Raw genomic sequence first — 57,671 nt, 5'->3', positions numbered from 1 at the left:
CGGCAGATGCTGGCCCAGCACATCGACAGCGGCGCGGGTGTGACCGTGGCGGGAATACGCGTGCCGCGCGCGGAGTCCTCGTCGTTCGGCGTCATCGCCCCCGGCTCGGACGGACAGACCGTAAAGCGGTTCCTGGAGAAGCCCGCCGATCCGCCGGGACTGCCGGACGAGCCCGAGTGCGTCTTCGCCTCCATGGGCAACTACATCTTCACCACCAAGGCGCTGATCGAGGTGCTTCAGCGGGACGCCGAGGACGGCAACTCCGTGCATGACATGGGCGGTTCGATCCTTCCCGCGCTCACCGACCGCGGCGAGGCCCAGCTGTACGACTTCAGCGCCAACCACGTGCCCGGCGAGACCAGCCGCGACCGGGGCTACTGGCGGGACGTGGGCACGCTGGACGCGTACTACGAGGCCCATATGGACCTGATCGCGGAGCGGCCCGCCTTCAATCTGTACAACCGCCGCTGGCCGATCTACACGCACTCCGGCCAGCTGTCGCCGGCCCGTTTCAACGCGGGCGGCATCGCGAGCGAGTCGATCATCAGCTCCGGGTGCCTGATCCGGGGGCAGGTGACACGGTCGGTCCTGTCACCGGGGGTCGTGGTGGACCCGGGAGCCGTCGTCCAGGGCTCGGTCCTGCACGACAACGTGCACGTGGGCCGGGGCGCGATCGTGCGCGGCACCGTCCTGGACAAGAACGTGGAGGTACCGCCGGGCGCGACGATCGGCGTCAATCCGGACCGTGACGCGGAGCTGTACACGGTGTCGAAGGGCGGGGTGATCGCGCTGGGGAAGGGCCAGCGTGTGCTGTAGGCGTCAGCCGCTCCGTTTCACGACGGTGGACGCCCTGAGGACTCGGCCTGCCGCGTCCAGTGCCCTCACCTGGAAGTACGGCCCCGGGCTGTCCGTGGTGACGGCCGTCTCGAATCCGGACCGGTCGGCGTGCGCGACGACGACGGACAGGGAGCGGGGCTCGGGTCCGGCGAGCACCTGCCACGCTCTGGTCTGCGTCGAACCGTTCCAGGAGGCGTAGACGACGCTGTGTCCGCCGTCGGCCCGGGCCGCGGCGCTCGGGGGGTAGTACGGCGTACCGATCCACTTGTTCCGGAAGGCTCGGTAGGAGATGTCGGAGCCGGGCAGCTGCGCGTCGTAGAGCAGATTCCGCGAGCCGTCGCCCTGGGTGTTTCCGGGGGCCGAGTACTCGGAGTAGTACGGGCTCTGTCCCCACCCGATGAATTCGTTGCCGTTCGGCAGGGCCTGCGTGTTGCCCTGGGTCGGCGACTCCAGCGGCGGCTGGTGGTAGTAGGTCCTGAACTCGGTCGCCCTCCGGCTGCGGAAGTCGAGACTGAGGATCAGGCCGTGCGACTGCTGTTCGGGGGCGCCGTCGGGCAGGTCGCAGCAGCCGTCGTCGAACATGCTGATCCGGTTGTCCGGCCGGAACCGGGCGTCGTGCTGCCAGTAGAAGTCCGCGTTCGGGCCGAAGGTGAAGTCGCTCTTCTTCCCTCCGAGTTGCCAGCGGATCCTCCCGGATCTCTTGGAGACGTCATAGATCGCCCACATGTTCCGGGAGGAGATCAGCCACTGGCCTCCCGGTCCCTCGTCGACCGAGTTGATGTGGAAGGCGTCCCACACCCCGTCCGAGGAGGACGCGCTGGAGACGGGCTCCTCGGAATCCGCGGGGTCGAGGTGGTCCAGCGCGTTCCACGAGTACAGAAGTCTCCCGCCGGCGAGGTCGACCTCCTGGATCTCGCTGTTCAGGATGGCTCCGTTCGCCGGACCCCCGTACCGCGTGAGATCCATGGGCACCGGTCTGGACGCGATGAACAGCGCGGTGCCTCTGCGGGTCAGGGTGAACTCGTGCTCGTCCGGGAAGTACCCGTGATGCGCGAACACCGTTCTGAGCAGGCGGTAGTGGGTGTCGTAGATGTAGTAGCACCCACCGGGTTCCGGGGCGCCCGCGGGCAGGTTCGTGTACCACGGCGGCAGGGCGAGGGATCCCTGCCACCAGGTCAGGACCGGCTGCGACCTGCGCGTACGGGCGTTGTAATACGTCTGGACCCTGACGTCGGCGTTCTGGAGGTTCACGGAGGGCAGGGGACGGAACCAGACCGGATCGCCGGAGTTGTCGTTGATGAGCGCACCGGTCTGCCCGATCATCTGGTCCGCGCTGAACGGGCCGACGAAGACCTGGCCGGGAGCCGTCCCCGGTTTCTGCGCGGTCACCGTCACCCGCATGGGGCGAAGGCCCGGCTCCGACACGAAGCTCCACACGTTGCTGCCCGACAGGATCGGGGGCGGCGGATTCTCCGACGGGGGGAAGGGCCTCGTCGCGCATGCCCGGTGGGCTTCCCGCTGCGGACCCGCCGCGACCGAGGGCACGCAGGTGGCGACCAGGCAGCCAGCGGCGAGCATGCAGGCCCCGACGGAGCGCCGGGTCCTTCCGGGTACCCGACGAGCCCGCAACTCCCGCATCACCGCCATTGCTGGCCTCCTCGTACTGAACCAGGGGCTGGTGCCGGCCACGCCCGGTACCGCGACAGCCAACCTAGGTCAGCGGGGTGCGCGCCTCACCGCGGCGGACGCGCGGGACGGGCACAGCCACCCGAATGACGCACCGAGCGGGCCCTCGGCGGGCGCGGCCCGGTGCCCGCCGCCTATCGTCGCCAATGAGTACCGGCCGACCGGGCTGGAGGGCGGACTCGCTTCGGCGCACCGCAGGAAGAAGAGAAGCCGGGGCCGGCAGACGAGAGGCCGGGGAAGAAGACGAAAGCGGGGTCGTGGGCATGACCGACGCAGCCGTGCACGCTCCTGCCTCCGGGCGGCCACCCCGCGCCGGCCGTGCGAGGGAGCCGGTCCGCCGGCGCCGCCGGAGGGCGCTGCCTCGCCGGGGGAGGGCATGCGTCCACCGCATGCCCGGAGTGCGGGGCAAGAGGGCCTCCTGAGCCAGGGCCCCAACTCCCTTCCGGAGACCGGACGGTTCTTCGAACCGGACCAAGGCGGACTCGAACTCGCCGCGGGTGCGTGACCAGCCCGGCAGGGCGTCGGTGAACTCGAAGGTGTATCAGGGCAGTTGGCGGCGGTCCCCCCGTCATGTCGCGGGTCCTCGAGCGGGACGCGATGCGACCGCGGGCCGCGCGTCGTGTCGGCCCCTGTGCGACGCGTCCCATTGCATCCCGTCGGTTCCCCGGGAAACCGACACCCCGCCACCACCATGTGGACAACGATGTCGACCCTTCGGAGGTCTTCCGAGATGAGATGGACCCGGCGCCTGCGCCTGTGCGCTGTGGGCGCGGTCGTGGCCTCGGCCGTGTTCTCCCCGTCGGCCGCCCGGGCCGCCGAGCCGTCCGCAAACAGGCTCACCGGCCTGGTCAACCCCTTCATCGGCACGCAGAACGATGGCAACACCTTCCCCGGCGCCGCCGTACCCTTCGGCATGGTGCAGTTCTCGCCGGACACGGGGCACAACACCGGCTACGACTACACCCAGAAACGCATCCGCGGCTTCTCCCTGGTCCACCTCTCCGGTGTCGGCTGTGCCATCGGAGGGGACCTGCCGGTGCTGCCGACGACCGGTGACGTCACCGAGACGGACGACGCCAAGTACGCGGCCACCTTCAGCCATGCCCACGAGCAGGCGAGCCCCGGCTACTACCGGGTCGGGCTGGACAGCGGCATCCGGGCCGAACTGACGGCGACGCAACGCACCGCTGTGCAGCGGTACACGTTCCCGGCCACCCGGAAGGCCAACGTGCTGCTCAACGCGGGCCAGTCGCTGCACAAGAACGTCTCCTCCAAGGTCGAGATCCTCGACGACCGCACCGTGCGCACCGAGATCACGGGCAGTGGGTTCTGTGGGCCCAGCAGGCCGTACACGGTCTACACGGTCACCCGTTTCAGACGGCCCTTCACCGCGCACGGGACCTGGTACCAGAACTCGATCACCCGGGGTGCGACCAGGTCCTCGGGCCCCGGCCGCAACGGCGCCTATGTCACCTTCGACACGACGAAGGACCGTACGGTCGAGGCGACCACCGGGCTGTCGTACGTCGACGCGCAGGGCGCCGCCGTCAACCTGCGGGCCGCGCACGTCAGTTCGTTCGATCAGCCCCGGGAGGCCGCCCGGCGAGCCTGGGAGGAGCGTCTCGGGCACGTCCGGGTGCGGGGCGGGAACGCCATCCTGCGCACCACGTTCTACTCGTCCCTGTACCGGTCATTCCTCGCGCCGAACATCGGCAGCGACGCCGACGGCCGCTACACCGGCTGGGACCAGAGGATCCACCGCGCGACCGACTTCACGTACTACCAGAACTGGTCGCTGTGGGACACCTACCGCACCCAGTGCCAGCTGCTGTCCCTCCTTGCGCCGCGCGAGGCACGCGACATGGCGATCTCCGTACTCAAGATCGACGAAGAGGGTGGCTGGCTGCCCAAGTGGGGCTACGGCACGATCGAGACGAACGTCATGAGCGGCGACCCGGTCACCCCGTTCCTCACCCACGCCTACCAGCAGGGGCTGCTCAAGGGGTACGAGGAGCGGGCCTACCGCGCGTTGAAGAAGAACGCCGACGGCGTCCCGCCGGCCGACACCATGTACGTGGGCCGCGAGGCGAACCGCGAGTACATCGCCAACGGCTTCGCGCCCTACATCAAGGACCGGCCCTTCTCCAAGCCCGGTGACTCCGACTACCACCACGGCGGGTCGGTGACGCTGGAGTACGCGCTGTCCGACGGGATGCTCGCCCAGATGGCGGGCAGCCTGGGACATGTCGCGGACGCGGCGCGCTATGCCGCCCGGTCGCGCAACTACCGCACCATCCTCGACCCCTCGACCGGCTTCTTCCGCGCCCGGGACGCCTCCGGGGCCTTCGTCGGACCGGCCGACCCGGCCAGGAGCGAGGGCTTCCACGAGGGCACGGCCTGGCAGTACCAGTGGCTCGTGCCGCAGGACCTGCGCGGCATGGTCGCCCTCATCGGCGGCGAGCGGGCGGCCAACAACCGGCTCGACTCCTTCTTCGCCTACGACCGGCTGCTGAAGGACCCGGCGAGGACGGCGCGCGAGGTCTGGGTGAACGGGCCGTACGCCTACTACAACGCGGACAAGTACAACCCGCAGAACGAGCCCGATCTCACCGCCCCGTACACGTACCTCTCCACCGGCCAGCCCTGGAAGACGACGGACGTGGTGCACGCGGCGCTGACCCTCTACACGGACGGGCCGACGGGCGTGACCGGCAACGACGACCTCGGCACGATGTCCGCCTGGAACGTGCTCTCGTCGATCGGCATCTTCCCGGTGCAGCCCGGGTATCCCACCTGGGGACTGACCACGCCCGTCTTCGACCGCGTCGACCTGGTCCTGGACCGGGCGTACTACCCGCGCGGCGGGCTGACCATCACCGCGCCGGGCACGTCCCACACCCGGCGGTACATCCAGGGTGTCCGTGTCCAAGGAACGGCCTACGAACATACGTACGTCACGACCGACACGCTGCGCCGTCTGGGCTCGCTGGAGTTCACGGTCGGCGCGCGGCCGTCCGGGTGGGGCACGGCCCCCGAGGCGGCGCCACCCGCACTGGTGGCGGAGCAATCCGCAGGGAAGTGACCTCGTGCGTCACATGAGTCCCGCCTCTCCCGGAGAGGCGGGACTTAATCTGCCGTTAACTGTACGTAGCCTGATCGTACTTGACCGTAATCGCCTGTCGGAGGTTGACTTCTTGCTTCACACCCCGTCGACGCGAGGCAAGCCATTGACTTCTGACCTGCTCGCACCACTCGACCTGGCGTTCTGGAACATCGAGTCCGCCCGGCACCCCATGCACCTCGGTGCCCTCGGCGTCTTCTCCTGCCACTCGCCCACCGCGGGCGCCCACGCCGCCGATCTGCTGGCGGTCCGCGCCGCCGCGGTGCCGGGGCTGCGCATGCGGATCCGGGACGTCTGGCTGCCCGACGTACGCCTTCCGCGCGACCTCGCCGCAGCCCGCCTCCCGCTCGCCCTGGGGGGCGCGACCCGTGAGCCCGCCCCCGACTTCGACCCGCTCGACCACGTACGGCTGCACGCACCCACCGACGACTTCCACGCCGTCGCGGGCGGGCTCATGGAACGCCCCCTGGAGCGCGGCCGGCCGCCGTGGGAGGCGCACGTCCTGCCGGGGAAGTCCGGCACCTCCTTCGCCGTGCTCTTCAAGTTCCACCACGCGCTCGCCGACGGACTGCGCGCACTCACGCTCGCGGCGGCCGTCCTGGACCCGATGGACATGCCGGAGCCGCGCCCGCGCCGCCAGGAGCCCGCCCGTGGACTCCTGCCCGACGTGCGCAAGCTCCCGGGCCTGCTGCGCGGCACGCTCGCCGACGTGGGCCGGGCCCTGGACATCGGGGCCTCCGTCGCCCTGTCCACCCTCGGTGTGCGCTCGTCGTCCGCGCTCGTCTCCGAGCCCAGCGGCACCCGCCGCACCGCCGGGGTCGCCATCGACCTCGACGATGTGCACCGGGTGCGCAAGTCGGAGGGCGGCACCGTCAACGACGTCCTCATCGCGGTCGTCGCCGGTGCCCTGCGCCGCTGGCTGGACGAGCGTGGCGACGGCAGCACGGGCGTCGCGCCCCGCGCCCTGATCCCCGTCTCCCACCGCCGCCCGAGCTCCGCCCGCCCACAGGGCAACCGGCTCTCCGGCTATCTGATACGGCTTCCGGTCGGCGACCCGGACCCGCTCGAGCGGCTGCGGACGGTACGCACGGCCATGGACCGTAACAAGGACGCCGGGCCCAACCGGGGCGCGGGCGCCGTAGCGCTGCTCGCCGACCATGTGCCGGCGCTGGGCCACCGGCTGGGCGGACCGCTGGTCAGCCAGGCCGCCCGGCTCTGGTTCGACATCCTGGTCACCAGCGTGCCGCTGCCCAGCCTCGGCCTGAGGCTCGGCGGCAACCCGCTCACCGAGGTCTACCCGCTCGCCCCGCTGGCCCGCGGCCAGTCCCTGGCGGTGGCGATCTCGACCTACCGCGGCCGCGTTCACTACGGGCTCGTCGCCGACGGCCGGGCGGTCCCGGACCTGGAACGGCTGGCCCGAGCGGTGCGGGAGGAGGTGGACACACTGCTGGCGGCCTGTCGCACCTGAGCGGCGAGGACCGCCTGGGTGTGCGTGCGTCGACCGCGGCCGCCGGGCGGGGGTCGTGCAAGCCGGGCAAATCGCGTCGCGCCCCCGTGCCCGTGCCGGGGGCCGCCGCCCCGCATCCCGGTGCCCTTCCTCGCCCTCGCCCACCGGCCCGGCGCCGACCGCTTCGCTGATCGTCGGAACCGGTTTGGTGACCGGGCCCGGGGCTCCGTAAAATTCCGCGTTCGAAAGCGAGCGCGGTCGGAGCGCTGCGCGGGTGAGCGAGGAACGGCAGCGCGATGACGGTGACAGAGGAAGGCCTGACGGGCATCGGCCCGGCGGCCACGGACGAGGTGTCGTACGGAACCGGCATCGACCCGGAGCGCCTGGCCGTCTGCCTGAGCGTGCTCGAGGAGCTCGACCGGCTGGACGTCGACCACCCCGACGCGGTGCAGGTCCGCCGGGCGACCTCGCACGTCTACCGCACGGTCAAGCAGCGCCGCCGCCAGGAGCGCCGTGCCGCAAAGACCGCCCACGACAAGGCGGTCACCGAGGCGACGGCGACCGGTTCCGCGCAGCGCATCGACGACGAGACCGAGGGCATCCTGCCGTCGTCGGCCACCGAGACGGGCCAGATCGCGGGGATACTCCAGCGCCCGCGTTCCTGCTACGTCTGCAAGACCCGCTACGTCGAGGTCGACTACTTCTACCACCAGCTCTGCCAGAAGTGCGCCGCCGAGAACCGGGCCCGCCGCGACGCCCGCACCGACCTGGCGGGCAAGCGTGCCCTGCTCACCGGCGGCCGAGCCAAGATCGGCATGTACATCGCGCTGCGGCTGCTGCGTGACGGCGCCCACACCACGATCACCACGCGCTTCCCGAACGACGCCATCCGCCGCTTCAAGGCCCAGCCCGACAGCGCCGACTGGATCCACCGGCTGAAGATCGTCGGCATCGACCTGCGTGACCCCGCCCAGGTGGTGGCGCTCGCCGACTCGGTGGCCGCGGAGGGCCCGCTGGACATCCTGATCAACAACGCGGCGCAGACCGTACGTCGTTCCCCGGCCGCCTACAGCGAGCTGGTCGCGGCCGAGTCCGCGCCGCTGCCGGCGGGCGAGCTGCCGTCCGCGGAGGTCATCGGAACCTTCGGTTCCGGAGCTGTGGCGGCCCTGCCCGTGGCCGGTGGCGGGGCGCTGACCGCGCAGGACGTCACCGGTCTCGCGCTGGTCTCCGGCTCGGCCTCGCTGGAGCGGATCGCGGCCGGTACGGCGATCGACGCGGGCGGCCTCGTCCCCGACCTGCACGACACCAACAGCTGGATCCAGTCGGTGGAGGAGGTCACGCCGGTCGAGCTCCTCGAGGTCCAACTGTGCAACTCCACGGCGCCCTTCATCCTGATCAGCCGCCTGCGGTCCGCGATGGCGGCCTCTGCGGCCCGGCGCACCTACATCGTGAACGTCTCCGCGATGGAGGGCGTCTTCGACCGCGGCTACAAGGGCGCCGGGCACCCCCACACCAACATGGCCAAGGCCGCCCTGAACATGCTCACGCGCACCAGTGCCGAGGAGATGTTCGAGAAGGACCGCATTCTGATGACCGCGGTCGACACCGGCTGGATCACCGACGAGCGCCCGCACCCGGACAAGATGCGCCTGGCCGACGCGGGCTTCCACGCCCCGCTCGACCTCGTGGACGGAGCGGCCCGGGTATACGATCCGATTGTGCGCGGCGAGCAGGGCGAGGACCTGTACGGCGTCTTCCTCAAGGACTACGCGCCCGGGAAGTGGTGAGCGGGAAGCGGTCCGCGGAGCGGTGACACGCCATCCGTGACGTGTGGCCGGGCGCCGGCTGGGCACCCGGGCTCTCATGAGTACCGCGCAAGGAGGTCTCATGCCCACTCCACACGAGATCGATCCACGCGCCACCGGCGACCCCCGCAACGTGTATCCGAGCGACGAGCAGTTCTACTCCTCCGACCGTCCGGCACACGCCGAGCTGCCGGAGGACCGGCCGCGCGGCGGACGGCCTCCCGCGCCCCTGAAGCACCGCGGGACCTGGGCCACCGTCGGCCTGGTCGTCGGCATCATCCTGCTGGTCCTTCTCGGGATCGCCCTGTTCCCGTGAGCGCTCGACGCGAGTGACGGTGACCGGCACGAGTGAGGTGGTGCCCGTGTCAGCTGTTCCCGGGTGCGGATGACCGCAGCCGGCTGTGGACGCCGTACGTCCCGGAGGCGGAGGACTCCGGGACGTACGCCGCTCCGACCCGGGTTCCCCCGTCCACCAGCAGGTCGGCGCCGGTGACCCAGCCCGCCGCCTCCGAGGCCAGCCAGACCACGGCCCGCGCGATGTCCTCGGGCTCGCCGATGCGGCCCAGCGGGAGCCCCGTGGCGATGGCGTCCTCGGTGCCCTCCCAGACGAAGCGGGCCATCTCCGTACGGACGAGCCCCGGGGACACCGAGTTGACCCGCACCTTCGGCGCCAGCTCACCCGCGAGCTGCCGCGTGAGGTGCAGCAGGGCCGCCTTGCTGGTTCCGTACGCACCCACCTTCGGGCCGACGTGTCCGGCGCCCTCGGTGCAGATGTTGACCACCGATCCGCCGTGTTCGCTCATCCAGGCCCGCCAGACGTGCTGGACGAGCCGCAGCGGCGCTTCGACGTTGACGGTGAAGGCCTCGTGCCGGCGGTCGGGGTCGACATCCATGAGCGCACCGTAGGGCTGGTTGGTCCCGGCGTTGTTGACGAGCACGTCTATCCGCCCGAAGGTGCGCAGAGCGAGCTCGGTGAGCTCCCCGAGGTGGGCCGGATCGCCTACGCTGCCCGCGAGCCCGACGCCGCCCAGTTCCTCCACGGCCCGCCGCACCGCCGCCGGATCGCGTGCGGTGAGGCACACCCGCGCGCCGGCCCGCACAAGAGCCCCGGCGACGGCCCTTCCGATACCCCGCGAGCCACCTGTGACGATGGCGACCCTGCCCTCCAGCGCGTACGGCGACGTCATCCGCGTACCGTCTCATGACGGGCCGTCAGATGACAGGATCCGTGGGCCCCTGCGAAATTCGCTCGCCCGGGCCGTGAGGTGACGCATAGCCTCCGGCGCATGAGCTGGCTTCCCGCAGAATTCGTCCATCCCGTCCGTGTGGCAGTGCCGGACGGCCATCATCTGCGCCCGATCAGCGGCGCCGACACGGAGCTCGACCACCCGGCCGTCATGGGTTCGCGGGAGCGACTGTGGTCACTCTACGGCGAGGCGTGGGGCTGGCCGCCCGCCACCATGACCTACGAGCAGGACCGGGAGGACCTGCTGCACCACGAGCAGGAGATGGCGGAGCACAAGTCCTTCAACTACGCGTTGTTCGACGACGCCGGCACGGCTCTGCTCGGCTGCGTGTACATCGATCCGCCGCAGAAGGCGGGTGCCGACGCCGAGATCTCGTGGTGGGTGGTGGACGCCAAGGTCGGCACCGATCTCGAGAAGGCGCTGGACGCGCTCGTCCCCCGGTGGATCGCCGAGGCCTGGCCCTTCCGGCGGCCGCGGTACATCGGACGTGACCTCTCCTGGAAGGAGTGGCTCGCCCTCCCGGACCTCACCTAGCCGGAACCTGTCCGGCGTACCCGGCGCGGAGTCAGCTCGCGCGTCGCTCGACCCAAGGAAGGTGGCCGACCGTGACCGTCCCCAACATCCTGCTGTCCGGCATCGTCGGCTCGACCGCGTACGGACTCGCCCACGAGGGCTCCGACATCGACCGGCTCGGCCTGTTCGCGGCCCCCACCGAGAAGCTGCACGGCTTGCACCGGCCGAAGGAGTCCCACGTCAGCACGGCTCCCGACCGCACCCTGCACGAGGCCGCGAAGTGGTGCCGCCTCGCCCTCGGCGGCAACCCGACCGCGATGGAACTCGTATGGCTGCCCGACGAGTTGTACGAGGTACGGACACCGCTCGGCGACGAGCTGATCGGCATCCGCATGTCGTTCCCGAGCGCCAGCCGTGTCCGGGACGCCTACCTGGGATACGCCACCCAGCAGTTCAGGCGTATCGAAGCCCGCGACGGCGAGGCCTCGTCCGCGGACACCCGCAAGCGCACCGCCAAGCACGCCCGCCATCTGAAGCGGCTGTGCCACCAGGGCCTGGAACTGTACACAACCGGCCGCGTGACGCTCCGCGTCGAGAACCCGCAGGAGTACCACGACTTCGGCGAACGCGTCGCCGCCGATCCCACCGCCGCGCTGCCCGTGCTCCGCCTCTACGAGAAAGCCTTCGCCGAGACGCGCACGGTGCTGCCCGAACACCCCGACGAGACGGCGGCCGAGGAATGGCTGCGCCGCGTCCGCGCCCACTTCTACGTGTCCCAGGACGCGCCGCCGCCCCGTCGCTCAGCGGGCGCCCTCGGTATGCAAGCGCCTTGACTCCTCGGCCTGTTGGCTCCCGTGTGGAGCGGTGGTGATGACGACGAAGGTCAGGACGGCGCAGGCCGCGTAGGCCGCGCCGGGCCACGCCAGTAGTGCCGGGTACGGGCCGGGACGCGGCAGGCCGTCCTCCCGGTGGATCAGGAGCGGTACCAGGCGGGCGGCCGTGACGAGGGCCCACGCCACCAGCGCCACGCGGCCGGGCAGCCGGTTGCGGGCGGGCCCGTGCGCAAGCCACATCATGGCCGGCAGGCACCAGACCCAGTGATGGCTCCAGGAGATGGGGGACACGAGCAGCCCGTACAACTCGGCGGTCACCAGGATGCCGAGGAGGTCGTGGCGGCGTGCGGCCTGCCACAGGGCGCGGGCCGCCAGGACGGTGACCAGCGTGAGGGCGGTCCACCAGGCCGCTGAGGGCTGGACGTCATGGCCGAGGAGCCTGCTGAGCGCGCCGCGCAGGGACTGGTTGCGCACGGACCACACCGGGCCGATGCGCCGGGTGTCCGTCACCAGCCCGAACCAGTAGCGGGCCGACTCGCGCGGGGCGACCCGCCAGGCCAGCGCCGTGGCAGCCCCGGCGGCGGCGAGGGCCCATCCGGCCGCCCGCCACTGCCGGGTTGCCAGCAGATACAGCCCGCCGAAAGCCGGGGTCAGCTTCACCGCGGCTGCCAGGCCCAGCGCTGTTCCCCGGGCTGCTGCCCCGCGCGGCACGGCGAGCGCCGCCATGACCAGGGCGGCCAGCAGCAGATTGACCTGGCCCTGGTCCAGGGTGTGGCGCACGGGTTCCAGCCACAGGCCGGCCGCGGTCCAGAGCAGGACGCGGGACCGTCGGGGGCGCTCGTGGTCGGGGCCGGCGGACAGGAGCCGGTCGGCGCAGTGGACGACCACCGCGAGGGCCGCCACGGAGGCCGCCTGCCACAGCACGACCAGCGCCGTCCAGGGGAGGTGCGACAGCGGCAGGAACACCAGGGCCGCGAACGGGGGATAGGTGAACGGCAGGACGGGGATCGGCGGGCCGGTGTGCAGCCGGTAGTCGTACAGGCCGCCGGAGAGGACCAGCGGAGCGGCTTCACGGTAGACGCGGAGGTCCAACGGCTCGGGAGAGAAGAGGAGGACGGCCAGGAGGTGAAGGGCCAGGGAGGAGGCCAGGCACCACCAGGAACGGCTGGTCGTCCACGTCCCGGTCACGCGGTCCCAGGCCCGAGCGATTCCGTCTCGGCGGCACATTTCGTGCAGTGTGGCGCGGGCGAACGGTCCCCTCCTGCCCATTAGGCCGACAGCAGCGTGTCGCTCAGCGGGGAGGCCGCACAGCGCCGAAAGCGGTGGTCGGCGGGGCGCATCCGGCAGAGCGTCAGGCCCTGTCCCGCGGCTCAGTCCACCGCCCCAAGCCGGGCGTGCCGGGCCGCCACCAGTTCCAGCACCGTCCGCCAGTCCTCCAGCACTCCGGCGTCCAGCCCGGCCACCTTGGCCGCCTCGTCCGCCTGACGCAGGGTGACCGCGTCGTCGGCCAGCGGATCGCGCTCGAACGCCGCCGCCTCCGCGGGCGACATGGGCCCGCCCTGCCGGGTCAGGGCCGACGCGCTCTCCGCGGAACCCCCGTGCCCTGGCCCGACCGCGGCCAGATAGCGCCTGGCCGCCACGTGCAGACGTACCAGGCGGGAGACACGTTCGCCGAGCAGCGGCCGTACCGCGTCGGCCGCGTGGTCCGCGTGCCCGGCGTCGTCCCCCGGTCGCAGCAGACGGCCGATGTCGTGCACCAGTCCGGCGATCTGGAGTTCCTTGTCCGCGGGGTGACTTCGGCGCAGCAGGGCGGCGGTCTGCAGAGCGTGGTCGTGCAGATCGACCGGTTCGACATCGCGGCCCGGGGCGCCCCGCGCTCCGCGGCAGGCGTGCAGCAGTTCCATCAGCTCCTCGACGCTGCGCAGCTCCATGCGTCAGTCCTCCCGCGAGAAAAGCCGTTGCCGACCGTCAGCAGATCATGGCGAGCTTGCGACCCGGCCAACGGGACTTGAATTGAGCACTGTGTGCGCCGAACCGCACACCTGCCGTACCGGTGAGTGGTTCGACGGTTGAGCCGAATGGGTGGCCCCGAAAGGGACAACAGGTGCCAAAAGGTTGAGAATCGGTCTGAATGAAGTGCGTACGACTCAAGACAGTTACCTGCTTGTTTCAGCCCCATCGAGCGGCCACCCGCTCATTTGGTTAATCTGGACGGTAAGGACAGCCTTTTGGGGTCCCACCCACACCCGGGTCCGTCCCAGGGACTAGCCGGTCACCACGGCCTGTTCTCGAAGGAGTTGCCGACGCCACCGCGTCCGACCTGTTTTTGAATCAGACCCGAGCGGACGTGGAGGGTGCAGCGGCAGACTGGGCCGGTACGTCCCGAGGGTTACCCGACACAGAAGGAGTGCGCGGTGACACCGGAGAAGACGAAGCACGATCAGGGCCCCGAGAAACCCGGGGAGCTCGGGGGCGGCCGGGCGGAGAAGAAGCTCGGCAGTCTGGACGTGTGGGCCAGGTCCGCCCCCATCCGGCTGGCCGGCTACGAGGACGACCTCGCCGAGCCCCACATCCTGCAGAGCGTCGACTGACCTCGAGGGTTCGCCGTGATCGCTGACGGCATGGGCGTGCCAGACTCGCGCCCATGCTGATCAGAGAAGCCGTGGCCGACGACTGGCCACGCATCTGGCCGTTCTGGCACCGGATCGTCGCCGCCGGCGAGACCTACACCTGGGACCCGGACACCACCGAGAGGGCGGCCCGCGCCCTGTGGATGGCGCCGGCCAAGCGTGTGTACGTCGCCGTGGACGACGCCGGAGCGGTCGTGGGCTCGGCCTACGTCACGTCCAACTACGGCGGTCCCGCCCGTGGCATCGCCAACGCCGGCTTCATGGTCGACCCCGACCGCGCGGGCCAGGGCATCGGGCGCGCGCTCGCCGAACACGTCCTGGCCGTCGCGAAGGCCGGCGGCTACCGCGGCATGGTCTTCAACGCGGTGGTCGAGACCAATCCCGCCGTGACACTGTGGACGTCGCTCGGCTTCACGATCCTGGGCACCGTTCCCGACGCATACGAACACCCCCGGTTCGGGAGGGTGGGGCTGCACGTGATGTACCGGGCGCTCTGAAGCCGGCCGACCGCTTCGATCGTGGTTCCCGAGGCCCCCGGCGCCGGTCCGCTCGGCCGCTCGCACGAGAGCCGCTCGGCCGGGAACGCATGTGTCGAGCGGGCGGGGAGGGGGACTCGACGGTGCGTGGGCACGAGACGCCGACGTTTCGCCGCTCACCTGCTGCGGGCCGGGGCGGGGCGAAAGCTTACTGCTCCGGCCCGGGCCGTCCGTACCGGTACACAGACACACCGCATGGGCACGCAGAGTGTCCGTGCTTCGGAGATCCGGTTCGGGGAACCCGGCCCGCATGAGCGAGCACATCGGCACACAGGCGTCGTACTGGATCGAGACGGCGCCCGGGCTGCCCCGTCCGGCCCTCGGCGAGGACATCATCGTGGACGTTGCCGTGGTCGGAGCCGGAATCGCAGGGCTCAGCACCGCCTGGGAAGTGGCCCAGGGCGGACGCAGCGTCGCCGTACTGGAGGCCGACTGCCTCGCGGGAGGCGTCACCGGCCATACGACGGCCAAGCTCACCGCCCTCCACTCCCTGGTCTACCAGCGTCTGCGCCGCACCCGCGGCATCGAGGGCGTAAAGCTGTACGGCCACTCCCAGACGGAGGCCGTCGACCGGGCCGCCGCGCTCGTGGACGAATTCGGTATCGACTGCGACTGGGAGCGGGCGCCCGCGTTCACGTACACGCTCGACCACGACCGCGTGCCCGAACTGCGCGCCGAGGCCGTGGCCGCGCGAGAGGCGGGGCTGCCCGCCGAGTTCGTCACCGAGACGTCGCTGCCCTTCCCCGTGGCAGGCGCGGTCCGGGCCGCCGACCAGGTGCAGTTCCACCCGCGCAAGTACCTCCTCGCGCTCGCCGACGAGCTGACCGGCAGGGGCGGGCAGCTGTACGAGGGCACCCGTGTGGTCGGTCTGCACGAAGGAGAACCCTGTCGTCTGACCACCGAGGCGGGGCACACGGTGACCGCCCGGGACGTCGTGGTGGCCACCCACTATCCGGTCTTCGACCGAGCCATGCTCTTCACCCGGCTGTCCCCGCGACGGGAGGTGGTGCTGACGGCGCCGGTCGAGGCCGGTCGCGATCCGCAGGGCATGTACATCACGCCCGAGGGGAACACACGTTCCCTGCGGACCGCCCCCTATCGGGAGGGCACCCGCCTGCTGATCATCACGGGCGATCACTTCACCCCCGGCACGTCGGACAGCTCGGGGCACTTCTCCCGCCTCGCCGACTGGGCGACGGAGCACTTCGGGCCGCTCGACTTCACCTACCGGTGGGCCACCCAGGACAACGACTCCACGGATACGGTGCCGCTCGTCGGGCCCCTGCACACGGGCAGCCGTCACAGCTACGTCGCCACCGGATTCGGCGGCTGGGGGCTCAGCGGCGGGATCATGGCGGGGCTTCTGCTCTCGGCGCTGATCGACGGGCGGGAGCCGGCATGGGCGCCCCTGTACGACCCGCGCCGGCTCGGCTCCGTCGTGCGCGAGGCACCCGCCTTCCTCAGGCACCAGGCCAAGGTCGCCCAGCACTTCGTGGGGGACCGGCTGGTGCCGTTGGTCGCCGGGGGAGGGTCGGTCGACGACATCGCCACGGGTGACGGCGCCGTGATCCGGCTCGGCACCCAGCTGTACGCGATCTCCCGCGACGAGGCGGGGCGGGTACGCGCGTTGTCGGCACGCTGCACCCATCTGGGGTGCCTGGTCGCCTTCAACCGTGCGGAACAGGCATGGGAGTGCCCCTGCCACGGCTCGCGTTTCGGTCTCGACGGCCGTGTGCTGGAGGGTCCCGCCACCCGGCCCCTGGAGCGACGGGACATCTGACGGCGTCTGCCGGTGGCGCCACGGACTTCGTACCTGCGCGCTTCACACCTGAGCGCCGGTGCCTGTCCGGGCGCATTCGATGCACACCTGTGTGTGCGGAACCGCCAGCAGACGATCCCGGCCGATGACGTCTCCGCACGCCGTGCACCGGTCGAAGCCGGGTGTTCCCACCCTGGGCAGGGCCGTGAGGACCCGGTCCAGCAGCGTGCGGGCGCGGTCGGCGTCCGCACGCAGAGCCGCGAGCGCGGTCACCCGCGCGCCCACGTCGGCCGCGTCGAGGTCACAGTCCGCGTAGAGGGCGGGCATCCTCGACTCGGCCTCGGAGAGCTCCTCGCGCAGCGTGTCCGCCTCGGCGGTGAGCAGGGCCGTGATTTCTCTCAGGTCGTCGGCAGACAGCTTCGTGGGCATGAGGGCTCCAGCTCGGTTGTGAAAGGTGCGCACGGTCAGGGATTGAGGAGGGCCTTGACCATCCCGTCCTCCTTGGCCTGGAACATCGCGTAGGCCTTGGGGCCGTCCTCGAGGGGCATGGCGTGCGTCTTGAAGGTGTCGACGCCGAGCGGGTCCTCGTCCGTGAGCAGCGGGAGGATGTCCTCCACCCAGCGCCACACGTTCGCCTGCCCCATGCGCACCTGGATCTGCTTGTCGAACATCGTCATCAGCGGCATCGGGTCCGCTGCCCCGCCGTACACCCCGGAGACGGAGACGGTACCGCCGCGGCGTACCAGGTCGATGGCCGTGTGCAGAGCGCCCAGCCGGTCCACTCCGGCGTGTTCCATCAAGGGCTGTGCGACGGCGCCGGGCAGTAGGCCGGTGACCCACTGTGCCGCCTTGGCCAGCGGTGCGCCGTGCGCCTCCATGCCGACGGCGTCGATCACGGCGTCCGTCCCCCGCCCGTCGGTGAGTTCCTGTACGGCCTCCGTCAGGTCCTTTCCGTGCCGGCGGAGGTCGAGGCAGACGACCCCGCGCGCCGCGGCGCGCTCCAGACGTTCGTCCACCAGGTCCACGCCGATGATGAGGCCGGCCCCACGGTGCCGGGCGATACGGGTGGCCATGTCGCCGATGGGGCCCAGCCCCAGGACGGTCACGGTTCCGTCCGGGGGCACCGCCGCGTACTCCACCGACTGCCACGCGGTGGGCAGTACGTCGGAGAGGTAGACGTAGCGGTCGTCAGGCGGTCCCTCGGGCACCTTGATGGGCAGTTTGTTGCCGAACGGCACCCTCAGAAGTTCGGCCTGTCCGCCCGGCACCTGCCCGTACAGCTTCGTGTAACCGAACTGGGCGGCGCCGGTTCCCCGCTCCTTGACCTGGGTCGTCTCGCACTGCGAGTGAAGGCCTTGGTTGCACATGAAACAGTCGCGGCACGAGATGTTGAACGGTATGACCACACGGTCGCCCGCCTGGAGCGCGTGAACCTGGGGTCCGACCTCCTCGACGATGCCCATGGGCTCGTGGCCGAGGATGTCCCCAGGGTCGAGGTAGGGGCCGAAGAGTTCGTACAGATGAAGGTCCGAACCGCAGATTCCGGTGGACGTGATCCGCACGATGACATCGTCGGGTTTCTCGATCCGGGGGTCGGGGACGGTCTCCACACGGACGTCCCGCCGGCCCTGCCAGGTCAGTGCTCGCATCGTTCAGCTCCTCGGGTTTCGCGGGCCGGGGACGGCACCGGCCCTCCGAGTCCCCCTGGGGGGCCGTTTCGACACACCGGTGCCGTGAGGGCCTACGGCCGGACGCGGGAGGCGAACCGTCCGGCGGCCAGGTGCTGCCCACCTGCGAGAGGGGCGGGCGAGACCGGCGTCGAGGGCACGTGCGGCAGCGTGGGTTCGGGCGAGGCAGGGCGAGCGCGCGGGCGGCCCGCCTCGTACAGCTCAAGGTCGATCCCTGCCGTTCGCCTGCAACACCCGTTCCCTGACGGCCCGTTCGCGGAACGTGCCCAACTCATCGGCCGGGTACCCATGATCCCGGCACTGAAGCGTGTCCCGTGCAGCCGATTCCGGGGCGGCCCTCCCACCTCGCGCGCCCGGCTGCCGCGCCGGACCCTCAGTCCTCGCCTCTGACGATGTTCCACTCCGGGCCTCGGCGCATTGCGGGTCTCTTACGGTCCTCGACGGCCGGAACGCAGGTTCGGGGACCGTCCTTCCGCGGGTTCCGGGCCTGGGCCCAGCCGGACTCGGGCGGACGGACAACGGATTTGTCGCTTGTGTGCGCGGTCACGACGCTTCATCTTCCTTCTGATCCCTTGGCCGCGGGGTGTCCTGCCTCATCCCCCTGGCGCATGGTGGCCGAGTCCCCACCGAGGGCGGAGGGAAACGTCACGCGGCCATCAGCCGGCCCCGGGACGCGGCGTGGGCGCGGCGCGAGCCGCCGATCCCGACGCGCGCGCCTGGTCCTCGTAGAGGTGGATGATCTCCTCCACCGACAGTCCCTTGGTCTCCGGCAGACAGACGAACACGAACAGGACCGCGAGCAGGCACAGTCCGGAGAAGCAGACGAGCACCCAGCCCAGGCCGATGGCGCCCTGCCAGGAGGGGAACACCTCGATGAGCGCGAAGTTGGCCACCCAGTCCGCCATGGCACAGATGGAAGCGGCCCGCCCGCGGACCGCCGTGGGGAACGTCTCGCCCTGGATCAGCCAGCCGGTGCCGCCGACGCCGACGGCGAACCCGGCGATGAACAGGTCGAGGCCGGTCATGACCACCACGATCTCCGCCGTGCCGTGCAGCAGCCCCAGACCGACGGCCGCGAGCAGCGCGGCGACCGCCATCCCGGCGTAGGCACCCATCGCCAGCCGACGGCGCCCGATACGGTCGATGTACTTGAAACCGAAGTACGTCGCGGCCACGTTAACCGCGGTCATGATCGCCGTGACCTCGACACCGGCGATCGCCGCGTCCACCGCCTTGCCGTGGCCGCCCGTCTGGAAGAGGGGCGCCAGCAGATGCGGCCCGTAGTACAGCGGGACGTTGATGCCGGTTATCTGCTGGAAGACGAAGAACCCGGAGACCACCAGCACCGCCCGGCGCACGCCGGGAGTCCAGTGGCTGACCCGCTCCTGACCCCTGCGCCTGCGGTCCTCCTCCTCGAACGCCGCCGCCGTGCGCTCGATATGATCCAGCGGTACGTCGATTCCCAGCTTCCCGAGAGCGGTGCGCGCGTCCTCGTACCGGCCCTGCTGCAGCAGCCACCGGGGCGACTCCGGCATACGGGTGCGCAGCACGAGGGCGGCGAGCGCGGGAACCGCACCGAGACCGAACATCAGCCGCCAGTCGTACCCGTAGGCGTGCCCGGGCATGGCGCGCAGAACCACCAGGGCGACCAGATAGGAGGTCAGGATACCGACCGTGATCATCCACTGTTGCAACATGCTCAGCGCTCCCCGCCGGTCGGAGGGCGCGTACTCGGAGATGTACGCCGTCGCGATCGCCGAGTCCGCCCCGATGGCGAGCCCGATCAGCGTCCGGGCGGCGATGAGCACCCCCGCGTTCCAGGTGAAGGCGGACAGCAGGGCGCCCGACGCATAGATGCCGGCGTCGATCACGAGCAGCGACTTGCGGCCGAACATGTCCGTCGCAGGCCCGGCTGCGATCGCGCCGACCGCGGCGCCCACCGAAGCGCCGGCCACGAGGTAGCCCAGCGCGAAACCACTGAGGTGATAGGGCACGAAGTCGAGCGCGGAGCCGATGTTGGCCGTGTCGTAGCCGAACAGGAAGCCCCCGAGTGTCGCCAGCAGGGTCAGCGACCAGTAGAACGATGTGGGCGGCCGGCGGTCCAGCGCGGCCAGGACGTTGTCGCTCCCGTTGGGCTCGGGAGGCCGGTCACTTTCGGTTATGTCGCTCACATCCTGACCGGGTACCCGGCTCCCGGAGCCCAAACGCCGGACATCGCGGTTCCGGGCGGTGGCCGTGGAAACCGCAGACGGCGGTGACGGGTGACGGCGGTAACGGCGGCGACGGGTGGCAGCGGTACCGCGGTGACGGGTGACGGCGGTAGCGGGGGGCATGCGCGACCGGAGCACGCGACCGGAGCACGCGACCGGAGCATCGGAGCCGTTCTCGTCGCCGAGGGGGAACGGCTGCGCGTGCCGGTCGGCGACCTTGGGGCGCCCTCGGACGGGGTATCCGCCCTAGCCCAGGGGGGCCGTGCGCCGCCAGGGCCGTAGGGTCTCCAACTGACCGGCCACATCCAGCAGTTCGAGCTCCGATCCGGGCCGTCCCACCAGCTGTACCGCGCAGGGCGCGCCGTTCGGGAGGGTGCCGAACGGGACTGCCATCGCCGGCCAGCCCGTGAGGTTCCACGGGGGCGTCATGGGGGAGTAGTTCGTGTTGGCCAGCAGATTGAGCAGCCAGCCCCGTTCGTGCCAGGGCGCGGCGGCCGGGCCCCTGCGGGCGAGAGCGGGGGTCAGCAGTACGTCGTGCGCCGCGAAGAACGGCTCCATACGGCGGCGCAGTTGCTCCCGGCGCGCACCGGAACGCACGCTCTTCACCAACCGGCGGCCAACCGTCGCGTGGACGCGGGTGCGCCGGGTGAGCCTCCGGGGGTCGAGTCCCTCGGCGTCGACCGCCGTACCCGCCGTCCAGTGCGCCAGCGACGTCGTGCCCAGCCACCAGGGATAGGGCGGTTCGGCCGGACGTACGTCGTGGCCCGCCCTGGTGAGCAGGGCAGCCGCGTCACGGGCCGCGTCGGCGTACGGGCGGCTCACGCCCACGCCGAGCAGGGGGCTGCGCAGTGAGAGCGCGATCCTGCGCGTGGCGGGTTGCCGCGCACGGGCGTCCCGGTGGTCCGCGAGGACCTCGAACATCAGCCGCGCGTCCTCGACCGTCGTCGCCAGCGGGCCGTTCTCGGACATGCCGAACCAGTCGCCGTCACTGATGCCCGCCGGTATCGTCCCATGGCCCGGCTTGATGGTGACGAGCCCGCAGTTGGCGGCCGGGATCCGCAGCGAGCCCATTCCGTCGTTGCCGAGCGCGATCGGCACCATGCCGGCGGCCACCGCCGCGGCGCTGCCGCCGGAGGAGCCGCCCGCCGTGCGGGTGGTGTCCCACGGGTTGCGAGCCGTCCCGTGCACCCCGTCCGTGGTGCCGAAGACGCACAGCTCGGGCACGTTCGTCAGGCCTACGACGACCGCTCCGGCCGCCCGCAGCCGGGCCACCGTGACGTGGTCGTGGTCCGCTGGGGTGTCCGGGGTCGCGGCCGACCCGATGCGGGTGGACTCACCGCGTACGGCCAGGTTGTCCTTCACGGCCACCGGAACGCCGGCGAGGGGGAGTTCGGACAGATCCGCGCGGTTTGCGACCTGGTCGGCCTCGGCGAGGGCGGCGTCCCCGCGCAGTCGGCGGAAGGCGCCCACACGGCCCTCCAGCCGTTCGATCCGCGCGAGGTGCTCGGCCACCACCTCGTGCGGTGTGGCCCGCTTCTCCCGTACGGCGGCGGCGATCTCGGCGGCGGTCCGGCCGACCCAGCTGGTCACGGGCGCTCCCTGTCGGTGCTCGGCATGGTTGAGAGGGGACGTACTCGCGAGTACGAGCAGCACTGTGCCCTGACGGGGACGTCACGTCGAGGGCCTGACGGTCGCATGTCACCAGCGTCACGAGGGCGCGGTCGTCACCAGCGTCACGAGAGCCGCGGTCGTCACCGCGTGGAATGCGGGCCGCGGTCGTCACCGCGTGGAATGCGGGCCGCGGTCGTCACCTCGTGGAATGCGGGCCGCGGTCGTCACCGCCGGCGCGACGGCACCCGTCTACGCGCGCCGCACGACTCCCGTACTCTCCCGTTCGATCAGTCGCGGCACCGGAACCCGCACCGCCCGGGACGGGCCGCCGTCCAGCAGGGAGGTCAGTTCCCGTGCCGCCGTGCGGCCGAACTCCGGCGTGTCGCGGGAGAGTGCGGACAGCCACGGCTTGACCATGCGGCACAGCGCCGAGTCCTCCCAGGCGACCACCGACACATCGGCAGGCACCGAGAAGCCCAGTTCGGTGGCTGCGGCGACCCCCGCGAGTGCCATCACGTCGTTGTCGTAGACCAGCGCGGTCGGGGGAGTCTCCTGCGTCAGGACGCGGCGTGTGACGGCCGCACCCTCGGCGTCCGAATAGTCCGTGGTCACCGACCGCACCTCGGCCAGGGCGCGCCGCTCGGCCTCGGCACGCAGCGCCCGGATACGGCGCTCGGTGTGCGCGAGGCCCGGCAGGCCCGCGATGTGCACGATCCGGCGGTGGCCCAGCGCGTACAACTGGCCGACGATGGCGGCCATCGCCCCCGCGTCGTCCGCCCAGAGGGTCGACAGCCCGGGGTGACGTGCGTCGGGCACACCGCCGACGACCACGGCGGTCAGGCCGAGTTCCTCGAGCAGGCCGGGGCGTGGATCGTCCGTCCGCGGGTCCACCACCAGTACGCCGTCCACCCGGTGCTCGGCCCACCAGCGCCGGTAGACCGCGCACTCGGCGTCCACGTCCTCGACCACCTGGAACAGCAGGCCGAGTTGACGCTCCGCCAGCACTTCCTGGATGCCGGAGATCAGCTGGAGGAAGAAGGAGTCGACGCCCAGGGTGTCGGCCGGGCGCGCGACCACCAGGCCGACGGTGGCCGCACCCTCGCCGGAGAGCTGCCGCGCCGCCGTGCTCGGCCGCCAGCCCAGTTGCTCGGCGACGCGGCGCACCCGGTCGCGGGTGACCTCGGAGACGCCCGGTCGTCCGTTGAGCGCGAAGGAGACGGCGCTCTCGGAGACTCCCGCCCGCCGCGCGATGTCCTTCATGGTCGGTCGGCGTGCGGGGGACCGCTTGGCTGTCACGTTGCTCCCCATTTCTCCGCGGTGATGACTGACGCGCAGAACTAAAGCGCTTGAGCGCAAGAACCCTAAAGCGCATTAGCTGAGAATGGCAAGTTCTCATCCGTAACCCCCTTGACCTGTACTGATGTTGAGCCAATTTCTTTAGCCGCCGCGAATGCATTGACTTTCTCCGAACGTGCCCGGCAAGGTCGCTTGCACCCCGCGCCGCCGACACCGCAAGGGAGCCGTGTCACCGTGCCCACACCCCGCAGAGCACTCGCCGCCGTCGTCGTTGCCGCCGTCCTCCTGCCGCTGAACGCCTGCGGCTCCTCGGACGGCGGCGGTTCGACGGACGCCTCCGGCAAGGTCGAGGGCGACATCACCTTCCAGACCTGGAACCTGCGCGCCAACTTCAAGTCGTACTTCGAGGGACTGGTCGCCGGCTTCGAGAAGAAGTACCCCGGCACTCATGTGAAGTGGATCGACCAGCCCGCCGAGGGCTACGCCGACAAGATCAGCGCGGACGCGGCCGGGGGCACCCTGCCCGACGTCGTCAACGTCTCGCCCGACCTGGTGGCCCCGCTCGCCAAGGCAGGGCTCGCCCTTGATCTGGACAAGGCGGCGGCCCCGTACAAGCCGGAGTACCTGGACGGGGCCTGGAGCAGCCATCGGATACCGGGCATGACCGGGACGTACGCCTTTCCCTGGTACCTGAACACCGGCCCGCTCTTCTACAACAAGAGACTCTTCAAGGAGGCCGGACTCGACCCGAACAAGCCCCCGAAGACCTACGCCGACCTCTTTGCCGACGCCCTGCAGATGGCGAAGCAGAGCAACGGCAGGGTCGCCACGCTCGCCAACGTGCCCACCGTCGAGGACTTCGGCCGCTACGGCGTCGAGCTGATGAACGAGCAGGGCACCGCCTTCGCCTTCAACGACACCAAGGGCATCGAACTGCTCACCAGGTACAAGGAGTTGTACGACGCCAAGGCGCTGGATCCGGAGGCCCTGACCGCCACCCCCGAGTCCTCCGGCAGGAAGTTCCTGACCGAGGCCGTCGCCATGAACCCGGGCAGCGCGCTGGACCTGGGCAACTTCAAGAAGCAGGCACCCGGTCTGTACAGGAACATCGGGATCACCGACCAGATCACCAGCACCGGCCACGTCAACATGTATGTGATGGGCGTGATGGTCAACTCCCGCACCAAGCACACGCCCGCGGCGGTCGCCTTCGCACACTACGTCACCGACGCACAGAACCAGATGTCGTTCGCGAAGAAGGTGGCGATCTTCCCGAGCACCGCCGGTTCGCTCGACGACCCGTACTTCACCAAGGGGGACGGCACCGACGAGACCCGGGTGCGCATCGCCGCCGCCACGTCCCTGAAGAGCGCCGTGAACTACACGCCCGTGCTGTTCAGCGAGCAGATGAAGACCGCGCTGCGCAACGAGGTCGCCAAGGCGTTGCAGGGCAAGGAGAGGCCCAAGGCGGCGCTCGACAACGCTGTCAGGGCCTGCGACCAGCTCCTCAAGCAGCAGGGCTGAGCCGTCATGGCCACTTCCGTCGTGTCCCGGGCGCGACGCCAGCTGCCCCTCAGCCCGTGGCTGTTCGCCGCACCGGGACTGCTGGTCACTGGCGCCTTCATCCTCTATCCGTTCGTCTCCACCCTGGTCAACGCGTTCACCGACCGACGCACCCTGGTCCCGGGCCGCTTCGTGCGCCTCGCCAACTTCCGCGAGGTGCTGCACGACGACACGTTCTGGACCGGCCTGCGCAACAGCGCGTTGTACGTCGTCGGGGTCGTCCCCGCGCTCGTCGTCCTGCCCCTGCTGCTCGCCCTGCTCGTGCAGAAGAACATCCCGGGCATCGCGTTCTTCCGCTCGGCCTTCTACACCCCCGTCGTCGCCTCCATCGTCGTGGTGGGCCTGATCTGGGTGTGGGTGCTGGACGAGCGCGGTCTGGTGAACTCCCTGCTGGCGGCCATCGGCATCGGCCGGGTCGGCTTCCTCGGCGACCAGTGGCTGCTCCTGCTGAGCGCCATGGCCGTCACGGTCTGGAAGGGCCTGGGCTACTACATGATCATCTACCTGGCGGCGCTGGCCAATGTGCCGCGTGAGCTGCACGAGGCCGCGGCCGTGGACGGCGCGGGCCCGGTGCGCCGCTTCCTCACGGTCACCGTGCCCGCCGTCCGCTCCACCATGGTGCTGGTCGCCGCGCTTTCCTCGGTCGCCGCCTTCAAGGTGTTCTCCGAGGTCTATCTGATGGCGGGCCCGGCGGGCGGTCCCGCGGGGGAGGACACCACGCTCGTCATGCTCGTCCAGCGCACCGGAACCGGCCTGACCGGCCGCGTCGGCTACGCCTCCGCCCTCTCGATCGTCGTCTTCGTGGTCACCGTCGCGCTGATGCTGCTCGTGCTGCGCGTGGACCGGAGGGAGGACACGTGAGCGTCCTGGAGAAGGTACGTCCCGCCTTGCCACCGGCCGCCGCCGCGCGCGAGCCCCGGATCACCGATGAGCACGGCCGTCGCGTCCGCGGATGGGAACTCGTCCTGCGTTACACGCTGTTGATCGCCGTACTGGCCCTGACCGTCGGTCCGTTCGTGTGGCAGCTGTCCACCTCGCTCAAGGGGCCGACCGAGGACATCTTCGGCTCCCCGCCGAGGTTCCTGCCCGCTCACCCGACGCTGCACAACTACGCGCGCGTCGCCGACACCATCCCGGTGTGGGACTACGCCCTCAACTCGCTGAAGGTGGCCGGCGCCAACGTCGTGACCAACTGCGTCGGTTCCGCGCTCGCGGGCTATGCGCTGGCCCGGCTGCGCTACCGCGGCCGGGCGGCCGCCACCCTCGCCTTCGTCCTGGCGATGCTGGTCCCCGTGGAGGGCATCATCATCGCGCAGTTCACCACCATGCGGGAGCTCGGCCTCAACAACACGCTGATCGGCGTCGTCCTGCCGGGCAGCATCGGCGCGATGAACGTGCTGCTGTTGCGCAACGCCTTCCGGAGCCTGCCCCACGAGATGGAGGAGGCCGCCTTCGTCGACGGCGCCAACGTCTGGCAGCGGTTCCTGAGGATCGCTCTGCCGTCGGTGAAGGGAACCCTCGCCGTCGTGGCCGTCTTCGCGTTCATGGGCGCCTGGGACGACTTCCTGTGGCCGCTGATCGTGCTGAGCGACCCGTCCAAGTTCACCCTGACCATCGGACTCAACTACCTGCACGGCACCTTCGCCAACGACGAACGCCTCGTGGCAGCGGGCACGATCATCGCGGTCGCGCCGCTCATCGCCCTCTTCGCCTGTCTCCAGCGGTACTTCTTCCGCGGCGTCGGCGAGGGCGCCGTCAAGGGCTGAACCTCCGCGCGTGCACCACCGTTCGAAGGAACCCAAAGGACCAGCATGCCTTCTGCCGTGCGCTTCGGCGTCAACTACACCCCGAGTGAAGGGTGGTTCCACCACTGGCTCGACTTCGACCTGGACTGCGTACGCGCGGACCTCGACTCCATCGTCGCCCTGGGAGTCGACCACATCCGGGTCTTCCCGCTGTGGCCATACTTCCAGCCCAACCGCACCCTGATTCGCCCGCGCGCCGTCGAGCAGCTCGTCGCGCTCGCCGACGCGGCCGCCGAGCGCGGACTCGACGTCAACGTGGACGGGCTGCAAGGCCACCTGTCCAGCTTCGACTTCCTTCCCGCCTGGACGCGGACCTGGCACCGGCGCAACATCTTCACCGATCCCGAGGTGGTCGAGGGGGAGGCCGTGTATCTGCGCACCCTCGCCGCCGCCCTCGCCGACCGGCCGAACTTCATCGGGATGACGATCGGCAACGAGGTCAACCAGTTCGCCGCCCGACCGCACCCCGACCCGGACCGCATCACCTCCGAGCAGGCAGAGCTGTGGCTGAGCCGGCTGCTGTCAGCCTGCGCCGAGGGCGCCCCCGGCAGGCTCCACCTGCACGCCTCGTACGACGCCGCCTGGTACCAGGACGACCAGCCCTTCACCCCCGAGCACTCGGCCCGCCTGGGCGATCTCACCGCCGTTCACTCCTGGGTGTTCAACGGCACCGCCCAGCGCCACGGCCGCAGCGGCACCGCCACCGAGCACCACGCCGCCTATCTCATCGAGCTGTCCAAGGCCTGGGCCGAGGACCCGCACCGCCCGGTCTGGCTCCAGGAGGTCGGCGCCCCCGCCCCCCTGATCCCCGCCGGGCACGCGGCAGCCTTCGCCGAGGCGACCGTCGCGGCCGTCCTCGACTGCCCCGATGTCTGGGGTGTGACCTGGTGGTGCTCGCACGACGTCAGCCGCGACCTCGCCGACTTCCCCCGGCTCGAGTACGGCCTCGGCCTGTTGACCAACGACCGACGTCCCAAGCCCTCGGCTGCCACCCTCACCCGGATCATCAAGGAGCATCCGGCGTCAGGGCCCGCCCCCCGCACCACCGCACTGGTCGTCGACACCACCGCGGGCCGATGGGTCTGCGCCCCGGGCGGCCCGGTGTTCGAAGCCTTCGCCCGGCTGACGGCCGACGGGGCCCGCCCCACCACCGTGCTCGCGAGCCGCGCCCACGACCGGGACCACCTCGCGGCCCGTGGCATCACCGACGTCGTCACCCCCGACCAGGTCACCAAGTAGCCCGTCCCCCACCGTCCCCCGACGAAGCGGAGCACACCGTGAACCTCAGCAGACGCACGGTCCTCCAGGCCGGAGCGGCGGCCGCGCTCACTCCCGCGCTGCCCACGCCCACCGCGCCGGCGGCGGCCCGCGACCTCCGGCCCTACGCCTCCTACTGGTACCCCGACTCCCTGCCCTCCGGCACCCCCGGCCCGGGCATCAGCTGGCGAAGCCTGAAGAACTGGAGCGCGGCCACCGACCCGGACCTGGCCTTCAACGCCGCCTCCGTACCGCTCGCCGCCCGCTTCACCCCGACCCCCGCCAACACCACTGCCCGCTCGGGCCAGGCCCGCATCCAGTCGCTGGTCTCCTTCGGGCCCACCTCCGGCAACCCCTCCCAGGGCGCGCCCACCGCCGACTTCTACGCCCTCACCCACTGGGCCTACCTGGACGAGCTGGTCTTCTGGGGCGGCTCCGCGGGCGAGGGCCTGATCCTCGCCCCCAACGCCCCCGTCGTCGACGCCGCCCACCGCCACGGCGTCCCGGTCATCGGCACCGTCTACCTGCCGCCCGTCGCCTACGGCGGACAGCTCCAGTGGACCCGTGACCTGGTCCGGAAGGACAGCACCGGGCACCACCCGCTCGCCGCGCAACTCGTCGCCGTCGCGGACGCATACGGCTTCGACGGATGGTTCGTCAACGCCGAGACCGGCGGCGGGGACAGTGCGCTCGGCGCCGACATGCTCGGCTTCGTCAAGGAGCTGAGGGAGCTCGGCACGGCCAAGGGGCTGCGCGTCACCTGGTACGACGCGATGACCGTGAACGGCACGGTGGCATGGCAGGGTGCGCTCGACAGCCGGAACCAGGCGTTCTTCCAGGCCGCCGACTCGATGTTCGTCGACTTCCGCTGGTCGAAGAGCTCGCTGTCCTCCTCGGCGAGACGGGCCGGGCGGCTCGGACGCAGCCGCTACGACCTGTGGGCGGGCATCGACGTGGAGGCGGGAGGCACGGGCACCTCCGTGAACTGGGACGCGATCGTACCGGCCCCCTCCGCGCACATCACGTCCATCGGCTTCTACCGGCCGGAGTGGACCCGCAACCATCTGCCCGCGAGCCGCACGCCCGGTGACTTCCACACCGCCGACGACCTCTTCTGGACCGGCGCGTCCCTCGACCCGTCGCGGCCCGACACCACGGCGAGCTGGCGGGCACCGGCCGTGTCCGTCGCCGACCGCTCGACCGTCACCGCGCTCCCCTTCGCGACCGTCTTCAACACCGGGCACGGCCTGAAGTGGTACGAGGCCGGCGAGATCACCTCGGACACCGCCTGGAACCACCTCGGCCTCCAGGACCGGCTGCCCTCGCGCCGCTGGGCCGTCCGCACGAACGGCTCCCGGCCCACCGTCGCGTTCGACTTCGCCGACGCCTGGCGCGGCGGCAGCAGCCTGCTGGTCTCCGGCGCCCTCGACGCCCCGGCCACGCTGCACCTGTACTCGACCCGGCTGCCGATCGGCCCGCAGACGGTCGTCGAGCTGACCCATCGGCTCGACGCGGGCGACGCGCGGGTGGAGCTGGCGGTCGCCACCGCCGAGCCGGGCGCACCCGGTCGGGCTCCCTCGTACACCTATTTCCCCGTGGCCGCCGCAGACGGCTGGCGGACCACGACCGTGCCGCTGACCGGACTGTCCGGAGCGGTGCGCGCGCTCGCCGCACGTCTCTTTGGCGGCGGCGGCCAGGTGCGCTGGCGGCTGGGCAGGCTCGCGGTCCGCGACACGGCTACCACCCCGGCCGCCCCCACCGGCCTGCGCGTCACCGACGCGGACGGCGGCGGCATGCGCTTCGCCTGGCAGCCCGCCCCCGGCCACGTCCGCCACTACGAACTGCACCGGGTCCTGCCCGACGGCACACGCCGCTTTCTGGGCGGAACCTGTCAGTACGCGTACTACGTCGGGGGGCCGGCCGGACCGGCCGCGGATCAGGGCGAGAGCACCGCACGGTTCGAACTGCGCGCGGTCGGGGAGCTCTACAACGTCTCCACTCCCGCCACGACCGTCCACCGCTGGTAACACCCGGTGTACCGCACACTCACTCCACGGAGCGCACCATGCATGACGACCGCACCCTGGTCGAGGCCCGCCTCAGGCGTGTCCTCGACGAGCGCATCCGCCCCGCCGTGTACCCCGAGTCCGTACCGCTGAAGGTGGCCGTGTGGCATGCGCCCGGCGAGCCCGTGCCGGTCGCCGAGGGCCTGGCCGCCCCGGCCGAACCGATCGCGGTGGGCACACGCTGGGGCGCCCCGTGGGGAACCAGCTGGTTCCGGGTGACCGGGACCGTGCCCGAGGCCTGGGCCGGGAGAAACGTCGAGGCCCTGCTGGACCTGGGTTTCGACGAGAACATGCCCGGCTTCCAGTGCGAGGGGCTGGTCTACCGCGCCGACGGCACCCCGGTGAAGGGGCTCAACCCACGCAACCAGTGGGTGCACATCGGCTCTCCCGTCAAGGGCGGCGAGGCGGTGGAACTGCACATCGAGGCGGCGTCCAATCCGGTGATCCTGGACTACCACCCCTTCGTGCCCACGCCGCTGGGTGACAAGGAGACCGCGGGCAGCGAGCCGCAGTACCGGCTTGCGCGCATGGACCTCGCCGTCTTCGACGAGACCGTGTGGCAGCTCGTCCTCGATCTGGAGGTGCTCGGTGAGCTGATGGCCGAGCTGCCGGTGGACTCGGGGCGGCGCTGGGAGATCCTGCGCGCGGTGGAGCGAGCGCTGGACGCGGTCGACCTGCAGGACGTGGGCGGGTCGGCCGAGCGGGCCCGTTCGCAGCTGGCCGAGGTCCTGGCGGCGCCTGCCGTTCCCTCCGCGCACCGCATCAGCGCCGTCGGGCACGCCCACATCGACTCGGCGTGGCTGTGGCCGCTGCGCGAGACGGTGCGCAAGGTGGCCCGTACGACGTCCAACATGACAGCGCTCATCGAGGACGAGCCGGAGTTCGTGTTCGCCATGTCACAGGCCCAGCAGTGGGCGTGGGTGAAGGAGCACCGGCCCGAGGTCTGGGCACGGGTGAAGAAGGCGGTCGCGGAGGGCCGGTTCGTGCCGGCGGGCGGCATGTGGGTGGAGTCGGACACCAACATGCCGGGCTCGGAGGCGATGGCCCGTCAGTTCGTGCACGGCAAGCGGTTCTTCCTCGACGAGTTCGGCATCGAGAACGAGGAGGCATGGCTGCCCGACACCTTCGGCTTCGCCGCCGGGCTGCCGCAGATCATCAAGGCGGCGGGCTCCAAGTGGCTGCTGACACAGAAGATCTCGTGGAGCCAGACCAACAAGTTCCCCCACCACACCTTCCTCTGGGAGGGCATCGACGGCACCCGCATCTTCACCCACTTCCCGCCCGTCGACACCTACAACTGCTCCATGAAGGGCAGCGAAATCGCCCACGCGGCACGGAACTTCAAGGACAAGGGGGTGGCACGGCACTCTCTGGCGCCGACCGGGTGGGGCGACGGTGGCGGCGGCACGACGCGGGAGATGGTCGCGAAGGCGGCCCGTCTGCGGAATCTGGAGGGCTCGGCGACGGTGGTGTGGGAAACACCGGCGGATTTCTTCCGGAAGGCGCAGGAGGAGTATGCCCACCCGCCGGTGTGGGTGGGCGAGCTGTACCTCGAACTGCACCGTGCCACGCTGACGAGCCAGGCGAAGACCAAGCAGGGCAACCGGCGCAGTGAGCACCTGCTGCGCGAGGCCGAGCTGTGGGCGGCAACGGCGGCGGTACGGTCCGGACTTCGCTATCCCTACGAGGAGTTGGACAGCATCTGGAAGACGGTGCTGTTCCACCAGTTCCATGACATTCTGCCCGGCTCGTCGATCGCCTGGGTGCACCGGGAGGCGCGGGCGACGTACGGACGGATCGCCGGCGAGCTGAACGGGATCATCGAGACGGCGCAGCGGTCACTGGCCGGCGAGGGAACTGTCCCGCTTGTGTTCAATGCGGCCCCGCATGCCCGTGCGGGGGTCCCGGCGGGCGGCGCCGGAACCCCCGTCGACCCGGGCGAGGTGTCGCTGGCGGCGCGGCCGGACGGCGGCTACGTGCTGCACAACGGACTGCTGCGGGTGGAGATCGACGCGCGGGGACTGGTCGTGTCCGCGTACGACCTCGAGGGCGACCGGGAGACGATCGCACCGGGGCGCGCCGCGAACCTGCTCCAGCTCCACCCGGACTTCCCGAACATGTGGGACGCGTGGGACGTGGACGCCTTCTACCGGAACACGGTCACCGACCTGGTGGACGCGGAGGAGGTCGTGCCCGGCGAGGACGGCGCCTCGGTCCGCGTCGTACGGTCCTTCGGCACGTCGCGGGTGATCCAGGTGCTGTCGCTGGCGCCGGGGGAGCGCCGGCTGGAGATCGACACGGAGGTCGACTGGCACGAGACGGAGAAGTTCCTGAAACTGGCTTTCCCGCTGGACGTGCACGCCGAACGGTACGCGTCCGAGACGCAGTTCGGGCACTTCCACCGGCCGACACACACCAACACCTCATGGGAAGCGGCCAAGTTCGAGGCGTGCAACCACCGTTTTGTGCACCTGGAGGAGCCCGGCTGGGGAGTGGCGGTGGTGAACGACTCGACGTACGGGCACGACGTGACCCGGACGGTAAGGGAGTCGGACTCCGGTACGACCACGACCGTCCGGGTCTCCCTGCTGCGTGCCCCGCGCTTCCCGGACCCGGAGACCGACCAGGGCGTCCATCTCTTCCGGCACGCCCTGGTGCCCGGCGCGGCGATCGGGGACGCGGTGCGCGAGGGCTGGCGCATCAACCTGCCGGAGCGGCGGCTGACAGGTGCGGGCGCGGTGCGGCCGCTGGTGACCGTGGCGGAGGAAGCGGTGGTCGTGACGGCGGTCAAGCTGGCCGACGACGGCAGCGGTGACGTCGTCGTACGCTTCCACGAATCCCGCGGCGGCCGTACGACGGCAACGCTCACGGCGGACTTCGAACTCGCCGGGGTGACGGTGACAGACCTGCTGGAACGACCGCTCCCCGACGCACCGGCACCGTATCGCGAGTCCAGCCGGCTCACCCTGCGCATGCGGCCGTTCGAGCTGGTGACGCTGCGGCTCAGGAGGGCGTGACATCTCCTCGGTGGAGGGGCGGTCCTGCGTGGCTCTTAAGGGCTGTCCCGTAATCCCCGGCGGGCGCACGACGACAGCCACGGCACCTCGCTGCGTTGTCGGATCGACCGAATACGCCCAGTATGAGGACGACCCTCCGCCTTGCGATGCACCGCATCTGACGCCGCGCGCCGATCCACCGGGGATTACGGGACAGCCCTTAGCTGGGTGCGCAGCCACTCCTCGACCTCTCCCACATGCGCGGCCGCCGACGCCCGTGCCGCCTCCGGATCGCGGGCGGCCAGGGCGCGGTGGATCGCCGCGTGCTCACGGCGGGTGCGGGCGAAGGCGCCCTCCTCCTGGTAGCCGCGCCAGACCCGGGCGCGGAACGTGCGCGAGGACAGGCCCTCCAGGATCGCCGCCATCGTCTCGTTGCCCGCGGCGGCCGCGATCTCGCGATGGAAGGCGAGGTCGTGCGCCAGGATCTCCTCCGGGTCGTCCGTCGCGTTCATCGCCGTCAAGTGCTTCTCGACTTCCGAGAGCTGGTCGTCCGTGATGCGCGCCGCCGCGAGTGCCGTCGCCGTCGACTCCAGGACGCGGCGGATCTCCAGCAACTCGACCAGACGCGGTCCGCGCGAGAGGTCGGCCACCACACCGAACGTCTCCAGCAGGTCGCCCGCCTCCAGTTGGGTGACGTAGATGCCGGAGCCGTGTCGAGCCTCCAGCACACCGAGGACCGTGAGCGCGCGGATCGCCTCCCGCATCGAACTGCGCGAGATGCCCAGCCGGGCAGCCAGGTCGCGTTCCGTCGGCAGCCGCTGACCGGGCTCCAGCCGGCCCCCGGCGATCATCGCCTTGATCTGCTCGATGGCGCGGTGCGTCACGGTGCCCTTCTGCGGAGCGTTCGCAGCGGTCTCCGCCCCCGGCGCCCCGGTGGGTGTCTCGTCCACGCCACTCCTCCTGTCGCTGTGCGCCGCAGTCTATCCACCGATGTGGTCCGACCACTACGACCGAAAGGCGCGAAGATTGGCGCCACAGGGTGTTGGAAGGGCTGAGTGGTCTGATAAGTATGCGGGCAACTGCTCGACACGCTCGATGAGGAGCCGACAGATGGCCGGCAGAACAGCGCGGAACGGACGGCAAGGCAGGCGAACATCCTCGTGGGCGGTGCGTGCGGCGGCGGCGGCCGCCTGCGGCACCCTGGCGCTCACGGCATGTGGCAGCACCAAGGACACGGGCGGCTCCAGTACCGGAGGCGACGGCACGGGCAGGGTCGGAGTGATCCTGCCCCTGCTGACCTCGCCGTTCTGGCAGTCGTACAACGACTACGTGCCCAAGATGGCGACGTCCGAGGGCGTCGACGCCCTCAAGACCGTCAACTCCAACAGCGACCCCTCGCAGCAGATCACCGACATCAACAACGAACTCAACCAGGGCGTGAAGGGCCTGGTCGTCGCCCCACTGGACAGCGCCGCCATCCAGGCCGGGCTCGACCAGGCCGAACGCAAGGGCGTGCCCGTGGTCGCCGTCGACGTCGCACCCGACAAGGGCAAGGTCGCCATGGTCGTCCGCGCCAACAACGTCGCGTACGGCGAGAAGGCCTGTGACTACCTCGGCCGGCACATCACCAGCGGCAAGGTCGTGCAGATCATGGGCGACCTCGCCTCCGTCAACGGGCGCGACCGCTCCGAGGCCTTCCGCTCCTGCGTCAGGAAGAAGTACCCGAAGCTCCGGGTCCTGGAGATCCCCGCCAAGTGGGAGTCCGACACCGCGGCCTCCAAACTCGACACGCTCCTGAACGCCAACCCCGACATCAAGGGCATCTACCTCCAGGCCGGAGGCGTCTATCTCGCGCCCACCCTGCAGACCCTCAAGTCCAAGAACATGCTCAGTACGGCGGGCCGGGCGGGCCACATCGTCATCGTCTCCAACGACGGCATCCCGCAGGAGTTCGACGCCATCCGCAAGGGCGAGATCGACGCCACCGTCTCACAGCCCGCGGACGCCTACGCCAAGTACGGCATCTACTACATCAAGGCCGCGATGCAGGGCAAGACGTTCACGCCCGGACCCACCGACCACGACTCGACCATCGTCAAACTGCCCAACGGCATCCTCGAGGACCAGCTGCCCGCCCCGCTGGTCACCAAGGACAACGTCGACGACCCCAAGCTCTGGGGCAACACGGTCAAATGAGCATCCCACTGGTTCAGGCGCGGGGCATCGTCAAACGGTACGGCCCCACCGTCGCCCTCCAGGACGGCCGTCTCAGCGTGCTCCCCGGCGAGTCCCACGCCCTCGTCGGCCGCAATGGAGCCGGTAAGTCGACCCTGGTGAACGTGCTCACCGGCCTCCAGGCCCCCGACGAGGGCACGGTCCGATTCGAGGGCGAGCCCGCACCCCCGCTCGCCGACCGCGACGCCTGGCGCCGCAAGGTCGCCTGCGTCTATCAGAAGCCCACCGTGGTACCGGAGTTGACGGTCGCCGAGAACCTCCTGATCAACCGGCAGCCGACCCGGCGCGGCGGTCTCATCAGCTGGCGCAGGCTCAGGGCGGAGGCGGCCGAGGTCCTCGGCACCTGGGACGTGCAAGTGGACCCCGACGCCCGCACCGCCGATCTCAAGGTCGAGGACCGCCAGATGGTGGAGATCGCCCGGGCCCTCAGCTTCGGCGCCCGCTTCATCGTCCTCGACGAGCCGACCGCCCAGCTCGACAACCGCGAGATCGAGCGCCTCTTCACACGGATGCGCGCCCTGCAGGAGTCCGGTGTCACATTCCTGTTCATCTCGCACCACCTCCAGGAGGTCTACGAGGTCTGCCAGACCGTCACGGTCCTGCGCGACGCCCGCTGGATCACCACGGCTCCCGTCGCCGAGCTTCCACGAGCGGCCCTGGTGGAGGCCATGGCGGGAGAGGCCCTCGCCGACCGCGCCGCGACCGCACGGGACGTGGTCGTCGAGAACGCGCCGGTCGCCCTCGAAGCCCGGGGGCTCACCTCGGAGCCGTACGAGGACATCGACCTCGTCGTCCGCCATGGCGAGGTCGTCGGACTCGCCGGCGCCAGCGGCAGTGGAAAGACCGAACTCGCCGAGACCCTCGCCGGACTGCACACCCCGACCGGCGGCACGGCCCGGCTCGACGGCAGACCGCTTCCGTTCGGCGACGTACCGGCCGCGCTCGGGGCGGGTGTCGGATGCGTGCCCCGCGACCGGCACGAACAGGGCCTGGTGGCCGGGATGACCGTCGGCGACAACGCCACCCTGAGCGTCCTGGGGCGCCTCGGGCGGTACGGATTCGTCGGCGCCCAGCGCAAACGCGGCCTCGCCACCGAGCTGATCGAACGCCTCGACATCCATGCCGAGGGCCCCGACCAGCCCGTGTCCGACCTCTCGGGAGGCAATGCGCAGAAGGTCGTCATGGCGCGCGCCCTGGCCTCCGACCCCCGTCTGCTCGTTCTGATCAACCCCACCGCGGGCGTCGACGTGAAGTCCAAGGAGTCGCTGCTGGCCCGGATGGACAGCGCCCGCGAGGACGGCACCGCCGTGCTGGTCGTCTCCGACGAACTCGACGACCTGCGGCGCTGCGACCGTGTCCTCGTCCTCTTCCACGGCCGGATCGTCGCCGAGCACCCGGCGGGCTGGCACGACCACGAGCTGATCGCCTCCATCGAAGGAGTGGACCATGGCTGACACCAAGGCCCCGCCGCTCACGCCCGTCCCGGTCCCCGGCCCGCGCTCGGCCAAGGCCGTCCTGCTCCGCCGGGCGCGCGAACTCGCCCTGGTCCCGGCCCTGGTGCTGCTGATGGTGCTGGGCGCCTTCGTCAACGACTCGTTCCTCACCGAGCGCAACATCATCTCCATCCTGGGCGCCTCCGCCGCGCTCGCGATGGTCGTGCTCGCCGAATCGCTCGTGCTGATCACCGGCAGGTTCGACCTGTCCCTGGAGTCGGTGGTCGGAATCGCGCCGGCCGTGGGTGCCCTGCTCGTGCTGCCCGCGGCCCAGTCCGGCTGGGGCACCGAGCTCCCCACCGCTCTCGCGCTGCTCGCGATCCTCGTCGCCGGCGCGGCGATCGGCGCCTTCAACGGCATCCTCGTGGTGAAGTTCAGGCTCAACGCCTTCATCGTCACCCTCGCGATGCTGATCGTGCTGCGCGGTCTGCTGGTCGGCGCGACCAAGGGCAAGACGCTGTTCGGGATGCCCGACGCGTTCTTCACCCTGGCCACCACGACCTTCCTGCGCGTCCCGCTGTCCGTGTGGCTGGCCGCGGTCGCCTTCGCCGTCGCCGGTCTCGTCCTGCGCCACCACCGGGTCGGCCGCGCCCTGTACGCGATCGGCGGCAACGCGGACGCGGCCCGCGCCGCCGGCATCCGGGTCGAACGCGTGATGCTCGGTGTGTTCGTCGTCGCGGGCTGTCTGGCCTCGGTCGGCGGAATCATGCAGACCGGGTACGTGGGCGCGATCAGCGCCAACCAGGGCAACAACATGATCTTCACGGTGTTCGCCGCGGCGGTCATCGGCGGCATCAGCCTCGACGGCGGCAAGGGCACCATGTTCGGAGCCCTGACCGGAGTGCTCCTGCTGGGTGTCGTGCAGAACCTGCTCACCCTGGCCCAGGTGCCGTCGTTCTGGATCCAGGCCATCTACGGCGGAATCATCCTGGTCGCCCTGATGATCGCCCGTGTGACGACGGGCCGTGCCCAGGACTGACCTCCCTCGTACTTGTACGGCGCCGTACGACGTACGACCTCGTGCACGCCCGTACGCCCCGGACCGAAAGGCCTCCCGTGTCCCCAACTGCCGCCCGTATCACCGCGGTCGACACCTTCGACATCCGTTTCCCCACCTCGCGGGAGCTCGACGGCTCCGACGCGATGAATCCGGACCCCGACTACTCGGCCGCCTACCTCGTCCTCCGTACGGACACGGCCGACGGCCTCGAGGGGCACGGCTTCACGTTCACCATCGGGCGGGGCAACGAGGTACAGGTCGCCGCGATCGAGGCACTGCGCGGACACGTGGTCGGACGGACCGTGGACGAGGTGTGCGACGACCCCGGATCGGTCTTCCATGACCTGATCGCCGACAGCCAGCTCCGCTGGCTGGGGCCCGAGAAGGGCGTGATGCACATGGCGATCGGCGCGGTGGTCAACGCCGTGTGGGACATGGCGGCCAAGCGTGCGGGCAAGCCCTTGTGGCGGCTGCTCGCCGAGGCCGACCCGGAGTGGCTGGTCCGCCAGATCGACTTCCGCTACATCACCGACGCGCTCACGCCCGAGGAGGCGCTGGAGCTGCTGCGGCGCGGCAAGCAGGGTGCCGAGGAGCGCATCGCCCGGCTGCTGGCCCGGGGGTTCCCCGCCTACACCACCTCGGCCGGCTGGCTCGGCTACAGCGACGAGAAACTCACCCGGCTGGCAGCACAGGCGGTCGCCGACGGCTTCCGGCAGATCAAACTGAAGGTCGGCGCGGACCTCGCCGACGACGTACGCCGATGCCGGGTCGCCCGTTCCGCCGTCGGCCCCGGTATCCGCATGGCCATCGATGCCAACCAGCGCTGGAACGTCGACGAGGCGATCAACTGGACCAGGAGACTCGCCGAGTTCGAGCCGTACTGGATCGAGGAACCGACCAGCCCCGACGACGTCCTCGGCCATGCGGCGATCCGGGAGGCCGTGGCCCCGGTGAAGGTCGCCACCGGCGAACACGTCCAGAACCGCATCGTCTTCAAACAGCTCCTGCAGGCCGGGGCGATCGATGTCCTCCAGATCGACGCGGCCCGCGTCGGCGGTGTCAACGAGAACCTCGCGATCCTGCTGCTGGCCGCCAAGTTCGGGGTGCCCGTCTGCCCGCACGCGGGCGGGGTCGGGCTGTGCGAACTCGTCCAGCACCTGTCGATGTTCGACTTCGTCGCGCTGTCCGGCACGACCGACGACCGGGTCATCGAATACGTGGACCATCTGCACGAGCACTTCCTCGAGCCGGTGGTGATCCGGCGGGGCCACTACACGGCGCCCACCGCACCGGGCTTCTCGGCCGCCATGCGGCCCGAGTCCATCGCGCGGTACACGTTCCCCGGCGGCACCTTCTGGGCCGCCGACCTCGACCGCGAGAAGGGGCATGCGGCATGAGCGACTTCGAAGGCCTGGCGGCGCTGGTGACCGGCGGGGCCTCCGGCATCGGACGGGCCACTGCCGAACTGCTGGCCCGGCGCGGCGCCCGGGTGGCCGTCCTGGACCTCGATCCCGCGTCCGTGGACAAGCCCTTGCTCGGGTACCGGGCCGACGTCACCGACGACACCTCCGTGCGCACGGCCGTGGCTGCCGCCGTCGCCGAACTGGGCGGCCTGGACGTACTGGTCAACAACGCGGGCATCGGCGCTCAGGGCACTGTCGAGGACAACGACGACGAGCAGTGGCGGCAGGTGCTCGACGTCAATGTCCTCGGTGTCGTCCGCACCTCCCGCGCGGCACTGCCGCAGCTGCGCGCATCGGCGCACGCCGCAATCGTGAACACGTGCTCGATCGCCGCGACGGCGGGGCTGCCGCAGAGGGCGCTGTACAGCGCCAGCAAGGGCGCCGTCCTCTCGCTCACCCTCGCCATGGCCGCCGACCACGTACGCGAGGGAATCCGGGTCAACTGCGTCAACCCCGGTACCGTCGACACCCCGTGGATCGGCCGACTCCTCGACGCGGCCCCCGACCCGGTCGCCGAACGTGCCGCTCTCGAGGCCCGCCAGCCCACGGGCCGGCTGGTCACGGCGGCCGAAGTCGCCGGTGCCATCGCCTACCTGGCGAGCCCCCTGTCCGGCGCGACCACCGGGACCGCCCTCGCCGTGGACGGCGGGATGCAGGGCCTGCGGCTGCGCCCGGTGGCCCGGTGAGCGCCCTCGGCAGGAGCGGCGTCGAGGTCGGCGGGCTGGCCTTCGGCGCCGCCGGGATCGGCAACCTCTACACCGAGGTGAGCGAGGATCAGGCCCACGAGGCGGTTCGGACCGCCTGGCGGAGCGGGATCCACTTCTTCGACACGGCCCCGCACTACGGACTCGGCCTGTCCGAACGGCGCCTCGGTGCGGCCCTGCGCGAGCACCCCCGCACCGCGTACACGGTCTCCACCAAGGTGGGCCGCCTGCTGGAGCCCACGGACGCCGGCGGCGACGACCTCGCCCATGGCTTCGCCGTGCCCGCCACCCACCGCCGCGTCTGGGACTTCACCGCGGACGGCGTACGACGCAGTCTCGAAGCCAGCCTCGAACGGCTCGGCCTCGACCGCGTGGACGTCGTCTACCTGCACGACCCGGACGACCACGCCGAGCAGGCCTTCCGGGAGGGCTACCCGGCGCTGGAGGAACTGCGCTCGCAGGGCGTGGTGGGCGCGATCGGTGCGGGGATGAACCAGACGGAGATGCTCAGCCGGTTCGTACGCGAGACGGATGTGGACGTGGTGCTGTGCGCGGGCCGGTACACCCTGCTCGACCAGAGCGCACTGACCGAACTGCTGCCGGCGGCCGTCGAGCGCGGCGTGTCGGTCGTCATCGGGGGCGCGTTCAACTCGGGCCTGCTGGCCGACCCCCGCCCGGGTGCCACCTACAACTATGCTCCTGCAAAGGAGGAGTTGCTCCACCGGGCCCGGCGGCTCCGGACGCTTGCGGAGCGGCACGGCACCACGCTGCGGGCCGCAGCCCTGGCGTTCTGCTCGTCCCCCGCGGCCGTGGCGAGCGTGCTCGTCGGGGCGCGCTCGGCGGCCGAAGTCAGCGACTGCGCCGAGCAGTTCGCCACGACCGTACCGGATGCCCTCTGGCAGGAGCTGAAGGACACCGGCCTCCTGCCGGCCCATGCCCCCGTCCCCGCCGAGGAGCCGTCATGAGAGTCGCGCTGCACACCAAGGTCCGCGCCGACCGCATCGAGGAGTACGAGGCGGCCCACCGCGAGGTGCCGAAGGAGCTGACGGAGGCGATCCGGGCCGCCGGGGCGACCTCCTGGACGATCTGGCGCAGCGGGACGGACCTCTTCCACGTGCTGGAGTGCGAGGACTACCCGCGGCTGTTGGCCGAACTGGAGGATCTGCCGGTCAACGTGGCCTGGCAGGCGCGCATGTCCCGGTTGCTCACCGTCGTCCACGACTACTCCGGCGAGGGCGCCGACGCCGGCCTGCCCGTCGTGTGGGAGCTGCCGTGACGGTCGACGCCCACCACCACGTCTGGAGTCTCGGCGCCCGCGACCAGGACTGGATCACGGGACCCGAACTCGCGCCGCTGCGCCGTGACTTCACCATGGCGGACCTCGAACCCGAGGCCCGTGGCCTCGGTGTCGACCGGACCGTGCTGGTGCAGACGGTGACGGTGGCCGAGGAGACCCCGGAGCTTCTCGCTCTCGCGGACGCCACCGGCCTGATCTCCGCCGTCGTCGGCTGGACCGATCTCACCGCTCCCGACGTCGCGGACGCCCTCGCCCGGCTGCGGGAGGGGCCGGGCGGCCGGTGTCTGCGCGGCATCCGGCACCAGGTCCAGGGCGAGTCGGACCCCGGCTGGCTGCTGCGGCCCGATGTGCTGAGCGGCCTCGCCGCCGTCGCCGATGCCGGTCTCGTCTACGACCTGGTGGTCCTGCCGCACCAGCTGCCGGCCTGTGTCGACGCGGCGAGCGCGCTGCCGCGGCTGACGTTCGTCCTGGACCATATGGGCAAGCCGCCCATCGCCTCCGGGGCCCTGGAGCCCTGGGCCTCGGACATCCGTGCGCTGGCCGCCCTGCCCAACACCGTGTGCAAACTTTCGGGGATGGTGACGGAGGCCGACTGGAGGACATGGAGTCCGGCGGACCTGGGCCCGTACGCCGACATCGTGCTGGATGCCTTCGGCCCCGGCCGGCTGATGTTCGGTTCGGACTGGCCGGTGTGCACGCTGGCCGCCACCTACGCCGAAGTGGCGGACACGGCAGCGGGGTTGATCCAGGACCTCGGCGAGGGCGAGCGCGCACAGATCTTCGAAGGCACCGCCGCCCGCGTCTACCGACTGTGAGCCACCGGAGCGGCGAGCCGTGTCGGAGGCAGGTACTCCCGTACGTAGGTGCGGTCCCAGCAGGCCCCCGTCTCCCGCAGTTCGCGCCATGTCGTGAACCGGTAGCGGTACAGGCTCGCCCGCACAAAGCGCGGCGGGGCGTCCGGCGGGAACGGGGAGCGGCGCAGCAGCCGTAGCGTGTCGCGGTCGTTCTCCAGGAGGCGTTCGACCAGACCGCCGAACCAGGAGGCCGCGTATGCGGGGGAGAGCGCGGCGAACCACATCAGCCAGTCGAGCCTCAGGTGGTAGGGGGCGTACTGACGCGGCCAGCGGTGCGGGTCGCCCGGTTTCCCCTTGAACTCGTACTCCCGCCAGTCGGAATCCTCCCGGGGCAGGTCGTCCGCCGTGCCTTCGATCACGACCTCGTACCGGGTCCGGCCGACACTGCCGAAGGCGCCGTAGGTGTTGACCAGGTGCAGCGGGTCGAAGGAGCGGTTCATGACCTGGCTGCGGGAGATCATGTTCCGTACGGGCTGGTAGCTGAGGGCGACCAGACCCGTGCCGACCGACAGGACCACGACCTCGTACCACAGCGGCGGCCCGGACACATGCGGGGGAGCGGTGGGGAACTCGACCGCAGACAGGGCCAGCACGATCGTGATCCAGTTCAGCCAGGAGAAGTTGCCGGACAGCACCAGCCACAACTGGGTCAGGATCATCAGGGACGCGGTGGCCGTCGCGATGGGCTGCGGGGTGAACAGCAGTACGGGGACGAACAGTTGGGTGACGTGGTTGGCCGCCACCTCCACCCGGTGCAGCGGCTTCGGCAGATGATGGAAGAACCAGCTCAGCGGGCCCGGCATCGGCTGTGTCTCATGGTGGTAGTCGAGGCAGGTCAGCTGCCGCCAGCAGGCGTCCCCGCGTATCTTGATCAGTCCGGCGCCGAACTCGACCCGGAACAGGACCCAGCGCAGCAGGAACAGCACCACGATGGGCGGCGCGACCGTGTCGTTGCCCAGGAACACGGCGACGAAGCCGACCTCCAGCAGCAGGGACTCCCAGCCGAACGCGTACCAGGTCTGGCCGACATTGACGATCGACAGATACAGCGCCCACGGGATCAGCCAGAACAACATCCCGGCCCAGAGCGGCACTTGGGAGTCGACACCGGCGATCAGCGCCACGGACACCGCACACCCCGCCCACGACCAGAGGGCGAAGAACCGGTCCGAATAGTGGAAGTGGAAGACGCTCGGTGCCTGTTTGAAGGACAACCGGGCGAGGTAACGCGGCACCGGCAGCATCCCGCGCTCTCCCATCAGCGCACGGAACTGCAGTGCCGCGGTCAGAAAGGCGACGAGGTACACGACGGCCAGAGACCGCTGGAAGACCAGTCGGCTCAGCCAGTACTCGGGTGCGACGAACCACTCCACGGTGAACGCTCCTCTCCCTCCAGTGTGGCCCCGTACCCCGTGTGGGCCGATCGGCTCGTGACCGTGTGTGCCTCTTCGCTCGGCTTGCGTAACCGGTGTGAGTGCCGCAGACAATGGTCACGACATTGCCCGGGACGAAGCGGGAGAACGCGGTGAAGACGCCCATCGGGACGCGGACGGCGTCCGCCGGTACGCGGCAGGCGTCCGCCGGGCCATGCCAGGCGTCCGCCGGGCCATGCCAGGCGTCCGCCGGGGCGCTGAACGCGGCCGTCAGAGCCTTCGGTGCGGTCTGCGTCCTGTCGGCCGCCGCCCTGCTCTCCGCCGCCTGCGGCGAGACGGCGCCGACGCCCGTGGACCGGACAGGTGGCGAGGTCCTCCTCCAACCGGTCACGGTCCGCGGCCCCGCCCCCTTCACAGACTCGACGGTCACCTCCGCGGTGCCGCCGGTCAGACCGTCGTCGCGGCCGACGACCGGCACGGGCACCTGGCTCGCGCGGGTGATCGTGGTGGCCCCGGCCCCGCGGATCGTCGCGCGCATCACCATCGTCGACGTCGAGAGGGGGCACGCGTGGATCGAGCGGCGGGTCGGGGACGACGGGCACCGGGACGTCGTCGTACGCGATGACGGGCGTCCGGAGGTGGCCCCACAGTCGCCGCACGTCGTCGTACGACCGCCGAACGCGGCCGAGGAGAGTGTGCCGCGCCCGAACCCGTCCGCCAGGCGGCCGGACGGGACACGGCCGTCCTCGACTCGGAGCGGCTCTGCGGGGACGGTGGAGCGTCCCCGCGGGCGACCCCGCCGTCCCCGGGTGACAGCGTCGCCTCGCCTTCGCGGGAGCCCGGCGACGACCGTAAGCCGTCCGCCGCGGTCCTGAACCACGAGGTGTAGGTTCCCGGCGAGAGCCCCGGCGAGGATGCCCGTGCCGACAGCCCGGCCGGTGTCCGGGAGCACTGAGCCACGGGCCGCCCGTATGGCCTCGCAGCGACTACGGGCAGAACTCGAAGATTCCGGGAAACCCTGGCAAGGTGGCCCCATGGTTGATCGGGGAGCGAGCGCCTTGTCACTCCCGAAGGACTGGCCCGCCCACCCGGATCCGATCCTGGCGCTCAACGGCATGGGCAGTTTCGACTGGGACCTGGACACCGGGCTGTTGCACATGGACGCCCAGGCCCACGAGATCTTCGACGTACGTCCCGAGGAGTTCGACGGCCGACCCGAGACCCTGACCATGCGCATCCCGTCGCCCGAGGGCCGGCGCCTCGACACCCTGGTCGCCCAGGCCATCAAGGACGGCAGCGAGAACTACGGCACCTACCTCCGCATCCGCCGCCGGGACGGCACCCTGCGGTGGACCCACACCCAGGGCTACATCCGGCGTGACGAGACGGGCCGGCCGCGCCGGATCATCGGCATAGTCCGCGACGCCACCACGGAACTGCGCGACAGCAACGCGCGCAGTGACCAGAGCGCCCAGGACGAGGCCCTGCGCCAGCAGACGAACATCGTCCAGATCACCACCGCCGCGCTCGCCCACGCCCGCACCGTGCAGGACGTCATCGACGTCCTCAAGCACAGCCACGGTCTCACCCACCTCGGCGCGACCAGCCTGGTCGTGGGCTTGGTGGAGGCCGGCCGTATCCGGTTGGTCGCCGAGGGCCCGGAGGGCAGTTTCGTGCCCGGCACGCTGGTCACGCGCGTCGACGAGCAGTACCCCATGAGCGAGGCGGTGCGCACGCTCAGCCCGCAGTTCATCGAGTCCCCGCAGGAGTTCGCCGAGCGGTACCCGATCCTGTGGCCGCATCTCACGGATCTGCACATCACCTCGGCCGCCTATCTGCCGTTGATCGTGCAGGCCCGCCCCATCGGCGCGCTGGGCCTGCTCTACAACGACCGGCGCGGCTTCACCCCGGAGGAGCGCAACGTCCTCGTCGCGCTCGGCAGCAGCATCGCGCAGAGCCTGCAGCGTGCCATGTTCTACGAGCAGGAGAAGGACCTCGCCCAGGGCCTCCAGCAGGCGATGCTGCCGCGTTCCATCCCGAGCGTGCCCGGTGCCGACGTCGCCGTCCGATACCGCGCGGGTGGCGCCGCGGGCTCCCTCGGCCGGGACATCGGCGGTGACTGGTACGACCTGATCCCGCTGCCCGGCGGCCGCATCGGCGCCGTCATCGGCGACGTCCAGGGCCATGACACGCATGCGGCCGCCGTCATGGGGCAGTTGCGGATCGTCCTGCGCGCGTACGCCGCCGAGGGGCACACGCCCGCCACCGTGATGGCGCGTGCCTCGGTCTTCCTCAAGGAACTCGACACCGAGCGCTTCGCGACCTGTCTGTACGCCGAGGCCGACGTGTCCACGGGAGTGGTGCAGCTGGTCCGGGCCGGCCATCTCGACCCGCTGCTGCGGCGGCCCGACGGCGGATGCGGGCGACTGCCCGTCGAGGGCGGCCTGCCGCTCGGGCTGTCCGCCGAGTTCGACCGCCTCGAATACCCCGTCACCACCGTCGAACTGGAGCCGGGACAGACCCTGGTGCTGTGCACCGACGGCCTGATCGAACAGCCCGGAGCCGATCTCGACGAGGGCATGCACATCCTGCGGGAGCTTGTCTGCACCGGTCCGGAGGACGTACGCGACCTCGCCGACCGCCTCATCGACGTGGCCGAGGAGCGGGGCGGCGGCGACGACGTGGCCCTGCTGCTCCTGCAGCGCCGCACTCTGGCCCAGCGGTCCGGCGGCCGTCTCCAGCAGCATGTGGCGCCCGGCCGGCCGGAGGAGCTCACCTCGGCCCGCCATATGATCCGCGCCGCCGTCCGTGCCTGGGGCGCAGGCGAGCGTTCCGACGAGATCGAGCTGGTCGCCGACGAACTGATCACCAACGTCCTGATCCACACCGAGGGCTCCGCGGTCGTCACGCTCCGGGTCATCACCGGCCATGACCGCAGGCTCCGGGTCGAGGTCGAGGACTCCTCCAGCGCACTGCCCCGCCGTCGCGAGGCGGGCGAGTTGGGTGTATCCGGGCGCGGACTGCTGCTCGTCGACCGGCTCGCGGACGTGTGGGGTGTGGACGCGCGCGGCGGCGGCAAGGTCGTCTGGTGCGAGTTCATGGTCGGCAAGCGCGGCTGACGCCGGGAGCCGGTCGCGCAGGAGCCGCGGGCGACGAGTCGCGGTGTCGGTGGCGGGTGGCACTCTGGACACATGCCGGAACTGCCCGAGGTCGAAGCGCTGAAGGACTTCCTGACCGACCACCTCGTCGGCCGGCGGGTCGTGCGCGTGCTGCCCGTCGCGATCAGCGTCCTGAAGACCTACGACCCTCCCGTCACCGCCTTCGAGGGCCGCGAGGTCACGGCCGTGCGGCGGTACGGCAAGTTCCTCGGCATGGAGGCCGACGGACTGCACTTCGTGACCCATCTGGCCCGCGCCGGCTGGCTCCAGTGGAAGGACCGTCTGCCCGACGGCCCGCCCCGCCCCGGCAAGGGCCCGCTCGCCCTGCGGGTCGCGCTGGAGACGGGGGAGGGCTTCGATCTGACGGAGGCGGGCACCCAGAAGCGGCTCGCGGTGTACGTCGTACGTGATCCGCAGGAGGTTCCGGGCGTCGCCCGCCTGGGCCCCGACCCGCTGGCCGCCGACTTCGACGAGCAGCGTCTGGCGAAGCTCCTCGCGGGCGAGCGCCGTCGGATCAAGGGCGCGCTGCGCGACCAGAGCCTGATCGCGGGCGTGGGCAACGCGTACAGCGACGAGATTCTGCACGCCGCCAGGATGTCCCCGTTCAAGCTGGCGGCGTCGCTGTCGCCCGAGGAGACCCACCGCCTGTACGAGGCGCTGAGCGCCACCCTCACCGAGGCGGTCGGACGCTCACGGGGTCTGGCCGCCGGGCGCCTGAAGGCGGAGAAGAAGAGCGGGCTGCGGGTTCACGGCCGCACGGGGGAGCCCTGCCCGGTGTGCGGCGACACGATCCGCGAGGTGTCCTTCAGCGACTCCTCGTTGCAGTACTGCCCGACGTGTCAGACGGGCGGCAAACCGCTGGCGGACCGAAGGTTGTCCCGGCTGCTGAAGTAGTCCGGTACCGGGCGAGCGGCGATCTGTCGGCGATCTGTCGGCCAAGGGGCCCTGGCGCCGCGCCGCGGCCGGGCACCGCGCCGTGGCCGGGCACCACGCCGCGGCCGGGATGGACACCAGGGAAGTCCTGTGGCGAGGTCCGACCCGGAGGCGCGGCGCGTCCGTGGGAGACCGGCCACGTGCTGACCGGCGTCGCCCCCGCAGGCGGTTGCGCACGGCCGAAGGGAGACCGTACGGCGAGCGGCACCCGGTCGGGGGATCAGCGGGACTTGAGGGTCACCAGGTGCTGCCCGTCCTTGGTGCGCACCTCGAAGTGGTCGATCTCCTGCGACCGCATCGCCGAGCCGCCCTGGACGCTGGTCGCCGCGCCGTCGTCCGCGGGCACCATCCAGCTCGTCACCGTCTGCTCCGAGCCGTCCTTGCCGACCGCGACGAGCCTGCAGGGGTGCGGTCCGGACTTGTCCTTGACCGTCACGTCGACCTGGCTCCCCCAGATCCGGTCCTGCGTGGTGAGCTGCGCCCAGACGCCCGTGTCGGGGTCGGTGGCGGTCATGGCACTCGCGGCCGTGTCCGACGAGTCCTCGCCGGAGATCGCCGCCACCGTGGGCCCACCGACCGCGATCACCGCGGCGGCCGCGACCGCGTACAGCCAGCGCCTGCGTCCGTTGCGATGCTTGTCCGCCACCTCGTCGAGCAGACGCTCGAGCACTCGGGGTCCGGGAGCCGCGAAGGGGTGCACGGACCGTGGGGTCGCCCTCCGGAACAGCATCAGCTGCCGTGCGGCGGGCCGGAACTCGGTCACGTGCGCCGTGCAACTCGGACACTCCATGAGGTGGTCCTCGAAGCGGAAGGCTTCCGCCTCGTCCAGCACGCCGAGCGCGTAGGCGCCGACGTCGCGATGGCGTTCCAGGGACCTCATACCAAATCCTCATGCCGGTGGGCGGGGTGGGGGTGGTGCTGCTGTTGCCCACCGGTACGGACCAGACGCCTGAATCACTCAAGGCCGTTACCGAATCGCGGCCAAGACATTCGGAGCCGTCGGGTCCCCGGATTGGTCCGTCTTCAAAAAAGATGGATGGCGAGATGTCCCAGGGGGAGCCCCAGCTGCCAGGCCGGCGTCCAGACCTTCGGGCCGTCGTCCTCGCCGACCACCGCGCCGCCGCCGGGTACCGCGTCCAGGTCAGGGGCGAGCAGCTCGGTCTCCTCCAGCCAGCGCCAGGCCGCGGAGGCCAGGTCCAGGTCCGGCGCCGGGCCGCCCGAGTCGACCGCGTCGGCGGCCAGCTCGGCCATCCTCTCGCGCACCCAGTCCTGCCACGGCTGGTCGTACGCCGTGAGCGAAAGCCAGGTCTCCAGTTGAGAGACGACCCGGATGCCCGGGAGCTCACCCGCGGTGTCGGAGAGGAAGATGGTCAGTGCCAGCGCGTCGCGCCCGGCACGGAACTCGAAGGACGTCGGCGGCATGAGGTCGCCGGTGCGCAGCAATTCGTCGGCGATGTACTCGGCGTACAGCCACGCCATCGGGACGGCCAGTTCACCGCCGCCGGTGCCGTCCGTGCTCTCTTGGCCTCTGTGCAGCATCCCTTCCTGCCTTCCTCCGGTACGTGCGCGTCGCCCGGACCCGGGCCCCTCAGTCCGGAACACGGATGAAGCAAGCTGATTGCTCAACCGTGGTCCGCAGCAAGGCGCTTTACGGAGGTTTGACTCGGCCCCCGGTTTCACCGCAGGTCGGCCGCATAACCCGGAAGAATCCGGCGCAGGGCGCGCAGCGCGTAGTACGCGCGGGACTTCACCGTACCGGGCGGGATTCCCAGGGCCTCGGCTGCCTCCGCCACACTCGCCCCGCGGAAATACACCTGCACCAGAACTTCGCGGTGCTCGGGAGTGAGTGTCTTCACAGCCTCGCGCACGTCGAGCATTGCGGCGGACCGCTCCGCGTGGTCGGCGATCACCCGGGCACTCTCCAGTACGGCGTCCCCGACCTCGGCGGGACGCGCCTGGCGGGCCCGCCGTGCGTCGATGGCGAGCCGTCGGCCGACGGTGAGCAGCCAGGGGCGCACGGAGTCGAAATCATGCGCGCGGAGCGCTTCGGGGTGTTGCCAGGCGCGCACGAGTGTCTCCTGCACCAGATCCTCGGCGCGCTGGCGGTCGCCGTCGGAGAGCCTGAGCAGCAGGGCGAAGAGGGGGCGGCCGTGCTCGCGCTGCAGCTCGGCCAGCTCGTGCTCGGCGGTCGTCCCGGTGGAAGCGGTCGTCCCGGTGGAAGGAGTGGTGACTCCGGCCGTCATGGACGTATGGCAGCGCGCCGCGCCCCGCCGGGACAGCGCGCGGGCGTGGTCGTGCGGTGGGCGGTCGCCGTTCGTCGGTGAACGGTGCGGCGAGCGGTCGGTGATGTGCTCGATCGGCTCCGGAGAATCCCCTCACCCATTCCGAGCCTCGCCATGAGCCTCACCTCTTCGCGGACGGCACCGGGCTGACGGCGGATCACGAGGAGACAGGTGCGGCAGGCCTGGACGAGGGTGCGCGCGCCGACCGCATTCCATGCCCGGCTGCCCGGTGGTCTTACGGTACGACCGTGACCGGCCAGCGGCCCGCCTTCACCAGCCGGATCGCCACCGAGCCGACGATCCGGTGGCCCGCCTGCTCGGAGGCGCCCACCACGACCGCGTCCGCCTTCAGTTCGTCGGCCGCCTTGACGAGGCCGCTGTACGGGTCGCCGCGGAAGGTGTGGAACTCCCAGCGCACCTCGAATATGTCCTTGACGCGCTCGGCGGCCTCCCGGATGTACTGGACCAGGTCCTCCGCGATCTCGTCGGTGGTCTCCGCCACCGGCACCCCGAGCGCCGCTCCCGCCGCCATGACGGGCTGCACGTACACGACCGCGAGCAGCGCGTGTTGCCGTCTGGCCAGCCCGCCGGCGTAGGCGGCTGCCCGCAGTGAGGAGTCGGAGCCGTCCACGCCGACGACGATGACCTTGGGCCCGTCCGTGCCCCGCTCGAACGGGTGCGAGTGCTGTTCCGTCACGGCTGCGAGGCTATCGGAAGCCCCAGTTCCGTGGCCGTGCGGGCCACGCGGGATGCACCCGCGAGACAGCCGGGGAAGGGGGAGACAAGAGGGAGTCGTGGGGCGGGAGGGGCGCGGGCGGGACGTGAGCCGACGCCGGGCACCGCTCCCGGGGTTTGCACGGCTTGCTCGACGGGCGCCGCGCCCCGCCTGTTCCTAGAGTCGGAACCATGAGTGCCACGGTCGAGGCCGCCGGAGCGAGGCGCGCCGACGGGCCGGCCCGGCCGACCCGGCGGTTCCTCGGCAAGGTACCCGAGGTCTTCGCCGCCTTCTTCGCGGCCCTGGGCACCCTGTGCGCGCTGCTCGCCTTCGTCGCCCCCCTGCGGCAACCGCTGCGCCCGGTGGTCCACGTTCTCGAACTGTTGCTCGTCCCGGTCAGTGAGAACCTCGCGTACGCCGTTTTCCTCTTCCTGCTCGCCGGCGCGACGGCCGCACGCAAGAAGGTCGCCTGGTGGCTGGTCGTCGTCTACCTCGGTCTGAACGTCCTCATCGACGGCCTCGGCCTCGCCGTGGGCCTGTACGACGAGTCCATCCCGTCGCTGGTGCTGGTGGGGCTCGCACTGGTCCTGCTGATCGCGGCCCGCGACGAGTTCTACGCCGCCTCCCGGCGAGGCGCCGTCTGGCGTGCCCTTGCCGTGCTCTTCGCCGGGCTCGGTGTGGCGATCCTGCTCGGCTGGGGGCTGGTGGAACTCTTCCCCGGCACGCTGCAGCACGGCCAGCGACTGCTGTGGGCGGCCAACCGGGTCTGCGGCGGGCTCGTCTCCGGGCGCTCCTTCACGGGACGGCCACCGCACTGGCTCGCCTTCCTGCTCGGTCTCTTCGGCGCGCTCGCCCTGCTGAACGCCGCCACCACCCTCTTCCGCTCACAGCGCATGGAAGCGGCCCTGCACGGCGACGAGGAGCCGCGCATCCGCGCCCTGCTCCAGGCATACGGCGCCGACGACTCCCTCGGCTACTTCGCCACCCGCCGGGACAAGGCCGTCGTCTTCTCGTCCAGCGGCAAGGCCGCCGTCACCTACCGCGTCGAGGTCGGCGTGTGTCTCGCCAGCGGTGACCCGGTGGGCGACCGGGAGGCCTGGCCGCACGCCATCGACGCCTGGCTGGACGTGGCACGCCGCCACGCGTGGGCGCCCGCCGTCATGGGGGCCTCCGAGGAGGGCGCCAAGGCGTACGCCCGCGCGGGGCTCGGCGCGCTGGAACTCGGCGACGAGGCGATCCTGCACGTCGCCGGCTTCGACCTCGACGGCCGGGACATGCGGGTCACCCGGCAGGCCGTGAACCGGGTCAAGCGCACCGGCGCCACCTGCCGCGTCCGCCGCCACGCCGCCCTCAACGACGAGGAGATGGAGGAGATCGTCGACAGGGCCGACGCCTGGCGCGACACCGAGACCGAGCGTGGCTTCTCGATGGCCCTCGACCGGCTGGGCGACCCCGCGGACGGCTGCTGTCTGCTCGTGGAGGCCCTCAGCGCGGACGGCAGGCTTCTCGCGCTGCTCTCCTTCGTCCCCTGGGGCCGGGACGGCATCTCCCTCGACCTGATGCGCCGTGACCGCACCGCGCCCAACGGCGTCATGGAGTTCATGGTCGCCGAGCTGTGCGCCGTGGCGGGCAAGCTCGGCGTACGGCGGATCTCGCTGAACTTCGCGGTCTTCCGCTCGGCCTTCGAGGAAGGCGCCCGCATCGGCGCCGGACCCGTCCTCAGGCTCTGGCGCCGCCTCCTGCTGTTCTTCTCCCGGTGGTGGCAGCTGGAAGCGCTGTACCGCTCCAACGCCAAGTACCACCCCGAGTGGTATCCACGCTTCATCTGCTACGGCGAGACCGCCTCCCTCGCCCGTATCGGACTGGCGTCCGGCATCGCCGAGGGCTTCGTCTCCGTGCCCTCGCTGCGCACGCTGTGGGGCAAGGGACACCGCGCCAACGGCCTCCAGCCCGCGACCACCGAGGGCCTGCCGTCGCTGTCGGCACTCGGCCTGCCCGATGGGGGCGCGACCGCGGCCGCCGACTCGACCGCCGCCCTGCCCGAGCAGTTCCGCATCCGCCACCACAAGCTCGACCGGCTGCGCGCGGACGGCACGGACCCCTACCCCGTCGGCGTCGCCCCGCCCACGCACACGCTCGCCGAGGCCCGCGACGCCCCCGAGGGAGAGCGGCTGACGGTCGCGGGCCGTGTCATGCTCGTCCGCGACTTCGGCGGCATCGTCTTCGTCGTCCTGCGCGACTGGTCCGGTGACCTCCAGATCGCCCTCACCCGCACGCACTCCCGGTCCGCGCTGCAACGGTTCGGCCGGGACGCCGACATCGGCGACCACATCACCGCCACGGGAGAGAAGGGGACCAGCGACAAGGGCGAGCCGACCGTCTTCGTCACCTCCTGGCAGCTCACCGGCAAGTGTCTGCGCCCCCTGCCCCACAAGCGCCATGGCCTGGCCGACCCCGAGGCCAAGGTGCGCCGCCGCCATCTCGACCTGGTCGTGGGCCAGGACGCCCGCGAGATCGTACGGGCACGTTCCACCGTCGTACAGGCCCTGCGGCAGGGGCTGCTCGACCGGGACTTCCTGGAGATCGAGACCCCGATGCTCCAGCAGGTCCACGGCGGCGCGAACGCCCGCCCCTTCACCACCCACATCAACGCCTACGATCTGGACCTCTATCTGCGCATCGCACCCGAGCTGTATCTGAAGCGGCTGTGCGTCGGCGGTCTGGAGAAGGTCTTCGAGCTGGGGCGCACCTTCCGCAACGAAGGCGTCTCCCACAAGCACAACCCCGAGTTCACGATGCTGGAGGCCTACCAGGCCTTCGCGGATTACGACGTCATGCTCGACCTCACCCGGGAACTGATCCAGGGAGCGGCACGGGCCGCCTTCGGCACGCCGGTCGCCCGCCGGAACGGCACCGAGAGCGACATCTCCGGGCCCTGGCCGGTGAAGACGGTGTACGAGGCGATCTCCGAGGCGCTGGGTGAGGCGGTCGACGCCGACACGGACCTCACGTCCCTGCACCGTCACTGCGACCGCACGGGCGTGCCGTACCGGTCGGAGGACGGCCGCGGCGAGATCGTCCTCGAGATGTACGAGCGTCTGGTCGAGGAGAGGACGACGCTGCCCACGTTCTACAAGGACTTCCCGACCGAGGTCTCCCCGCTGACCCGGCAGCACCGCACCGACCCGCGCCTGGCCGAGCGCTGGGACCTGGTCGCCTTCGGTACCGAACTGGGCACCGCGTACTCGGAACTGACCGACCCCGTGGAGCAGCGGCGCCGGCTCACGGAGCAGTCGCTGCTGGCCGCCGGGGGAGACCCCGAGGCGATGGAACTCGACGAGGACTTCCTCGACGCGCTGGAGTACGCGATGCCTCCCACGGGCGGCCTCGGCCTCGGTGTGGACCGCCTGGTCATGTTCCTCACGGGCCTGACGATCCGGGAGACCCTGCCCTTCCCGTTGGTACGCCGCCGGTGACCGACCCGGCCGGCCGAGCTGCCGCGTGCGTCATCGGCTGGGCCCATCGGGGGTTCTGCGCCCCGTCACCGGCTGGGCCCATCGGGTGGTTCTGCGCCGCGTCACCGGTGTTGCGCGGGCGTGACGCCGCTCGTCCGAGTGACTGATGAATCATGAAATCATGAAGAAGGATCAGCTGCCCATCCGGCGCCGGGCGTTGCTCGCCGGTGCCGCCGTCCTGGGCCTGGGCGGAGCGGCGGGTGCGGCCAGGCTGCTCGGCGCCGACGCCCCGGCGCGACGGGTGCGGGGGCCTGCCGGGCTCGCGGGCCCTCAGGCGCGCACCCCGCTGAAGCCGTCCGCCTTCCGGCTGCAGCCCATGGCCGGCTACGGCTCGTCGCGGCACACGCCCGCACCCGTCGCCGTCCGCAGTGAGCCGATCCTGAGCCTGTCCGGACGAGGCAAGACCATGGTGCTGACCTTCGACGACGGCCCGGACCCCCGGTACACCCCCGACGTCCTGCGCATCCTGCGGGAGTACGACGTGCGCGCGGTGTTCTTCGTCTGCGGCGAGATGGCCGTCGACAACAAGGACCTGCTGCGCCGGATGGCCGACGACGGCCATGTCGTCGGCAACCACACCTGGACCCATCCGCTGCTGATCCAGCTGACCCGGTCGGAGATCCGCGCGGAGATGGAGGGCACCTGCGAGGTCATCGAGGACGCCTACGGCGAGGCCCCGCGGTGGTTCCGGGCTCCCTACGGGGCCTGGAACCGGAACGTCTTCCAGCTCGGCGCCGAGCTGGGCATGGAGCCGCTCGCCTGGACGCTGGACTCGCTCGACTGGACGACCCCGCCCCCCGACGCCCCCGACATCGTCGACCGCGTGGAGAACGGCGCCGCCCCGGGTGTCATCCTGCTGTCCCACGACGCCGGCGGCGAGCGCTCGGGGACCGTGGAGGCCCTGGACGCGTATCTGCCGGTCCTTCTGGATGCCGGGTACCAGCTCACCGTGCCCAGCAGGCAGTCCGACTGACTCAGCGCACCGCGACCATACGGGCGAAGACCACCACGTTGCCGCTGTACCCATACCGACTGGAGTAATCTCCCCCGCAGGTGATGACGCGCAGTTCCGGGGCTCCCTTGTTCCCGTAGACGCGGTCGCCGGGGAAGTCGGACTTGTCGAAGACCTCGTTCCCGTAGACCTCGAACACCGCGGTCTTCCCGTCCCGGCGCTCGACCTCGACACGGTTTCCCTTCCTCAGCGAGCCGAGCCCGTAGAAGACGGCAGGCCCCAGGCTGTTGTCGACATGGCCGACGATCACCGCGGTCCCCCGTTCGCCGGGCGAGACCCCGCCGGTGAACCAGCCCGCCAGATTCGGGTCGCCCGGCGGCGGCGCATCCACCCAGCCGGACAGGTCCAGGCCCACGGGCATGACCGGGGCGTCGATCTGGAGCGCCGGGATGCGGACGCGGTCGACCACGGAGTACAGCAGCGGGGCCGGCGCGCCGAGGGAGTCGGCGCCCGGGCCGCCGCGGGCATCGGGCGCCGCCGCGGACGCGGGCTGCGGCGGGCCCGCGGCGAACTCTCCCGAGCCGTTGCGCACGAGGGCGAGGCCCGTCAGCAGGAGCAGCGCCATCACACCCCACGGGGCCCGTTTCCTCGGCCCCCCCTCTCCTTCGGCCGACTCGGACGCAGACATTCGCCTTCCCCTCTCGACGCGGCCGTCGCCGCGCCTCGGATCGGAACGCGCGCCTCACGGCCCTTCGCGCCGGACCCCGAACGGGAGCCGGCGCGGAAGGGCCGTGAGGCGCGCTCAGGACCGGCCGTTGGCGGTACGCCGACGCGACATGTGCCAGGCCGCACCCATCGAGCCCGCGATCAGCACCGCTCCGAGACCGATCTCCTTCGGATCGAAGCCACCGATGCTGCCGCCTACCCCGGCGTGCACGCCGTGCCGCTCGTAACCGGACCGCCCGGAATCGCGGCCGCCGTCGTTGCGACCGCCATCATTGCGGCCCCCCTCGTTGCGACCGCCATCATTGCGGCCCCCCTCGTTGCGGCCGTATCCGTTGCCGTCTCCGTTGCCGATTCCGTTCCCGAGACCGATTCCGTTCCCGAGACCGAATCCGTTGCCGTTCCCGTATCCGTTGCCGTTCCCGTAACCGCCGCCGCCTCCGCCTCCGCCTCCGTTCTCGTGCGCGGCCGCTATCGCCAGATTCCTGTGGCCGAACTCGTGGCCGCACTGGAACGTCACGTCGTAATTGGCCCCGGGCCGGGCGTCCCGGGCGACCGTGGCCTCGCCCGACGCTCGGCCCTTGGGGATGGTGACCGTGTCGAAGGCGCCGGAGAAGACCGTCGCATTGTCGTGGCAGCCGCGTACCGGAAGCGTTATCCGCTCGCCCGGCCCGATCGTCGTCGGTTGCACGTTGTAGTCGAACGCCGTGCGGCTGGTTTCGTGGTCGCCCCTGGCAACGGATGTCGGTGCGGTGCAGGCCAGGGCGGTGCAGCCCAGCAGTGCGACCGAAGCGACGCGTAGCACGCGCATGAAGAGCCTCCAGGTCCCCGAGGAGCTTGCTGCGGACCTTTTCCGCCTGCCAGAAATGCACCTCGATGACCGAAATGTAAAGAATGTGCGTGCGTGGGCGCGATCGCAGTCGCGCGATCGGGGCACACGGCTGCGCCGAACGGGGGACGGACACGGCTCGTGTCCGTCCCCCGTTCGGCCGGAGGACGGTGAGGGCCCGTCACCCGTGCAGATGCGGGAACAGCGCCAGGAACGGTTCCGTGGAGGCCGTGATTCCCCGGCTGTAGGGCGCGTCGAAGTCCCAGATCAAGAAGAGCAGGAAGGCGATCAGCGCGGAGAAGAGCCCGGCGAGGACCAGCTCGCGCGGGGTACGCCGGATCTGCAGCGCGAACACCATCCCAATGGTGACGACCGCCCCCGCGATCAGCCCGAACCACACCACCGGCGGCATGGTCGGCCCCGTCGAGTCGGCGCGGGCGGCCCGCGCCGTGTCGGCCGCGGCCACCTGGTCGAGCAGCGGCTGGTACGACTGGGCCTGGAAGTCCGTCTTCGGCTGGTAGTCGGTGACATCCGCACGGATCCGCTCGAGCAGTGCGTCACCGCGGACGGTCACCTTGCCGTGATCGGTCATGGTCTTCCACTCGGTGGTGACGACATGGCCGACATATGCGTTGACGTCGGCACGGACGCGGTCGCGGACGTCTGCCGGATAGACGCGTACCCGCTCCGAGATCTCGTGCAGCGCCTGCGCCTCGGCCTTGACGTGATCCTGAGCCGCGCTGCGGGCCTCCCAGACCCCCGCGATGGCCAGGCCCAGCACGATGGCGTACACCACGCCGATCCACATCGTCATGTACTCGATCACGTCCGGGGTCTCGGACGGATCCTCGTCCGCGGCGGCCCTCCGATGCCGTACGAGGGTCACCACGATCACGACGGCGCAGGCAGCCGCCATCGCGAGGGCGAGAACAAGCCATTCCGACAAGAGGTGCCTCCAGGGGTCAGCGGGGACGCAGCGCGGCGATGGCGAACACCGCGGGTGCGGCGATGAGCAGGGTGAACGTGAGCGGCGACGGGCCGTCGTGGGGTGGCCGGGGGCGGGACACCGCGTGGTACGGCGGATAGTGCACCGGACTGGCCGAGGGATGCGGGCTCGGTGTGGGTGAGGTGGTCGGGGCCGGCGTCGGGGAGGGAGCGACGGCCGCCTCGGGGGCCGGCCGGGGGTGCGGTGCCACGGTGTGGGGTGGCGGGGGCGGCGGCACGGGCTTGGGCGGGGGG

The 57,671-nt window shown here is 71.0% G+C and carries 46 protein-coding genes and 1 pseudogene (1 of these 47 running past the window's edge); 28 read left to right on the top strand and 19 right to left on the bottom strand.

Annotation, left to right across the window (positions count from 1 at the left end; translation table 11 throughout):
- Positions 1-816, top strand: the 3' portion of a protein-coding gene (gene glgC, locus AAW14_RS23790; protein WP_265566034.1) for a glucose-1-phosphate adenylyltransferase. Its footprint begins 435 nt before the window's first position; 816 of the gene's 1,251 nt are visible here — the last part of the coding sequence; the start codon falls outside the window, past its left edge; its stop codon occupies positions 814-816.
- A gap of 3 nt (positions 817-819) precedes the next feature.
- Here the strand turns inward: glgC and AAW14_RS23785 are convergent, their stop codons facing one another.
- Positions 820-2,262 carry an arylsulfotransferase family protein gene (locus tag AAW14_RS23785; protein ID WP_265565974.1) on the bottom strand — a complete coding sequence of 481 codons (1,443 nt, stop codon included), beginning with the start codon at positions 2,260-2,262 and terminating at the stop codon, positions 820-822.
- Between the two features lie 991 nt (positions 2,263-3,253).
- On the opposite strand from AAW14_RS23785, the gene AAW14_RS23780 reads away from it, so the two are divergent.
- The 4 genes from AAW14_RS23780 (at position 3,254) to AAW14_RS23765 (ending at position 9,212) form a co-directional block, all read left to right on the top strand.
- Positions 3,254-5,605: a GH92 family glycosyl hydrolase gene (locus AAW14_RS23780; protein WP_265565973.1), complete on the top strand. Its 2,352-nt coding sequence runs from the start codon at positions 3,254-3,256 to the stop codon at positions 5,603-5,605.
- Positions 5,606-5,750: 145 nt separating this feature from the next.
- On the top strand, positions 5,751-7,112 hold the full coding sequence (locus AAW14_RS23775; protein WP_265565972.1) for a wax ester/triacylglycerol synthase family O-acyltransferase: 1,362 nt from the start codon (positions 5,751-5,753) through the stop codon (positions 7,110-7,112).
- A gap of 275 nt (positions 7,113-7,387) precedes the next feature.
- Positions 7,388-8,878, top strand: a complete 1,491-nt coding sequence (locus tag AAW14_RS23770; protein WP_265565971.1) for an SDR family NAD(P)-dependent oxidoreductase — start codon at positions 7,388-7,390, stop codon at positions 8,876-8,878.
- 100 nt (positions 8,879-8,978) lie between these two features.
- On the top strand, positions 8,979-9,212 hold the full coding sequence (locus AAW14_RS23765) for a hypothetical protein (protein ID WP_265565970.1): 234 nt from the start codon (positions 8,979-8,981) through the stop codon (positions 9,210-9,212).
- 49 nt (positions 9,213-9,261) lie between these two features.
- Here AAW14_RS23765 and AAW14_RS23760 read toward each other — a convergent pair whose 3' ends face one another.
- Entirely contained in the window at positions 9,262-10,083 is an 822-nt protein-coding gene (locus tag AAW14_RS23760) for an SDR family oxidoreductase (RefSeq protein ID WP_265565969.1), read from the bottom strand.
- 99 nt (positions 10,084-10,182) lie between these two features.
- Between AAW14_RS23760 and AAW14_RS23755 the strand changes: the two genes are divergently transcribed.
- Positions 10,183-10,677 (top strand): N-acetyltransferase, encoded by a 495-nt coding sequence (locus tag AAW14_RS23755; protein ID WP_265565968.1) that lies wholly within the window; start codon positions 10,183-10,185, stop codon positions 10,675-10,677.
- A gap of 71 nt (positions 10,678-10,748) precedes the next feature.
- Positions 10,749-11,489, top strand: coding sequence for a DNA polymerase beta superfamily protein (locus AAW14_RS23750; protein ID WP_265565967.1), 741 nt, complete (start codon positions 10,749-10,751; stop codon positions 11,487-11,489).
- On the opposite strand, the gene AAW14_RS23745 is transcribed toward AAW14_RS23750, so the two are convergent.
- Complete coding sequence (locus AAW14_RS23745) at positions 11,457-12,716, bottom strand: glycosyltransferase 87 family protein (RefSeq protein WP_265565966.1); 1,260 nt, start codon at positions 12,714-12,716, stop codon at positions 11,457-11,459. The two genes, AAW14_RS23750 and AAW14_RS23745, sit on opposite strands and share 33 nt — an antisense overlap.
- 143 nt (positions 12,717-12,859) lie before the next feature.
- Positions 12,860-13,420: an inositol oxygenase family protein gene (locus AAW14_RS23740; protein WP_265565965.1), complete on the bottom strand. Its 561-nt coding sequence runs from the start codon at positions 13,418-13,420 to the stop codon at positions 12,860-12,862.
- A gap of 483 nt (positions 13,421-13,903) precedes the next feature.
- Here AAW14_RS23740 and AAW14_RS23735 point away from each other — a divergent pair, with 483 nt between their 5' ends.
- The 3 genes from AAW14_RS23735 to AAW14_RS23725 all read left to right on the top strand — a co-directional run bounded on the left by AAW14_RS23735 (position 13,904) and on the right by AAW14_RS23725 (position 16,435).
- A complete protein-coding gene (locus tag AAW14_RS23735) occupies positions 13,904-14,080 on the top strand; it encodes a hypothetical protein (RefSeq protein ID WP_265565964.1) in 177 nt (58 codons plus the stop codon).
- 53 nt (positions 14,081-14,133) lie between these two features.
- A complete protein-coding gene (locus tag AAW14_RS23730) occupies positions 14,134-14,616 on the top strand; it encodes a GNAT family N-acetyltransferase (RefSeq protein ID WP_265565963.1) in 483 nt (160 codons plus the stop codon).
- Between the two features lie 289 nt (positions 14,617-14,905).
- Complete coding sequence (locus tag AAW14_RS23725; protein WP_265565962.1) at positions 14,906-16,435, top strand: FAD-dependent oxidoreductase; 1,530 nt, start codon at positions 14,906-14,908, stop codon at positions 16,433-16,435.
- A 42-nt stretch (positions 16,436-16,477) separates the two neighbouring features.
- Here AAW14_RS23725 and AAW14_RS23720 read toward each other — a convergent pair whose 3' ends face one another.
- The 5 genes from AAW14_RS23720 to AAW14_RS23700 form a co-directional block, all read right to left on the bottom strand.
- Positions 16,478-16,843, bottom strand: a complete 366-nt coding sequence (locus AAW14_RS23720; RefSeq protein ID WP_265565961.1) for a TraR/DksA family transcriptional regulator — start codon at positions 16,841-16,843, stop codon at positions 16,478-16,480.
- 35 nt (positions 16,844-16,878) lie between these two features.
- A complete protein-coding gene (locus AAW14_RS23715) occupies positions 16,879-18,063 on the bottom strand; it encodes an alcohol dehydrogenase catalytic domain-containing protein (protein WP_265565960.1) in 1,185 nt (394 codons plus the stop codon).
- A 695-nt stretch (positions 18,064-18,758) separates the two neighbouring features.
- The gene (locus AAW14_RS23710) at positions 18,759-20,273 is read right to left on the bottom strand and encodes a sugar porter family MFS transporter (protein WP_265565959.1); all 1,515 of its coding nucleotides are present in this window, start codon (positions 20,271-20,273) and stop codon (positions 18,759-18,761) included.
- 285 nt (positions 20,274-20,558) lie between these two features.
- Positions 20,559-21,902: an amidase gene (locus AAW14_RS23705; protein WP_265565958.1), complete on the bottom strand. Its 1,344-nt coding sequence runs from the start codon at positions 21,900-21,902 to the stop codon at positions 20,559-20,561.
- Positions 21,903-22,172: 270 nt separating this feature from the next.
- Positions 22,173-23,219, bottom strand: a complete 1,047-nt coding sequence (locus AAW14_RS23700; protein WP_265565957.1) for a LacI family DNA-binding transcriptional regulator — start codon at positions 23,217-23,219, stop codon at positions 22,173-22,175.
- A 234-nt stretch (positions 23,220-23,453) separates the two neighbouring features.
- Here AAW14_RS23700 and AAW14_RS23695 point away from each other — a divergent pair, with 234 nt between their 5' ends.
- From AAW14_RS23695 to AAW14_RS23670, 6 genes are read left to right on the top strand one after another with little or no spacing between them, the layout of a single operon-like run.
- Positions 23,454-24,743 (top strand): ABC transporter substrate-binding protein, encoded by a 1,290-nt coding sequence (locus AAW14_RS23695; RefSeq protein ID WP_265565956.1) that lies wholly within the window; start codon positions 23,454-23,456, stop codon positions 24,741-24,743.
- Positions 24,744-24,749: 6 nt separating this feature from the next.
- Positions 24,750-25,643, top strand: coding sequence for a carbohydrate ABC transporter permease (locus AAW14_RS23690; RefSeq protein ID WP_265565955.1), 894 nt, complete (start codon positions 24,750-24,752; stop codon positions 25,641-25,643).
- Positions 25,640-26,548: a carbohydrate ABC transporter permease gene (locus AAW14_RS23685; RefSeq protein WP_265565954.1), complete on the top strand. Its 909-nt coding sequence runs from the start codon at positions 25,640-25,642 to the stop codon at positions 26,546-26,548. Before AAW14_RS23690 ends, AAW14_RS23685 begins: the two co-directional genes overlap by 4 nt.
- 45 nt (positions 26,549-26,593) lie before the next feature.
- Positions 26,594-27,826, top strand: coding sequence for a glycoside hydrolase 5 family protein (locus tag AAW14_RS23680; protein ID WP_265565953.1), 1,233 nt, complete (start codon positions 26,594-26,596; stop codon positions 27,824-27,826).
- Between the two features lie 38 nt (positions 27,827-27,864).
- Positions 27,865-29,871 carry an endo-beta-N-acetylglucosaminidase gene (locus AAW14_RS23675; RefSeq protein ID WP_265565952.1) on the top strand — a complete coding sequence of 669 codons (2,007 nt, stop codon included), beginning with the start codon at positions 27,865-27,867 and terminating at the stop codon, positions 29,869-29,871.
- Between the two features lie 38 nt (positions 29,872-29,909).
- Positions 29,910-32,927, top strand: a complete 3,018-nt coding sequence (locus AAW14_RS23670) for an alpha-mannosidase (protein ID WP_265565951.1) — start codon at positions 29,910-29,912, stop codon at positions 32,925-32,927.
- A gap of 185 nt (positions 32,928-33,112) precedes the next feature.
- On the opposite strand, the gene AAW14_RS23665 is transcribed toward AAW14_RS23670, so the two are convergent.
- Positions 33,113-33,856 carry a FadR/GntR family transcriptional regulator gene (locus AAW14_RS23665; RefSeq protein ID WP_265565950.1) on the bottom strand — a complete coding sequence of 248 codons (744 nt, stop codon included), beginning with the start codon at positions 33,854-33,856 and terminating at the stop codon, positions 33,113-33,115.
- A gap of 160 nt (positions 33,857-34,016) precedes the next feature.
- On the opposite strand from AAW14_RS23665, the gene AAW14_RS23660 reads away from it, so the two are divergent.
- From AAW14_RS23660 to AAW14_RS23625, 8 genes are all read left to right on the top strand, one after another.
- On the top strand, positions 34,017-35,102 hold the full coding sequence (locus AAW14_RS23660; RefSeq protein WP_265565949.1) for a sugar ABC transporter substrate-binding protein: 1,086 nt from the start codon (positions 34,017-34,019) through the stop codon (positions 35,100-35,102).
- Positions 35,099-36,595, top strand: coding sequence for a sugar ABC transporter ATP-binding protein (locus tag AAW14_RS23655; protein WP_265565948.1), 1,497 nt, complete (start codon positions 35,099-35,101; stop codon positions 36,593-36,595). The genes AAW14_RS23660 and AAW14_RS23655 overlap by 4 nt, the downstream gene beginning before the upstream one ends.
- Entirely contained in the window at positions 36,588-37,613 is a 1,026-nt protein-coding gene (locus AAW14_RS23650; protein WP_265565947.1) for an ABC transporter permease, read from the top strand. The genes AAW14_RS23655 and AAW14_RS23650 overlap by 8 nt, the downstream gene beginning before the upstream one ends.
- A 77-nt stretch (positions 37,614-37,690) precedes the next feature.
- Entirely contained in the window at positions 37,691-39,031 is a 1,341-nt protein-coding gene (locus AAW14_RS23645) for an L-fuconate dehydratase (protein ID WP_265565946.1), read from the top strand.
- Complete coding sequence (locus AAW14_RS23640) at positions 39,028-39,783, top strand: SDR family NAD(P)-dependent oxidoreductase (RefSeq protein ID WP_265565945.1); 756 nt, start codon at positions 39,028-39,030, stop codon at positions 39,781-39,783. The genes AAW14_RS23645 and AAW14_RS23640 overlap by 4 nt, the downstream gene beginning before the upstream one ends.
- Positions 39,780-40,766, top strand: a complete 987-nt coding sequence (locus AAW14_RS23635) for an aldo/keto reductase (RefSeq protein WP_265565944.1) — start codon at positions 39,780-39,782, stop codon at positions 40,764-40,766. Before AAW14_RS23640 ends, AAW14_RS23635 begins: the two co-directional genes overlap by 4 nt.
- Positions 40,763-41,077, top strand: coding sequence for an L-rhamnose mutarotase (locus AAW14_RS23630; protein ID WP_265565943.1), 315 nt, complete (start codon positions 40,763-40,765; stop codon positions 41,075-41,077). Before AAW14_RS23635 ends, AAW14_RS23630 begins: the two co-directional genes overlap by 4 nt.
- Positions 41,074-41,913 (top strand): amidohydrolase family protein, encoded by an 840-nt coding sequence (locus tag AAW14_RS23625; RefSeq protein ID WP_265565942.1) that lies wholly within the window; start codon positions 41,074-41,076, stop codon positions 41,911-41,913. Before AAW14_RS23630 ends, AAW14_RS23625 begins: the two co-directional genes overlap by 4 nt.
- Here the strand turns inward: AAW14_RS23625 and AAW14_RS23620 are convergent.
- Complete coding sequence (locus AAW14_RS23620; RefSeq protein ID WP_265565941.1) at positions 41,901-43,325, bottom strand: lipase maturation factor family protein; 1,425 nt, start codon at positions 43,323-43,325, stop codon at positions 41,901-41,903. The genes AAW14_RS23625 and AAW14_RS23620 overlap by 13 nt on opposite strands.
- Positions 43,326-44,359: 1,034 nt before the next feature.
- Between AAW14_RS23620 and AAW14_RS23615 the strand changes: the two genes are divergently transcribed.
- Together AAW14_RS23615 and AAW14_RS23610 are read left to right on the top strand one after the other, a co-directional pair.
- Positions 44,360-46,444, top strand: a complete 2,085-nt coding sequence (locus tag AAW14_RS23615) for a SpoIIE family protein phosphatase (protein ID WP_265565940.1) — start codon at positions 44,360-44,362, stop codon at positions 46,442-46,444.
- Between the two features lie 72 nt (positions 46,445-46,516).
- Entirely contained in the window at positions 46,517-47,377 is an 861-nt protein-coding gene (locus tag AAW14_RS23610; protein ID WP_265565939.1) for an Fpg/Nei family DNA glycosylase, read from the top strand.
- Positions 47,378-47,636: 259 nt separating this feature from the next.
- Here the strand turns inward: AAW14_RS23610 and AAW14_RS23605 are convergent, their stop codons facing one another.
- From AAW14_RS23605 to AAW14_RS23590, 4 genes are all read right to left on the bottom strand, one after another.
- A complete protein-coding gene (locus AAW14_RS23605; protein ID WP_265565938.1) occupies positions 47,637-48,296 on the bottom strand; it encodes a zf-HC2 domain-containing protein in 660 nt (219 codons plus the stop codon).
- Positions 48,297-48,439: 143 nt separating this feature from the next.
- Positions 48,440-48,955, bottom strand: coding sequence for a hypothetical protein (locus AAW14_RS23600; protein ID WP_265565937.1), 516 nt, complete (start codon positions 48,953-48,955; stop codon positions 48,440-48,442).
- A gap of 137 nt (positions 48,956-49,092) precedes the next feature.
- Positions 49,093-49,659 carry a sigma-70 family RNA polymerase sigma factor gene (locus AAW14_RS23595; RefSeq protein WP_265565936.1) on the bottom strand — a complete coding sequence of 189 codons (567 nt, stop codon included), beginning with the start codon at positions 49,657-49,659 and terminating at the stop codon, positions 49,093-49,095.
- Between the two features lie 274 nt (positions 49,660-49,933).
- Positions 49,934-50,395: a universal stress protein gene (locus AAW14_RS23590; protein ID WP_265565935.1), complete on the bottom strand. Its 462-nt coding sequence runs from the start codon at positions 50,393-50,395 to the stop codon at positions 49,934-49,936.
- Positions 50,396-50,604: 209 nt separating this feature from the next.
- On the opposite strand from AAW14_RS23590, the gene lysX reads away from it, so the two are divergent.
- Together lysX and AAW14_RS23580 are read left to right on the top strand one after the other, a co-directional pair.
- The gene (gene lysX, locus AAW14_RS23585; protein WP_265565934.1) at positions 50,605-53,889 is read left to right on the top strand and encodes a bifunctional lysylphosphatidylglycerol synthetase/lysine--tRNA ligase LysX; all 3,285 of its coding nucleotides are present in this window, start codon (positions 50,605-50,607) and stop codon (positions 53,887-53,889) included.
- Positions 53,890-54,049: 160 nt separating this feature from the next.
- Positions 54,050-54,901, top strand: coding sequence for a polysaccharide deacetylase family protein (locus tag AAW14_RS23580; RefSeq protein ID WP_265565933.1), 852 nt, complete (start codon positions 54,050-54,052; stop codon positions 54,899-54,901).
- Between the two features lies 1 nt (position 54,902).
- On the opposite strand, the gene AAW14_RS23575 is transcribed toward AAW14_RS23580, so the two are convergent.
- From AAW14_RS23575 to AAW14_RS23560, 4 genes and pseudogenes are all read right to left on the bottom strand, one after another.
- Positions 54,903-55,568 (bottom strand): class F sortase, encoded by a 666-nt coding sequence (locus AAW14_RS23575; protein WP_265565932.1) that lies wholly within the window; start codon positions 55,566-55,568, stop codon positions 54,903-54,905.
- A gap of 114 nt (positions 55,569-55,682) precedes the next feature.
- Positions 55,683-56,414 carry a hypothetical protein gene (locus AAW14_RS23570; protein ID WP_265565931.1) on the bottom strand — a complete coding sequence of 244 codons (732 nt, stop codon included), beginning with the start codon at positions 56,412-56,414 and terminating at the stop codon, positions 55,683-55,685.
- A 199-nt stretch (positions 56,415-56,613) separates the two neighbouring features.
- A complete protein-coding gene (locus AAW14_RS23565) occupies positions 56,614-57,378 on the bottom strand; it encodes a DUF4239 domain-containing protein (protein WP_265565930.1) in 765 nt (254 codons plus the stop codon).
- A 16-nt stretch (positions 57,379-57,394) separates the two neighbouring features.
- Positions 57,395-57,671, bottom strand: a pseudogene (locus AAW14_RS23560) (hypothetical protein); the annotation flags it as partial.

It is taken from the genome of Streptomyces hygroscopicus, from assembly GCF_026168105.1.
Taxonomy (GTDB): domain Bacteria; phylum Actinomycetota; class Actinomycetes; order Streptomycetales; family Streptomycetaceae; genus Streptomyces; species Streptomyces hygroscopicus_D.
Note: the sequence above shows the minus strand (reverse complement) of the source record. Positions and strands in the feature narration are given on the sequence as shown.

Coding starts and splice junctions, on each gene's coding strand:
- AAW14_RS23780 (WP_265565973.1), top strand. CDS start 3,254: ATGAGATGGACCCGGCGCCTGCGCCTGTGCGCTGTGGGCGCGGTCGTG.
- AAW14_RS23770 (WP_265565971.1), top strand. CDS start 7,388: ATGACGGTGACAGAGGAAGGCCTGACGGGCATCGGCCCGGCGGCCACG.
- AAW14_RS23765 (WP_265565970.1), top strand. CDS start 8,979: ATGCCCACTCCACACGAGATCGATCCACGCGCCACCGGCGACCCCCGC.
- AAW14_RS23760 (WP_265565969.1), bottom strand. CDS start 10,083: ATGACGTCGCCGTACGCGCTGGAGGGCAGGGTCGCCATCGTCACAGGT.
- AAW14_RS23755 (WP_265565968.1), top strand. CDS start 10,183: ATGAGCTGGCTTCCCGCAGAATTCGTCCATCCCGTCCGTGTGGCAGTG.
- AAW14_RS23745 (WP_265565966.1), bottom strand. CDS start 12,716: ATGTGCCGCCGAGACGGAATCGCTCGGGCCTGGGACCGCGTGACCGGG.
- AAW14_RS23740 (WP_265565965.1), bottom strand. CDS start 13,420: ATGGAGCTGCGCAGCGTCGAGGAGCTGATGGAACTGCTGCACGCCTGC.
- AAW14_RS23730 (WP_265565963.1), top strand. CDS start 14,134: ATGCTGATCAGAGAAGCCGTGGCCGACGACTGGCCACGCATCTGGCCG.
- AAW14_RS23725 (WP_265565962.1), top strand. CDS start 14,906: ATGAGCGAGCACATCGGCACACAGGCGTCGTACTGGATCGAGACGGCG.
- AAW14_RS23720 (WP_265565961.1), bottom strand. CDS start 16,843: ATGCCCACGAAGCTGTCTGCCGACGACCTGAGAGAAATCACGGCCCTG.
- AAW14_RS23715 (WP_265565960.1), bottom strand. CDS start 18,063: ATGCGAGCACTGACCTGGCAGGGCCGGCGGGACGTCCGTGTGGAGACC.
- AAW14_RS23690 (WP_265565955.1), top strand. CDS start 24,750: ATGGCCACTTCCGTCGTGTCCCGGGCGCGACGCCAGCTGCCCCTCAGC.
- AAW14_RS23680 (WP_265565953.1), top strand. CDS start 26,594: ATGCCTTCTGCCGTGCGCTTCGGCGTCAACTACACCCCGAGTGAAGGG.
- AAW14_RS23670 (WP_265565951.1), top strand. CDS start 29,910: ATGCATGACGACCGCACCCTGGTCGAGGCCCGCCTCAGGCGTGTCCTC.
- AAW14_RS23660 (WP_265565949.1), top strand. CDS start 34,017: ATGGCCGGCAGAACAGCGCGGAACGGACGGCAAGGCAGGCGAACATCC.
- AAW14_RS23655 (WP_265565948.1), top strand. CDS start 35,099: ATGAGCATCCCACTGGTTCAGGCGCGGGGCATCGTCAAACGGTACGGC.
- AAW14_RS23650 (WP_265565947.1), top strand. CDS start 36,588: ATGGCTGACACCAAGGCCCCGCCGCTCACGCCCGTCCCGGTCCCCGGC.
- AAW14_RS23640 (WP_265565945.1), top strand. CDS start 39,028: ATGAGCGACTTCGAAGGCCTGGCGGCGCTGGTGACCGGCGGGGCCTCC.
- AAW14_RS23630 (WP_265565943.1), top strand. CDS start 40,763: ATGAGAGTCGCGCTGCACACCAAGGTCCGCGCCGACCGCATCGAGGAG.
- AAW14_RS23615 (WP_265565940.1), top strand. CDS start 44,360: ATGGTTGATCGGGGAGCGAGCGCCTTGTCACTCCCGAAGGACTGGCCC.
- AAW14_RS23610 (WP_265565939.1), top strand. CDS start 46,517: ATGCCGGAACTGCCCGAGGTCGAAGCGCTGAAGGACTTCCTGACCGAC.
- AAW14_RS23605 (WP_265565938.1), bottom strand. CDS start 48,296: ATGAGGTCCCTGGAACGCCATCGCGACGTCGGCGCCTACGCGCTCGGC.
- AAW14_RS23600 (WP_265565937.1), bottom strand. CDS start 48,955: ATGCTGCACAGAGGCCAAGAGAGCACGGACGGCACCGGCGGCGGTGAA.
- AAW14_RS23595 (WP_265565936.1), bottom strand. CDS start 49,659: ATGACGGCCGGAGTCACCACTCCTTCCACCGGGACGACCGCTTCCACC.
- lysX (WP_265565934.1), top strand. CDS start 50,605: ATGAGTGCCACGGTCGAGGCCGCCGGAGCGAGGCGCGCCGACGGGCCG.
- AAW14_RS23580 (WP_265565933.1), top strand. CDS start 54,050: ATGAAGAAGGATCAGCTGCCCATCCGGCGCCGGGCGTTGCTCGCCGGT.
- AAW14_RS23575 (WP_265565932.1), bottom strand. CDS start 55,568: ATGTCTGCGTCCGAGTCGGCCGAAGGAGAGGGGGGGCCGAGGAAACGG.
- AAW14_RS23570 (WP_265565931.1), bottom strand. CDS start 56,414: ATGCGCGTGCTACGCGTCGCTTCGGTCGCACTGCTGGGCTGCACCGCC.